We start from the raw sequence: 47,279 nt of genomic DNA, 5'->3' as shown, positions 1-47,279 counted from the left end.
GGGTCAGCCACCTGATGTATCAACTGACCCACCGCTATCGGGAGCAAGCCCCCTCCCACAGGTTTGCCTGCGGCGCTTAGCGCATGGCGAGCAAGGCTGTGACCAACGGCTGTAGATCCAGACGATTGACGACCTTCACCTGTTCGATCATCGCCTCAGGCCAACACTGCAGCCCCAGGCACGCGCCGAGCATGGCGCCGAGCATCGCGGCGATGGTGTCAGTGTCGCCGCCGAGGCTGGCGGCCAGGCACAGCGCTTCGAATGCGCTCATATCACCCACCGCCACTTGCTGGGCCAGGGCGAACGACACCACTACCGATTCCTGGGACGCCACGGAGGTGCCGATCAACTCATAAAGCAGGTCAGCGAACAGCGCCTTGTCGCCGCTGCCCACGCTCAAGGTGCGCGCCCAACTGATCCGCGTGGAAATGCGTCCGCCAGCCACCCAATAGCCATGGTCCTGCGCTTGTTGGGCGATCTGGACGCCGATGTTCAAGGCTTCACCCAAGTCCACTCCGTTGATGCCGGCCGACACCACCGCCGCCACCGCCGCCGCACTGGAGATGCCCAGCGTGGTGTTATGGGTGACCTGGCACGCCTGGATCACCGCCTGGATAAACTGCGCCGGGTCGCGGATGTCGGCGGCAATGCCCACCGGCGTAATACGCATGGCCGCACCATTGGTGGTGCCGTAGCGTCCGGACTCTTGCGGCGTGTGGCCGGCGAGAATCATCTCGATCGCGCGCTTGGTCGACGGGCCGAGCAAATCCTGGGAGCCCTTGGCGCGCATGGCTGCTTCCCAGTCGATCAGGCGTTGGGCGAGCACCTGGGGGTCGATCCTGCCCTGGCCCTCGACCAGTAACTCACCGACCAGGATCGCTTGCTCGGTGTCATCCGTAATCGAACCGGCCGGCATGTTCGGGGCGATAGGCTGGTCGGCGTGAGCATCTTGCAGAGCGGTGATTGCACCAAATTGCATGCGCACTTGCTCGCGGCTCAGGGACTGGGTGGGCATCCCCAAGGCATCGCCCAGGGCCAAGCCGTAGAAGGCGCCAAGCGCGCGGTCTTGCGGGCTCATTTCGACGCTCCAAACTGCAGGTGCAGACGAAAATGCAGAGGGTCCAGCCAGCTTTCGACATATTCCATGAAACGCTCGCGACGGTCGTAAGTGGTACGCGCGGCTTTGAGAAACACGCAGCCGGCGGGTCGCCCGAGCAACTCGGCATCGTCGTCACTCAAGGCTTCGGCGCCGATCCATTGGTCGCCGTTGGCGCCTATGTAGCCAAAGGCTGCCAAGGTGATGGTCAGTGAGTTATCGATCAGGCCGACACTGGGCAAACTTTCCAGACCACCGCAAGCAGGCATCAACGAGCGCTCCAGGGACACTGCGATACCATCGGGAGTGCGGCGCAGGCGGTCGAGCGCAATGAACTGGTCGCTGCCGAAACGGCTGAGCAGGTCAGGACGGGTTACGGCTTCCAGGCGCAGGATATCGGTGGTCACCTGCGCGCCCGTATCGGCCAGGGCCTGGGCCCACCCGCTGCGTTGGTCGAGCGCCATGCCGTCAAAGGTGACGATGGAGCCGACACCGCTCTGGGTGGCGATGTAGTTGCGCCGCTTGAGTTCGGCCAGCGCTTCGCGCAGGGTGCCGCGGCTGACCGCGAACTCTTCGGCCAACTGGTGCTCGCCGGGGAGCAGGAAACCGTCGGCCATCACTCCAGCCTCGATCCGGCGGATGAGTTCGTCGACGACGCGTTTTTTCTTATCAAATCGAACATGTTTAATCATGTACAAATTGATAGCCGAAAGCGCCGGTTTCCCGCAAGCAAATTATTTCAGGGAGATGAAAAAACGCGCCTCAGGGTTCCAGGCCAATGGGGAAAAACTCCCCGCCGCTCCAGACTCCCAGCCAGTTCTGACCGTTGATCGGGCGGCTGACCGCCAGCTCGACCAATTGATAGAACGCGTTGCGATGCACGAGGGCCTCCAGGTTGGTACGTACCCGCAGATAGGGGGCCGGTTCCTGGGTGACCGGATCGATCACCACCCGCAACGGGTGTTCGAGGCCGGCGTCGATCTGCTCATCGACATTGGTCGTAAAGCGCAACACCTGGTCTTCGCCCTGCCCTTGCACCTCCAGGGTCAACGCGACAAACGGCGCATCATCGACGCGGATGCCGACCTTTTCCACGGGCGTGACCAGAAAGTACTCGTCACCGTCACGGCGGATGATGTTGGAGAACAACTTGACCATCGGCTTACGCCCAATCGGCGTGCCCTGATAAAACCAGGTGCCGTCGCGGGCGATGCGCATGTCGATGTGGCCGCAGAAATCCGGATTCCACAGGTGCACTGGCGCCGGTCCCTTACCCTTGGGCAGTTGGGCCAACAGATCATTGGCCTTGGCGGAATCGGTCATCGGGTTCTCCTGCTCTTACTGATTGCTCATACCCAGCAAGCCTCGGGCGTACTGCGCCAGCGGGCGGGCAATCAGATCTTCTGGCTTGTTGTCGTGGAACGTCAGTAAACCGCCACGACTGCGAATGCGTGCAGTATCAATCAAATACTGGGTGCTGGTCTCGATCAACATGATCTGGATCACCCCGCTGTCCAGGCCCAGCCGGTCCAGGGCCTGCTGATCGGTCCACTCATCGGCATTGCCGATACGGTCATCGGCTGCCGCAAAGCGGCAATACAACAGGTAATGCGCCCCTGCGGCCCGCGCCTCAGCCATGGCTTGTTCGAGCCCTTCCGGCTTGCGGGCGCGGCGCACCATGGGGAAATACTCGACGAAGCCATTGAAGGCTTCCTCGGCCACCACGTTGGGGCGCGGGTAGGCGCTGCCCGGCGGCACAAAGGCGCCCTGGGCGATAAAGACAAAGGAGTCCGGCTGTATGCGAACCGAGGCCGTACGGCGTGTATCACTGTGGTCCAGCAACCCGGCGTCGCTCATCTGATAACGGGTGCCTTCGGCCATATCGCTGACGGTCATGCAACCACTCAGCGTCAACGACGCCAGCAACAAAACCAGACTACGCATCCTAATCCTCCAGAAGCCGGTGACGGAAAACCGGCGAATGGGGGTCAGATGCAGGTTTTGCGCCATTTGGTAGCAACACATAACAAATGTGGGAGGGGGCTTGCTCCCGATGGACTGCGTAGCAGGCCCATTTTTGAGGCCGCTGCGCGGCCTATCGGGAGCAAGTCGAATCGTCGCACCGCCCCTCCCACATCGGGTGTTGGGTTGCCCTGGGGATGGGTTAGCCGCCAATGATCTTCATGATTGTCGCGCCGCCGGAGAAGGCGACTTCCTGCTTGTCGCCCAGGGCTTTCATCAACAAGCCTTGCAGGGCCGGCAAAGCCTGGTGGCGCGGCTTGTCCAGCAGGTCACCGATGTAATGCCGGTTACTCGACGACAGGCAACCATGCAACCAACCGGTAGAGGACAGCCGCAGTCGCGAACACGTGCGGCAAAACGGTACGCTTTCATTGGCGATCACACCGAAGAAGCCTTTGCCCGGCACCTCATAACGCACCGCCGTAGCATCCACGGGGGCATCGGCCTGCAGATAGTCGTGATGTTCGCCGATCAGGCTGAGCAGTTGCTGCAGGCTGACAAATTGCTGCAGGAACGCGTTGGAGTCCTTGGCCAGGTGGCCCATGCGCATCAGCTCGATAAAGCGCAGCTCGTAGCCACGCTCCAGGCAGTAGTCGAGCAGCGGCAGCACCTGGTCCAGGTTCTGCCCGCGCAGTGGCACCATGTTGACCTTGATCTTGATCCCGGCCGCACGGGCCTGGTCCATACCGTCGAGCACGCTGGCCAGGTCGCCGCCACGGGCAATGCTGCGAAAGGCGTCGGCGTCCAGGGTATCGAGGGAGACGTTGATGCGCCGGATACCGGCATCCAGCAACAGCGGCAGTTTGCGCGCAAGCAACTGGCCATTGGTGGTCAGGCTGATGTCACTCAGGCCCATCTGCCCTACCGCGCCCATGAAGGCTTCCAGCTTGGGGCTGACCAACGGCTCGCCGCCGGTGATACGCAGGCGGTCGATGCCCGCCGCTTCGATCAGGTAGGCCACGCCACGCGCCATCGCCTCAGCCGAGAGTTCATCCTGGGCAGCCACCAATCGCTTGCCATTGGGCACGCAATAGGTACACGCATAATTGCAGGCTGAAGTCAGGCTGATCCGCAAATTGCGAAACCGCCTGCCTTGACGATCAACGATCATGGATCACTCCGGCAGAGGATAATGTGGGCGCGCTAGAAGCTGACTCAATAATCAGCTTTTAGCAAGATCCCTGCCTGAGTATATTCCCGGGATACCGCGCCAGGCAGAAAATCATCAGGGTGCGGGCGGCAGGTCCGTCGAGTGTTTGCGCTTGTTGCCCATGCGCACACCGATGTCCATCAGGAACTGGAAAAAGCCTTCCTGATCTTCCAGCACATTACTCCAGAACGGCGAGTGGTACAGCGCCACGGCGCCGTGCACCAACGCCCAGGCGGCGCAGTAGTGGAAATAGGGCGGCACATCTTCAAGCTTGCCTTCGCTGATGCGGCCCTTGATCAGCAAGGTCAGGCGTTCGAAGTTCGAGGCACGGATCTTGTGCAGCTCCTCCACCATTTCCGGCACCTGATGCCCCTTGACTACCTTTTCTTCCAGGCGGTCGAACAGGCGATAACGCTGCGGGTCGCGCATGCGGAACTCGAAGTAGGCCCGGGACAGGGCTTCCTTGTCCTTGTCCACGTCGGCCGAGTGCAACAGCTCGTTCAAGTCGCGCTCGTAGTCGAGCATCAGGCGCAGGTAAATCTCGGCCTTGGACTTGAAGTGCTTGTAGATGGTGCCTTTGCCGATACCCACGGCATCCGCAATCATCTCGACGGTGACGCTGTCTTCACCTTGTTCGAGGAACAGCTTGAGTGCGGTGTCGAGAATTTCCTGCTCGCGGCGGCGAAACTCACGGACCTTACGGGGTTCTTTTTGCATGAGGAAAAGGTCTGCAGAGTGAATAGGTGAAGGGTTGCGCAGGGCCAGGGATACCTGGCGATACGATTTACCCGGTTTGAGGGATTATCCCGACTGAACGGTCGTTGGGCAACGCCTATGTGAACCCGCTCCGCACTAAACTTTCAGCACGCCAACGTTTTTACCGATATCAGTCAGAAATAATACGCAACACCTGCACCTGCCCATCAACCCAATGAGAACTCAAGGGAAGCGCGTGTATTCCAAATCTGTTTAAAAAACGATCAGATCCGACTGGACTGAATAGGATAGTGATCAATACTTCAACTGTCGGCGTGGCATCTCCCCCAAGTGGCGCGTCGACCCGGGTACCGACGGACTGCGTACCCTTGTTTACTCCTAATGGTCTTAGCCCGGATTCACCCCCCAGAACCCGGGTTTTTTTTGCCTGCCGTTTAAGCCTCTTACACAGCGACGTGAGCCAACGGAAACAGGCGCCGGAAATTCTCGGTGGTCTGTTCGGCAAAACGCTCGTAGGACTCGCCGCGCAGCATCGCCAGATAATCCGCCACGTCGCGCACATACTCCGGCAGGTTCGGTTTGCCACGATGGGGAATCGGCGCCAGGTACGGCGAATCGGTCTCCACCAGCAAACGGTCGGCCGGCACTTGGCGCGCCACGTCACGCAAAGCGTCAGCATTGCGGAAGGTGACGATGCCTGACAGGGAGATGTAGAAACCCAGGTCCAGAGCGGCCTTGGCCATGTCCCAGTCTTCAGTGAAGCAATGCAGCACACCCGCCTGGGGCAATGCGGCTTCGCGCAGCAAGGCCAGGGTGTCGGCGCGGGCGCCACGGGTATGGACAATCACCGGCTTGGCGGTTTGCCGGGCGGCTTGCAGGTGCAGGCGGAACGACGCTTGCTGCAATTCGGCCGCTTCAGGCTCGTAGTGGTAATCCAGCCCGGTCTCGCCGATGGCCACCACGCGCGGGTGGTTGAGTTCACTCAGCAACCAATCGAGGGCCGGCGCTTCGCCGGGCTTGAGGTCCAGCGGGTGGATACCCACCGAGCAATCCACATCGGCGTAACGCTCGGCCAGGGCCTTGACGTCGGCGGCGTTCTCGGCGCTGACGCCAATACACAGGAAGTGCCCTACCCCGCGCTGGCGCGCCGCTTCAAGGGCAGCGTCAAGGGAGCCGCCGTGCTGGGCAAGGTCGAGTCGATCAAGATGGCAATGGGAGTCTACGAGCATAGGAAGTTACAACTTGAGTCACGATAAGTGTCTGGCCAACGATACACCCGTCAGCCACGGAAATTAACGACGGCCGAGCAGACCGGCCCATTGCACCAGCAGTGCTTCGAGCAACAGCACACGGTTGAGGTTGGCCTTGCCGAGGACCTTCTGGCGCTGAGCGAGAATCCAGTCCTGGATATTCAGCACCTTGTCCTGCGCACTTTTCTGCGCGAGGTACTGCACAACTTTGCGCATATCGGGCAGTCCCAGGCCGCTTTCATCCTGGGTCAACTGGTAGCGCAGGATCAGGCTCGACCAGTCGCAGAACCAGTCGAACAGCAGCAGCAGGGGAACATCCTTCCAGGCGCTTTCAGCCAGCTGGGTGGCCGAGAGTTCCTGCTTGAGCAGTTTCTTCACCCCATCGACCACCAACGCCCGCTGCTCACGCACGCCCTGGGCCTGCAGCTTGACGGCGGCCAAAGGGGAACCGGCGGCCAGGGTCAACAACTCGACCCGCTCATCTGCGGAACAGTCCGGCAGTGCCTGCGCCAGCCACTCAAGGCTCATCGCCTCACTCGGCAAGGGGCATGCCTGCTGCACGCAACGACTGCGAATGGTCGGCAACAAACGGCTGGACTGATGGCTGACCAACAGCAGTACCGTATCGCCGGACGGTTCTTCCAGGCTCTTGAGCAAGGCATTGGCGGCGTTGATGTTCATGGCCTCCACCGGCTCGATCAAGACCACCTTGCGCCCGCCCATCTGTGCGGTCTGCACCACGAAGCTGACGAGGTCGCGCACCTGGTCGACCTTGATCGCCTTGTCGGCCTCCTCGGGTTCCAGCAGGTAGTTATCCGGGTGGCTGCCTGCCTTGAGCAACAGGCAGGACTTGCATACGCCGCAGGCGTCCAGGTTGACCGGTTGCTGGCACAACAGGCTCGCCATCAGCCGCTCGGCCAGATCACGCTTGCCGATACCTGCCGGCCCGTGCAGCAGGTAGGCGTGGGCGTGCTGGGCACGACCGGCCAATTGCTGCCAGAGGCTATCCTGCCAGGGGTAGGCTTCAGCCACGGGTGCGCTCCAGCAATGCAGGCAACAGCGCATCGATGGCGTGTTGCACTTGAGTCAGGGGCTGCGCCGCGTCCAGCAAATAGTAACGCGCAGGCTCGGCGGCGGCGCGCTTGAGGAACGCCGTGCGCACGGCATCAAAAAAGGTGCGGCCTTCCAGTTCGAAACGGTCCAGGCGACCACGGGCACTGGCCCGCGCCAGGCCGACTTCAACCGGCAGGTCGAACACCAGGGTCAGGTCAGGGCGCAAATCGCCTTGCACGAACGTTTCCAACGCGGCGATGCGCTCCACCGACAAACCCCGGCCGCCGCCCTGATAGGCATAGGTGGAGTCGGTGAAACGGTCGCAGATCACCACGGCACCGCGTGCCAGCGCCGGGCGAATCACTTCGGCCAGGTGCTGGGCACGGGCGGCGAATACCAGCAGTAGCTCGGTGTCCGGGTTCATCTGTTCTTCACCCGGCGCCAATAACACTTCACGAATACGTTCGGCCAGCGGCGTGCCCCCTGGCTCACGGGTCAGCACAACCTCGATGCCCTCTGCGCGCAGCCGTTCGGCCAGGTAATCGCGATTGGTGCTTTTGCCGGCACCTTCCGGGCCTTCCAGGGTAATAAACAAGCCAGTCACAGGCAGTCCTTAGTCAGAGTCATTGCAGGCTTTGCGGCGCGGCGGTGTCCGGCGCGGGCTCAGTGGGCGCATCGGCCGGTGGCGTTGTGTCTTGCGGCGGCTTGACCACCGGCGCCGGGCTGGAGCGATAGTCGGCACGGCGCTTGAGTTGAAACTCACGCACGGCCGCATTATGCGCATCCAGGTCATCGGAAAAAATATGGCTGCCATCGCCACGCGCAACAAAATACAGGCTGCTACCCGGCACCGGGTTCAACGCCGCGTGGATGGCCTCGCGGCCGACCATGGCGATCGGCGTCGGCGGCAGGCCGGCGACCATGTAGGTGTTGTACGGGTTGGCCTCCTTGAGATGCGCCCGCGTCAGCTTGCCGGTGTAGCGTTCGCCCAGGCCATAGATCACCGTCGGGTCGGTCTGCAGCAGCATGCCCATCTTCATGCGCCGCACGAACACCCCGGCAATCTGCCCCCGCTCCTCCGGCACCCCGGTCTCTTTCTCCACCAGCGAGGCCATGATCAGCGCTTGATAGGGATCGGTGTAAGGTGCATCGGCAGCCCGCTTGCTCCACTCCTGGGCGAGTACATCGTCCAGGCGGTTGTAGGCTTTTTTCAGGAATTCGACGTCGGTCATGCCGCGCACGAAGCGATAGGTGTCCGGGAAGAAGCGCCCTTCTGGAAACACGTCCGGGTGGCCGAGTTTTTCCATCACTTCCTTGTCGCTCAGGCCGGACAGGGTCTGCACAATTTTTTCGTGCTTGGCCAACGCCGCACGCACCTGGCGGAAATTCCAGCCTTCGACCAGCGTCAGGCTGTATTGCACCACTTCGCCACGCTGCCATAGACCGATCAAGCCTTCAGCAGTCAGGCCAGGGGTCATGCGGTATTCGCCGCTGTGCAGTGGCTGGCCGTCAAGGTTGAAACGCCAGTACAGGCGCAGCCAGAAGGCACCGTCAAGCACACCCTCGGCCTCCAGGCGATTGAAGGTGCCCGTCGGGGTTGCCCCGGCCGGTACATCCAGCAATTGCTCCTGGCTCAGCTTCAGGGGTTGTTTCAGGGCAGAATCGAGCTTCCAGGCCGAAAAGCCCAGCACAATGCCTGCCGAGACCAAGCCTACCAGCAGCAATAAAAGCAGTTTTCGTATCAACTCAAATATCCAATAGTGCGCGAACAATGCCCTGCAGTTTACGGGTGAGCGGCCCAACCGACCAGCTCATCGCAGCGCAGCCACGCACCGGCCAAATGCCATAAACGCTGTTGCACACAAACACTTCGTCAGCCTGCCGCAACTGCTCCAGGCTGATGTCGGCCACGGTAACCGGGAGGCCCAGTACCTGCGCCTGGGCCAAAACCTCAGCGCGCATGACCCCGGCAACCCCGCAACGATTCAGATCAGCGGTCAGCAACCCGCCGTCGCATACCAGGAACAGGTTGCTGAACACGCCTTCGATCACGCGACCGGACATATCCAGCATCAAACCTTCGGCATGCTCGGCGTCCTGCCACTCGGCGCGAGCGATCACCTGCTCCAGGCGGTTGAGGTGCTTGAGCCCTGCCAGTAATGGCTGTTCGGCCAAACGGGTGGCGCACGGAAACAGGCGGACACCTTCAAGTCCATGGGCCGGGGGATAGGATGCGGGCGGACTGCCCTGCAAGATACGGCGCACGGGAGCGCCAGGGTTGATGCCGTAACCGCGCAGGCTGTCGCCGCGGGTAAGGATCAACTTGAGAACGCCGTCGCCGAGGGCGGCGGCATACGCCAGCACTTCGCTGCGGATCAGTGACTGATCCGCAACCAGCGCCAACCGCCTGCACCCCTCATCCAGGCGTTGCAGGTGGCGGTCGAGCAACGCAGGTTGACCGGCCCTGACGGCGATGGTCTCGAACAGCCCGTCGCCATACGCCAGGCCGCGATCTTTCAGAGGCACGCTGCCCGCTGGCTGACCGTCGACCCAGCTGTGCATCACTCGGCGAACCGGCGGAACACCAGGGAACCGTTGGTGCCACCAAAACCGAACGAGTTGGAGATCGCCACATCGATCGGCATGGGTTGCGCTTCGTGGGGCACGAAGTTCAGGTCGCAACCTTCGTCCGGCTCATCGAGGTTGATGGTCGGCGGCGCGACCTGATCCTTGATGGCCATTACGCTGAAGATCGCCTCAACCGCGCCCGCCGCACCCAACAGGTGGCCGGTCATGGACTTGGTCGAGCTGACTGCCAGCTTGTAGGCGTGTTCGCCAAACACCGACTTGATCGCCTCAGCTTCCGCCAGGTCACCCGTCGGAGTCGAAGTGCCATGGGCATTGATGTACTGCACCTGGTTGGCATTGACCTTCGCGTCACGCAGGGCATTGGCGATGCAGCGGGCAGCACCGGCACCGTCGGACGGTGGCGAGGTCATGTGGTAGGCGTCACCGCTCATGCCGAAGCCGATCAGCTCGGCATAGATGGTGGCACCGCGCGCCTTGGCGTGCTCCAGCTCTTCCAGTACCAGGGCACCGGCGCCGTCGGACAGTACGAAACCGTCACGGCCCTTGTCCCACGGACGGCTGGCACGGGTCGGTTCGTCATTGCGGGTCGACAGTGCGCGAGACGCGCCAAAGCCGCCCATGCCCAGACCGCAGGCCGCCATTTCGGCGCCGCCGGCGATCATCACGTCGGCTTCGTCATAGGCGATGTTGCGCGCCGCCATGCCGATGCAGTGCGTGCCGGTGGTGCACGCCGTGGCGATGGCGTAGTTAGGCCCCTGTGCCCCCAGATGGATGGACAGGAAACCGGAAATCATATTGATGATCGAGCCCGGCACGAAGAACGGTGAAATTCGACGAGGGCCGGAATCGTGCAATGTGCGGCTGGTTTCTTCGATATTGGTCAAACCGCCAATACCCGACCCCATGGCCACGCCGATGCGGTCACGGTTGGCGTCGGTGACTTCCAGGCCGGCGTTACGCACTGCCTGAAAACCGGCTGCCAGGCCGTATTGAATGAACAGGTCGAGCTTGCGGGATTCCTTGACCGAGAGGTACTCCTCGACATTGAAACCCTTTACCGAGCCGCCAAAACGGGTGGAATAGGCAGAAAGGTCCGTGTGTTCGATCAGACCAATACCACTGCGGCCAGCCAGAATGCCCTGCCAACTGCTCGGCACATCCGTGCCCAGTGGCGACAACATACCCATACCGGTGACTACGACGCGTCTACGCGACACAGCACTCTCCTTTTTCTAATGACGACACTTTTGCTTCATCGCTTACTTTTCATCAGAGCTAAAGAAAAAACCGCACGCCGTTACAGCAGTGCGGTTTTTCCCTGACAGCAAGCGACGACTACAAACTATTACGCCTGGTGGGCAGTAACGTAGTCGATAGCAGCTTGAACAGTAGTGATTTTTTCAGCTTCTTCGTCCGGGATTTCGGTCTCGAATTCCTCTTCCAGAGCCATCACCAGCTCAACGGTGTCAAGGGAATCGGCACCCAGGTCTTCTACGAAGGAAGCAGTGTTGACCACTTCTTCTTCCTTAACGCCCAGTTGCTCGGCGACGATTTTCTTGACGCGCTCTTCGATGGTGCTCATACCTTGTTTAACTCCTAATGGACAAATTCAGGCAGCTGGCCAGTGGGTAAGTGTATAGAAAGCCATTTCAGCTTTTCAACTGAAAGCTTCACCCTGTACCCAGTCGGCCACCTGCCTATAAATTAAGTTGCAGCTTTATAACGGATTTTAGACAGCTCGTATGACATTTTTTTGAAGCGATCCGTCACAATTTAACTCATGTACATCCCGCCGTTCACCGGGATTGTAGCCCCAGTCACGTATGCCGCACCGTCGGATGCCAGGAAAGAGACCACATTCGCGATCTCTTGAGCCTGGCCCAGACGGCCCAGCGGAATCTGCGTCAGCAAGGCTTCACGCTGCGCCTCAGGCAGTTCACGGGTCATATCGGTGTCGATGAACCCAGGGGCCACCGAGTTGACCGTAATCGACCGCGAACCGACCTCACGCGCCAGTGCACGGCTGAAACCTTCCAGGCCGGCCTTGGCGGAGGCATAGTTTACTTGGCCTGCGTTGCCCATGGCACCCACTACGGAGCCAATATTGATAATTCGGCCCCAACGCGCCTTGGTCATGCCGCGCAAAACGCCCTTGGACAAGCGAAACAGACTGTTCAAGTTGGTGTCGACCACGTCGTACCACTCGTCGTCTTTCATACGCATCATCAGGTTGTCGCGGGTGATGCCGGCGTTGTTTACCAGGATCGACGGAGCGCCGAACTGTGCAGTGATTTCAGCCAGTACGGCAGCCACGGACTCATCGCTGGTCACGTTCAGCTCAAGGCCAGTGCCCTGAACGCCGTTTTCCTTCAGGGTCGCGGCGATACGCTCGGCGCCCGAAGCGGAAGTGGCGGTGCCGATCACGACCGCGCCCTGACGGCCCAATTCCAGGGCGATCGCCTGGCCAATGCCACGGCTTGCGCCGGTGACCAGTGCAACTTTACCTTGCAGACTCATGCAGGCTTCTCCTAAGTGTGGGGATCAGGCCAGTGCCGCGCGCGCGGCAGCGAAGGCATCCGGGGTATTCAGGTTGGCAGTCGACACGCCGTCGGCACAGCGCTTGTTGAGGCCGGCCAGGACTTTGCCCGGGCCACACTCGACCAACTCGGTGGCGCCGTTGGCAGCCAGAGCCTGGACCGATTCAACCCAACGCACAGGCTTATAGAGCTGCTCCAGCAGGTCGCGCTTGAGGGTGCCGAGGTCGGCAGCCACGGCGGCGCTGACGTTCTGTACCAACGGAATCTGCGGCGCCTGCCAGTCGATCGCATTGATGGACTCGGCAAAACGCTCGGCGGCCGGGCGCATCAGCTCGCAGTGGGACGGCACGCTCACCGGCAAGGGTAGCGCACGCTTGGCGCCACGGGCCTTGCAACCTTCGATGGCGCGCTCAACGGCAGCCTTGGCGCCGGCGATCACCACCTGGCCCGGGGAGTTGAAGTTGACCGCACTGACCACTTCGCCCTGGGCGGCTTCGGCGCAAGCCTCGATCACCACAGCATCGTCCAGGCCCAGGATCGCGGCCATGCCGCCCTGCCCGGCCGGAACGGCTTCTTGCATCAACTGCCCCCGACGCTCGACCAACTTGACCGCTTCGGCCAGGGTCAAGCTGCCCGCGGCAACCAATGCACTGTATTCACCCAGGCTGTGGCCGGCAACGAATGCCGGGCGCGCGCCACCTTCTGCCAACCACAAGCGCCACAGGGCGATCGAAGCGGTCAGGATGGCCGGCTGGGTTTTGTCGGTTTGATTGAGTTGCTCTTCCGGCCCTTGCTGGGTCAGTGCCCACAGGTCGTAACCCAGGGCATCGGAAGCTTCCTTGAAGGTTTCCAGAACCAGCGGATATTGCGCGCCCAGCTCGGCCAACATGCCGAGGGACTGCGAACCCTGCCCTGGAAAGACGAATGCGAGGGATGTAGACATGTAACAAGCCCCTAATGATCTGGTCGTCAAAAAATGGTCGCTCCTACGGTGGGAGCGAACGAAACTGACAGATTGGATGGTCAATTGAACTGGCCGGTCACATTTAAGCATTCCCGGGCCGATTCGCCTAAGACAACAAATCCTCAAGCCGGCCGTGCAAACGCTGCGGCAGGTTTTCCTGGATTTCGATCACCGCACGCGCAATCGCACTTTGAAAGCCTTCCACCCCCGCCGAGCCATGGCTTTTCACCACGATGCCCTGCAAACCGAGAAAGCTGGCGCCATTGTGCCGTGCCGGGGCCAGGTCAGCCTGCAAGCGGCGCATCAACGGCAATGCCAGGGCGCCGACCACACGCGACGCCAGGTTTCGCCTGAACAACGCTTCAATACGCGCGGCGATCATGGTCGCCAGGCCTTCGCTGGATTTAAGCAGGATATTGCCAACAAACCCATCGCATACCACCACATCCGCTTCGCCCCGGTACAAACCATCACCTTCGACAAAGCCGATGTAATTCAAGCCCCGCGCGCCCTGCAGCAACGTAGCCGCCAACTTGACCTGCTGGTTGCCCTTGATGTCTTCGGTGCCAATGTTCAGCAGGGCCACCCGCGGCCGGGCCACGCCCAGCGCTTCGGCGGCCACCGCGCCCATCACGGCGAACTGGAACAGGTGCTCGGCGCTGCAATCGACGTTCGCGCCCAGGTCCAGCAACTGGCAATAGCCCTTCTGCGTCGGAATTGCCGCCACCATCGCCGGCCGATCAATACCGGGCAGCGTCTTGAGCACATACCGCGACAACGCCATCAAGGCCCCGGTGTTCCCCGCACTGACACAGGCTTGCACCTTGCCATCGCGTAACAGCTCCAGGGCCACCCGCATCGAGGAATCAGGTTTGCCACGCAAGGCGGTCGCAGGCTTTTCATCCATTCCGATGGTTTCGCTGGCCGGCGTAATCGTCAGGCGCGCGCGATCCACTGCCGGATGGCCAGCAATCAGTTCTTCAAGTAAGGAGGGTTGACCGACGAGGGTCAGGTGCAGCGAGGGCGTAGCAGACAGGCTGGCAATGCAAGCCTGAACAATGCTGCGGGGACCGAAGTCCCCGCCCATTGCGTCAATCGCGATGACTTGAGCAGACAAGTGATTACTCGTCAGCGCCCTTGTCGATCACTTTACGGCCACGGTAAACGCCTTCTGGCGATACGTGGTGACGCAGGTGAACTTCACCGGTGGTCTTTTCTACGGACAGGGTGCTTGCCTCGAGAGCGTCGTGCGAACGGCGCATGTCACGGGCGGAGCGGGATTTTTTGTTCTGCTGAACAGCCATAATTGATTAACTCCTAAACGTTTGGGTCACGCTTTAACTGCGCCAATACACTGAACGGGTTGGACCGCGTTACCTCGTCCTCGCTCGGTTCGGGCTCGTCATCGAGGCCCGCCGGCTGCTGGCATTCTTCCGGATGATGAGCAGGCACAATGGGCAAGGCGAGCAAAAGCTCCTCCTCGATCAGTGCATGCAGATCCAAAGGATCTTCGCCCAGTTCCAGCACGTCATAACCTTTCGGCAACGACTGGGTATTCGCACCCTCCTTCACCACAGCATAACTGCACTCGCTGTGGATCGGCAGGGTGACCAGCTCAAGACAACGCTGGCAAACCATTTTGACTTCGGTGTCGATAAAACTGTGGATTACCACAGCCTTACGCTCATCTCGTTCAAAAACGAATTTGGCCTGCACCGTACCGACACTGTCGGAAAGCGGGTCGCAGAGTCTCTCCAAATCGGCCAGCGGCAATTCACCTTGAAGGGAAGTGCCACGATCTGCCAATTTGCGCGGGTCAACGTGAGGTGGAATCGGGTCATTCAACATAGGCGCAGCATTATAGGGATGCACCCAGCCATGTCAAAGGAAATTCAGCCCTGTGCGTCAGCCGGTCGCCCCGCTAGAATCGGCGACTGCCTTGAGGAGACGTCCATGCTGCCTTTATTACTCGCATCCAGCTCGGTTTATCGCCGGGAATTGCTGAGCCGACTGCACCTGCCGTTCATCTGCAGCTCGCCGGATATCGACGAAACCCCTCACGCAAATGAGTCCGCCGTGGCGCTGGTCAAGCGCCTGGCCGAAGACAAGGCCCGCGCCCTCGCCACTACCCACACAGGGCACCTGATCATCGGTTCGGACCAGGTAGCCGCGCTTGACGGCCAGATCATCGGCAAACCGCACACCTTCGAGAAGGCTCGCGAACAGTTGCTGGCGGCCAGCGGCAAGCGCGTCAGCTTCCTCACCGGCCTGGCGCTGCTCAACAGCCAAACCGGGCAGTGCCAGGTGGATTGCGTGCCGTTTACCGTGCACATGCGTGTCCTGGACGCGGAGCGCATCGAACGCTACCTGCGGATCGAGCAGCCGTATGATTGCGCAGGCAGCTTCAAAGCCGAGGGTTTGGGCGTGAGTTTGTTTCAGAGCACAGAAGGGCCGGATGCGACGAGCTTAGTGGGCCTGCCGCTGATCCGACTGGTGGACATGCTGCTGGCCGAAGGCGTACAGACCCCCTGACAACACCACAAAACCACTGTGGGAGGGGGCTTGCTCCCGATTGCAGTGGGTCAGCTACAAATAAAGTGACTGATACACCGCTATCGGGAGCAAGCCCCCTCCCACATTTTAAGCTGCATACACCTGGAGGTATCAGCGCAAAGTCGGGCCCTGGAAGCCCATATACAAGGCCAGCTTCTCCGCCACACTGGCACCGAGCTTCTTGGAGAACCGATCGAACGGCGATTCTTCAACCGTGAAATCTACCAACTCCTTCTCGCCGACCACATCCCGCGCCACCGAACTGGCACTGCCCAACCCATCGATCAAGCCCAGCGGCAATGCCTGCTCGCCAGACCACACCAACCCGGAGAACAGCTCCGGATGGTCTTTATCCTTCAGGCGATCACCACGCCCCTGCTTCACACTGGCAATGAACTGACGATGAGTGGTGTCGAGCACGCCCTGCCAGAACTGGGTTTCGTCAGCTTTTTGCGGTTGAAATGGGTCCAGAAACGCTTTGTGCTCGCCCGAGGTATAGGTGCGACGCTCCACCCCCAGCTTCTCCATGGTGCCGACAAAGCCGTAACCGGCAGCCGTCACACCAATGGAGCCGACCAGACTGGCCTTATCGGCGTAGATCTGATCAGCGGCGCTGGCGATGTAATAAGCACCCGAGGCACCCAGGTCGGCGATCACTGCGTACAGCTTGGTATCCGGATGCAGCGTGCGCAGGCGGCGAATCTCGTCATACACGTAGCCTGATTGCACAGGGCTGCCACCTGGGCTGTTGATGCGCAGGATCACGGCCTTGACCTTGGGATCTTCGAACGCAGCGCGCAGGCTGCTGACAATGTTGTCGGCGCTGGCCGACTCCTTGTCGGCTATTACCCCGCGCACTTCGATCAGCGCAGTGTAGTGACCGCCACGGGTAGCGCTCTTTTCCACGTCCATCAAAGGACTGAACAGCGCCAGCATGGCGAGTAGGTAAACAAAGGTCAGCAATTTGAAGAAAATCCCCCAACGTCTTGAACGACGCTGCTCCTGGACACTGGCCAGCAGCGTCTTCTCCAACAGCTTCCAGCTTTTATCGTCGCTGCTTTCGGCCTTTTCGGGCGCTTTCCACTCGTCACTCATGCCATCAACCCCAGCAAAGACTTATCGGGCCTGACCGAGCCAGGCCTGCAATTCAGAAAAATGATCAATCATCAGCCTCGGCTCGTAGGGCTGCAAGGCCTCGGCCGACTGGGCACCATAGCTGACGGCCACACTGTCCATCCCGGCATTGCGCGCCATCATCAAGTCGAAGGAAGCATCCCCCACCATCAACGCCTGGCGCGGCGCCACACCACAGTGAGCCAGGATCTGCTCCAGCATCAGAGGGTGAGGCTTGCTGGCAGTTTCATCCGCAGCGCGGGTGATATCGAAATAATCCTCAAAGCCATGGGCCTTGAGCACACGATCGAGCCCGCGCCGTGCCTTGCCGGTCGCCACGGCGAGGTGATAGCCCTCGGCGCGAAAGGTCTCGAGGGATTGCCGCACGCCATCAAATAGCGGCGAAGGCTGCGCCTCCAAGGCAATATAATGATCGGCATAGTGCTGGCGAAACGCGATCAGCTCTTGATCGTCGATCTCCGGATACAACGTGCGTATCGCTTCAGGCAAGCCCAGGCCGATGATGCCCTTGACCGCCGAGTCGCTGCACAGCGCGAAGCCGGAGCGGGTCGAGGCCATGTGCATGGACTCGACAATGCGGCCAATGGAGTCAGCCAGCGTGCCATCCCAATCAAAGATCAGCAGCTTGTAGTCAGGGTGCGGCACTCAAACGCTCCACGGTCTGGGCCCACATCTCGTCGACCGGCGCCTGCAGCTTCAGCTCGCCACCGTCCGGCAGCGGCACGGTCAGCATGTAGGCGTGCAGGAACAGGCGCTTGCCGCCCAGGTCGCGGATTTCCTTGGAGAAATCTTCGTCCCCGTACTTGGTGTCACCCGCAATACAGTGGCCCGCGTGCAAGGTATGCACGCGAATCTGGTGGGTACGCCCGGTCACCGGCTTGGCCTCGACCATGGTGGCGAAGTCGCCGAAACGGCGCAGCACCTTGAACAGAGTCAGCGCCTCCTTGCCCTCCTCGTCCACTTCGACCATCCGTTCGCCAGAGCGCAGATTGCTCTTCTGCAACGGCGCCCGGACGCTCTTGAGGGAGCTGGCCCAGTGACCGCGCACCAGCGCCATATAGCGTTTGTCCACACCGTCACCCCGCAGGGCGGTGTGCAAGTGACGCAACATGCTGCGTTTCTTGGCGATCATCAGCAGGCCGGAGGTGTCACGGTCCAGGCGATGAACCAGTTCCAGCTCCTTGGCATCCGGGCGCAACTGACGAAAGGCTTCGATGACCCCGAAATTCAGGCCGCTGCCACCGTGGACCGCAATGCCACACGGCTTGTTGATCACGATCAGCTTGTTGTCTTCGAAGACAATCGAGGCTTCCAGGCGCTGCAACAAACCCTGGGCCAACGGCACAGGTTCGTCACGCTCCGGCACGCGAACCGGCGGCACACGGACGATATCGCCCGCCTGCAGCTTGTACTCGGGCTTGATCCGGCCCTTGTTCACGCGCACTTCACCTTTTCGCAAGATGCGGTAAATCAAGGTCTTGGGCACGCCTTTGAGCCTGGCCAGGAGAAAATTGTCGATGCGTTGGCCGGCATATTCCGGCGAGACCTCAAGCAGCTGGACGCTGGGGGTCTGGGGGGCGGTAGTCGTCATGGCGGCGATGATAACAATTTTTTATGGAATTGAAGCACTTAATCATTACTGCTATAGTCGCGAACGCCGCCAAAAGCGGCCTGGCCAGAGGACTTGCGGCAAACTGCCGGCCCTGACCATCGCAATTCATCAGGACGCGAGGCCGTCCTACGGGGCTTTCGCCACGTTGGAAGACTCGGGATTGTAACAAGCGCAGGTGACATGAGGCCTGAAGCGAGTGCAGAAAGCAGAGTGAATACTCGCGTTTTGCGCCGATATTTACGGCCAGTTCACAAAGTGCAGTCAGTCTTGAGCCAGACCATGGCGAATGCTTCGGAAATAACGCCTGTTAAGAGCTGAGTGAGAGCGCAATCGCCCACACCCAGTCCTGTTTAGCCATGAGCGTGAACTCCCCATTGGAGAACACGGTAAATGCCAACCCGCTGCGGATTCTGCGCGCGGCAGCACCCGAATTATCAGGGATACGTGTAGGGTGGAGATGCACAACCGTCGGACCGTGTAGCACTAGGCTTATATTTAGACGCTTCATCTCGTCCACAGTCGCCGGTTGATTCCTCCTCCTGACCTTAGCTTTTGTTGAAGTGGTGCCTTTGTCACCACCGCTAACAAGCAGGACGCGTCCGTCGCGATACCGGCCCAATTGGCTGGTGTTTGCTGGACACTGGAGTGGCCAACCACTCTTGACGCACCTGACACCGACCGTGAGAAGTCGTGTGTGCCGAACGCCGTTTCCGGCAGCCCGGAAACCGACGGTACAACATGAAAAGAATGCTGATTAACGCAACTCAACCCGAAGAGTTGCGTGTTGCACTGGTAGATGGCCAACGCCTCTACGACCTGGACATCGAATCCGGTGCACGCGAGCAAAAGAAGGCCAACATCTATAAAGGCCGTATTACTCGCATCGAACCAAGCCTTGAGGCTGCCTTTGTCGACTTCGGCTCCGAGCGCCACGGCTTCCTGCCCCTCAAGGAAATCTCCCGCGAATACTTCAAGAAAGCTCCTGAAGGCCGCGTGAACATCAAGGACGTCCTGAGCGAAGGCCAGGAAGTCATCGTCCAGGTCGAGAAAGAAGAACGTGGCAACAAGGGCGCCGCCCTGACCACCTTCATCAGCCTGGCCGGCCGTTACCTGGTCCTGATGCCGAACAACCCACGTGCCGGCGGCATTTCCCGTCGCATCGAAGGCGAAGAGCGCAACGAACTGCGTGAAGCGCTGAACGGCCTGATCGCCCCGGCCGACATGGGCCTGATCGTGCGCACTGCCGGCCTGGGCCGCAGCAGCGAAGAAATGCAGTGGGACCTCGACTACCTGCTGCAACTGTGGACCGCCATCAAAGAAGCGTCCCTGGATCGTTCCGCGCCGTTCCTGATCTACCAGGAAAGCAACGTGATCATCCGCGCCATCCGCGATTACCTGCGCCAGGACATCGGCGAAGTGCTGATCGACAGCGTTGAAGCCCAGGACGAAGCCCTGACCTTCATCCGCCAGGTGATGCCGCAGTACGCCAGCAAGATCAAGCTGTACGAAGACAGCGTGCCGCTGTTCAACCGTTTCCAGATCGAAAGCCAGATCGAGACCGCCTTCCAGCGCGTGGTCGAACTGCCTTCCGGCGGCTCCATCGTGATCGACCCGACCGAAGCCCTGGTGTCCATCGACATCAACTCGGCGCGTGCCACGAAAGGTAGCGACATCGAAGAAACCGCCCTGCAGACCAACCTGGAAGCGGCTGAAGAAATCGCCCGCCAGTTGCGCCTGCGTGATATCGGCGGCCTGATCGTGATCGACTTCATCGACATGACCCCCGCCAAGAACCAGCGCGCCGTGGAAGAGAAAGTCCGCGAATGCCTGGAAGCTGACCGCGCCCGCGTACAGGTCGGCCGCATCTCGCGCTTCGGCCTGCTGGAAATGTCCCGTCAGCGCCTGCGTCCGTCCCTGGGCGAAAGCAGCGGCATCGTCTGCCCGCGCTGCAACGGCACCGGCATCATCCGTGACGTTGAATCGCTGTCCCTGGCGATCCTGCGCCTGATCGAAGAAGAAGCCCTGAAAGACCGCACCGCCGAAGTCCGCGCCCAGGTGCCGATCCCGGTCGCCGCATTCCTGCTCAATGAAAAACGCAACTCGATCACCAAGATCGAACTGCGCACCCGTGCCCGTATCGTGATCCTGCCGAACGATCACCTGGAAACGCCGCACTTCGAAGTGCAGCGCCTGCGTGACGACAGCCCGGAAGCCCACAACAACCAGTCCAGCTACGAAATCGCGGCTGCCGCTGCCGAAGTGGAAGAAGTCCAGCCGGCTGCCGCGACGCGCACCCTGGTTCGCCAGGAAGCTGCCGTGAAGACTGCACCGGCGCGTGCCAATGCACCGGTTCCGACTGAAGCGGCTGCCCCGGTTGCTGCTCCAGCCGCCCTGCCTGAGCCGAGCCTGTTCAAAGGCCTGGTGAAATCGCTGGTCAGCCTGTTCGCCACCAAGGAAGAGCCTGCTGCTCCGGTTGTGGTTGAAAAACCGGCCACCGAACGTCCGGCGCGCAACGAAGAACGTCGCAACGGCCGCCAGCAGAGCCGTAACCGCAACGGTCGTCGTGATGAAGAGCGCAAGCCACGCGAAGAACGTGCACCGCGTGAAGAACGCGCGCCACGTGAAGAGCGTGCACCTCGCGAAGCCCGTGAAGAAACCCCGACCGTAGCCCGCGAAGAACGCGCACCGCGTGAAGAGCGTGCACCGCGCACGCCACGTGCACCGCGTGAAGATCGCAAGCCACGTGGCGAGCGTGAAGAACGCGTGCGTGAACTGCGCGAACCGCTGGACGCAGCGCCAGCCGCTGCCGCTGTCGGTGCTGCGGTTGTCGCCGAAGAGCGCCCGGCTCGCCAGCCACGTGAAGAGCGTGCGCCTCGTGAGGAGCGCCAACCACGCCCACCGCGTGAAGAGCGTCAACCACGTGCCGAACAAGCCGCTGCCGCCAGCGAAGAAGAAGTCCTGAACGGCGAAGAGCAACTGCAGGAAGACGGCCAGGACAACGCCGAAGGCGATCGTCCACGCCGCCGCTCCCGTGGCCAGCGTCGTCGCAGCAACCGTCGTGAGCGTCAACGCGATGCCAATGGCAATGTGATCGAAGGCTCGGAAGAAGCCGGCGAGAACGCCGAAGCCGCTACCAGCGAGCCGACGGGCGCCGAACTGGCTGCCGGCCTGGCCGTGACTGCCGCCGTGGCCAGCTCGGTCATCAGCGCACCTGCTGAAGCCCAGGCTCACGAACAGGCTGAACGCGCAACTGCTGCTGTTGAAGAAACTGCCGTTGTTGAAGCACCTGCTGCCCAGACCTCAGTGGTTGAAGCGCCGGTTGTTGAAGCACCTGTTGCTGAAGCACCTGTCGTAGAAGCACCAGTAGTCGAAGCCACTACCCCAATCGAAGCTCCGGTTGTTCCGGAAGTGGAAGTTGCCCAGGCTCCTGAAGCCCAGCCAGAAGCAGAAGTGGCGGCTGTTGAGCCGACACCTGTAGCTGAGCCTGAGCCAGTGGTCGAGGCTGCTGTTGAAGCTCCAGTTGTTGAAGCGGCTCCGGAAGTACGAGAAGTTCGCGAAGAACAGACCGCCTTCCAATGGACTGCCGAGCCAACTGCTCCGGTTGAAGCGCCAACGCCTGCCCCTGCGGTAGAAGAAGCGTCGGAACCGGTTGCCGAAGTCGTGGCTGCCGAGCCAGCCCCAGTGGTTCAGCCTGCTCCGGTCGTAGAACCTGCAGCAGTGGTTGAGGCGCCGGTAGCTGCCGAAGTGGCTGCCCCTGTGGTTGAAGCCGCACCGGTCAGCGCCCTGACCGAAAACGGCCGTGCACCGAACGACCCACGTGAAGTGCGCCGTCGTCGCAAGGAAGCTGAAGCCGCGGCAGCAGCTGCTGCCGCAGCACAGGAAGCAGAGCACGAGAGCAAACCTCTCGCCTGATTCCAGCCGCCACAAGAAAGCCCCGCCTGAGTGATCAGGCGGGGCTTTTTTATGTGATCTGTCCCGTCCTGAATAAGGCTTAACGCGGTCATTGTGGGAGGGGGCTTGCTCCCGATGGACTGCGTAGCAGGCCCATTTTTGAGGCCGCTGCGCGGCCTATCGGGAGCAAGTCGAATCGTCGCACCGCCCCTCCCACAGGTTATTCATCGTCTGCTCTATCGCTTAACTGACAGGCATTAGAGCTTGCCCCCTCCCACACTCAGATCGGCTTGAAGTTCAAGGATTGCGGAACATCGACATCCCAGAGCACTCCCGGGTCTTCAACCGCCACTTCGCTGACCAACGCGTGCGCAAACAATGATCGTCCTCCACGATCACCGGTCAATGCCATCAGCTCAAGCCCAAATGCCTGGCCAAACGCTACAGGATGCCCATACCGCCCATCCTGCACCGGCACACGGATACCGCCCGCCTCCAGCCCCTCGATCACCCGCTCAATGCTCGAGGAGCGAATAAACGGCATATCTCCCAGCACCACCAGCCAGCCATCCGCCGCACCGCTGGCCGCAACCGCCGCGGCAATGCTGTCGCCCATGCCCGCCGATTCCAGCAACACGACTTTGCAACCCTGCGCCTTGGCCAACCGAATGACCTCCAGGCGCTCCGGCGAGGTCACCACCCAACGCTCAACGAGCGTCGCCGGCAGGTTCACCAGCACCTGCTCGAGTACCGGCCGCGTCACGCCATCCAATCCGCTGCAATCGGCCAGCAGCTTGTCCTGGTCGGCACCGGCTTCGGCACGGAAACGACTGCCCTGCCCTGCCGCCAGTACAATCGCCGTCACCGTCACTCGGCGACCACCGGCAGCGGCTTTTTCTGCATCGGCGCCACACCGTTCTTGATTGCGACGACTTCAGCCATCAGCGACAAGGCAATTTCAGCAGGCGTGTGGCTACCGATGTGCAAGCCGATCGGCCCATGCAAGCGCGCAATCGCCTCGGCCGTAAGCCCGAGCGCCGCCAGGGTTTCCCGGCGCTTCTGGGTATTGACCCGCGAGCCCAGCGCGCCGACGTAGAAGGCATCGGAATTCAATGCCGTCAGCAACGCCATATCATCCAGGCGCGGGTCGTGGGTCAGGCAGACGATGGCTGTGCGCTCGTCGGTCTGAATGTTCAGTACCGCCTCATCCGGCATGCCCGGCACAAAGCGACCATGCTGCTCTTCCCAGCCGTAGACGAACTCTTCACGCGGGTCGCAGACCAACACTTCGAAATCCAGCAAGCGCGCCATTTGCGCCACGTAGCGCGACAACTGCCCGGCACCGATCAACAGCAGGCGCCAGCGCGGGCCATAAATGGCGCGCAGGCGTTCCCCATCAAATGTCACCACATCCGTTTTGCTTGCGCTGCCGAGGGTCACAGTACCTGTGGCCAGGTCCAGCTCCCGGGCGACAATCTGATGGTCCTCACAACGCGCCAGCAGCTGTGCGACCCATTGCCAGTCGCCTACCCGCTCTTCGGTCAGGCGCAACGTGCCACCGCACGGCAGGCCGAAGCGCGCCGCCTCATCACGGGTGACCCCGTATGTCACCAACTGCACGGGTGGGCCATCTTCCGCCAGGCGACCATCTTGCAGGCGCGCAATCAGATCATCCTCAATGCAACCGCCGGACACCGAGCCGATCACGACCCCGTCGCCCCGCAATGCCAACATCGCCCCGGGCGGACGCGGTGCACTGCCCCAGGTCTGGACCACGCTGTACAACACCACCCGCTGCCCGGCGCGACGCCATTCGAGCACACTGCGCAGGACATTCAGATCCACGCTATCCATCCAACCTCCTGCCGACCTTACAACGATTACTCACCCAATCACTGTAAAGCAAAAGCCTCCAGAGTGGCCGGCCACAAACGCAAACGCCCCGAAACAGTCGGGGCGTTTGTGGAGGGCTTCGGCGTCAGTTCACGCCAGCAGCGAATTACTTGATGACAGGAGCAGGGCCTTCGGCCACACCCAGGTCATCTTCCGGACGGGTATCGGAGATACCGGTACCACCGGACGCCAGCTCGCTCTGCAGCTTGTCGGTGTCCAGCTCCTTGACCCACTTGGCGACAACGATAGTGGCAACGGCGTTACCGACCAGGTTGGTCAGGGCGCGCGCTTCGGACATGAAGCGGTCGATACCCAGGATCAGTGCCAGGCCGGCAACCGGCAGGTGGCCGACGGCCGACAGGGTGGCGGCCAGTACGATAAAGCCCGAACCGGTCACGCCCGCAGCGCCTTTGGAGGACAGCAACAGCACCAGCAGCAAGGTGATCTGGTGGGTGATATCCATGTGGGTGTCAGTCGCCTGGGCGATGAACACCGCAGCCATGGTCAGGTAGATCGAAGTACCGTCGAGGTTGAAGGAGTAGCCGGTGGGGATCACCAGGCCGACTACGGACTTCTTCGCGCCCAGACGCTCCATCTTGATCAGCATGCGTGGCAGCGCGGATTCGGAAGAGGAAGTGCCCAGTACGATCAGCAGTTCTTCACGGATGTAGCGCACCAGCTTCAACACGCTGAAACCGTGGGCGCGGCAGATGGCACCCAACACCACCACCACGAACAGGACGCAGGTGATGTAGAAGCAGATCATCAGCTGACCCAGTTGCACCAGGGAACCTACACCGTAGGCACCGATGGTGAATGCCATGGCACCCAGGGCACCAATTGGCGCGAGCTTCATGATCATGTTGATGATGTTGAACATGACGTGGGCGAAGCGATCGATGAAGTCCAGCACCGGCTTGCCGTAGGCACCCAGGCGATGCAGGGCAAAACCGAAGATCACCGAGAACATCAGCACTTGCAGGATGTCACCGTTGGCGAAGGCGCCCACGATGGTGTTCGGAATCACATTGAGGATAAAGCCGACCACGCTCTGGTCTGCACCAGCAGTCACGTAGGCCGCGACTTTCGAGGCGTCCAGGGTAGCCACGTCGATGTGCATGCCGGCGCCCGGTTGCACAACGTTGACCACGACCAGGCCGATCAGCAGGGCGATGGTGGAAACGATTTCGAAGTACAGCAGCGCGTAGCCGCCGGTTTTGCCGACCGATTTCATGCTTTGCATGCCAGCGATACCGCTGACAACGGTGCAGAAGATGATCGGGGCGATGACCATTTTGATCAGCTTGATAAAGCCGTCACCCAGTGGCTTGAGCGCCACGCCGGTCTGCGGGTAGAAATGACCGAGCAAAATACCGATAACGATTGCAACGATCACCTGGAAATACAGGGATTTGTACAGTGGCTGACGAGTCGTCATTGCAAAGTTCCTCAATCGTCCCGTGTAGCAAATATCCGCCATTGCCCACGACACTTGAATTGCGAACCCTCCTGCACTGGAGGGATTTGTTGTTTGCGAGGCTGGTAGAACCAGGCCTGCGCTGCCATCTCTTATCGCAAACGCCGTGCCACTTTCTGCAAATCCGCTGAAGGCCTTTAGACATCAGGCCTGGGCGCGCTCAACCTTCCTTCACGCGCCCTGAACAAGTGGCGGGTTTCCGCCATGCAGCCAAATCCCGTCCTACAATTTGGCGGATATCCGCCTTGTCGCACCACCCAGTGATGGCTAACATCCGCCACTCCATGGACGAGGCCCTCACATGCGTGAACGCACCATCGCCAGTCACTACGCCCGAGCGGCCCTGGTCGGTGCCCGTCGGGCGGGCTATGACTACTCGGCCCTGCTGCAACAGGTGGGCATTACCCCTGAGTTGCTGACCGAGCCCCGCGCCCGCATTGCGCCTGAACAATTTACCCGGCTGTTGCAGATGCTCTGGCTGGAGCTCGACGACGAGTACCTGGGGTTCGCTGAAGGTTCGAGTAAACGCGGCACCTTCGCCATGATGTGCCACGCGCTGATTCACTGCCGCACCCTGGAGAAGGCTCTGGAACGCGGTTTATTATTTTATAGCTTATTCCCACAGGGTCCGCGCTGGCATCTGACAAGAGAAGGCGACATGGCTCGTCTGAGCCTGGATGACTCACAGCTGTGGGACCCGGATCACTTCCTGAGCGAATGCCTGCTGGTGATCTGGCATCGCCTGGGCAGTTGGTTGATCGGCCAGCGAATCCGGTTGCATCAGGCGACGTTCCACTACCCGATGCCGGCCCATGCAGGCGAATATGACTTGCTCTTCCCCTGCCCTCAGGTATTCAACGCACCGAGCAGTAGCCTGGTATTCCCCTGCCGCTATTTGAGCCTGCCCTTGCTGCAGGACGAACGTACGCTCAAGCATTTTCTGCAGCGCTCGCCCGCAGACTTGCTGTCACGACCGGACGAAGGCGACAGCTTGAGCAGCCAATTACGCCGCTTGTTAAGCCGTGACCGCACGCCTTGGCCGGACCTGGAGGCCGTGGCGCAGCACCTGCACATCAGCCCGCAGACCCTGCGCCGACACCTGCGCGAGGAAGGCACCAGTTTCCAGGCACTCAAAGATGAATTGCGGCGAGACATCGCCATTTATCACTTGGGGCGGGCCAATCTGTCGCTGCAGGAAATCGCCGAGCAGTTGGGGTTCTCCGAACCGTCGGCGTTTCATCGGGCGTTCAAGAAGTGGACGGGGCTCACGCCAGGCGCCTACCGGGCGCAGGAAAATTAAGGTGGCGCCAGTACTGACGCCATCGGGACCAAGCCCCCTCCTACCCTTGAATGTGTTCACAAATCAAAATGTGGGAGGGGGCTTGCCCCCGATGAGGCCAGTTCGGCCACCAAAAAATCACACAGCCGGGAAGTGAATCTTGAACGCCGCGCCACCCAGCGCCGAATCACCCAAAGTCAGGCGTGCGCCGTAACTTTCGATAATGTCCTTGACCACCGCCAGCCCAATGCCCTGCCCCGGATGCTGACGGTCCAGCCGTTCGCCCCGTTGCAGAATCCGTGCGCGCTGATCCGGTGGCACACCGGGGCCATCGTCCTCGATACACAGCTCAGTGCCGGCAAGATTTTCTACCAGGCTGATACGCACTTCGCTCAGGCACAGGCGATAGGCGTTTTCCAGCAGGTTACCGAGCATTTCGAGCAGGGCGCCTTTCTCGATGGGCACATAACCCTCGTCCGGCAAGTCGAAGGACACGGTAACGCGCTTGTCGCGGTACACCTTGCCCAGTGTGTCGCAGAGGCTTTGCAGCACCGGCGCAAGATGCACCTGGTGGCGCACCAGGCCACTTTTGCGCAGGCTGGCACGTTGCAGCTGGTAGCCGATCTGCTGGCTCATACGTTCAATCTGCGATTGTAGAACCATGGCCTGGCCACGTTCTTCGGGACGCTGCGCCATGTCTTCACTCACGCCCTGCAATACCGCCAGCGGGGTTTTCAGGCTATGGGCGAGGTCGTCGAGGGAATCGCGGTAGCGGGTACGCTGCTCACGCTCGCTGTGCAGCAACCGATTGAGGGAGCCGGTGAGGCGCAACAGTTCGCGTGGGTGTTCTTCGGTGAGGCTTTCGCGCGTGCCACTTTCAATCTGGTCCAGCTCCTGGCTCAGGCGTCGCAGGGCTTGCAGCCCCCACGTCAAGCCCAGCCAGAGCAAGGTCAACAGCACCAGCAAGGCCGCGCCGAAGCCCAGGTAGAGGTTTTCCCGCAGCCCCTCAAGGGTCAGTTGATATTCGCGTACCGGTTGCAACGCGACGATGCTGAACGCGGCACTTTTGCCTCCCAGCAGCTTGACCTCGACGTCATACACGAAGAACTCCTGGCCACCGGCTTCGCGGATACGCGCAAATTCGTTGCCACGCCCATCGTAACGCGGCCGGTAGTTGATGTTTTCTTCCTGGGTTGCCCGCGACCGCCACACCAGATGACCTTCGCGGTCATAGATATAGCCCAGCAGCCGGCTGTCGGTGAGGTTGAAACGCTCGTCAGGCAACTGCGCGGGCATCAGCAAGCGGTTGTTTTCGACGCGTGCAGCAGAAATCAGGGTGGTCACATCCGACGCCAGGCGCTGCTCGATGGAATCCTGCAACGCCAGGCTGAAAGCGCCTTGCATGGCGGGCAACAAGCCCAACATAAACAGCACGGCCAGGGTCGCGGCCGCCAGCATCAAGCGCACACGTAGCGAGCGAATCAACGGCAGCGCTCATTGAACAGGTAACCCAAGCCGCGCACGGTATCGATCGGCTTGAACCCCGCCGGGCCTTCCAGCTTGCGACGCAGGCGGCCCACCAACACTTCGATAACGTTCGGATCACGCTCGTCATCATCGGGATAGAGCTGCTCCATCAGGCGATCCTTGGCGACCACCTGCTGATGGTGGCGCATCAAGTACTCGAGAATACGGTACTCATAGGCGGTCAACGCCAGGGGTTGCTCATCCAGGGAAGCCTGTTTGCGGTTGAGGTCCAGCAACAGCGGCCCCGCCACGATCGTGGACTGGGTGAACCCACTGGAGCGGCGCAACAGGGCATTCATGCGCGCCTCCAGTTCTTCGAACTGGAATGGCTTGACCACATAGTCGTCGGCACCGGCGGCCAGGCCTTCGACCTTGTCCTGCCAGTTGCCCCGGGCCGTGAGGATCAGGATCGGGAAACTCTTGGCCTGGGTGCGCAATTGGCGGATCAGGTCCAGGCCGCCCATGCCGGGCAGGCCGAGGTCGATGATGGCCAGGTCGTGATTGAACTGGCCAGTCTGGTACAAGGCTTCTTCGGCATTGGCCACGGCTTCGACCACATGCCCACTGTCGGTCAGGCGGGTCAACAGGTGATGACGCAACAGCGCCTCATCTTCCACCACCAGCAATTTCATAAGGCTCTCCAAGGCGATTCAACTGTCCGACAGAGGGATATCATAGCGGCCCTGCAGGTCTTGCGGGCGCAGTTTAATGCCATTGTATTGGCCCGTCAGGTGTTCGTAGCCGGTGCGGTAACCCGGCTGCGGGGCAGTCTGCCCCAGCGACTGACCCCACGGCGCAGCCTGGCTGCCTGCATCGTCGAAACTGACACGGTGGATCAGGTTGCCGGACTTCTTGGTTTTCTCGCCGCCGAACGCGGCAAAGGAGCCGTCCGCAGCCTGCACTCCGGCAGTGGCGCTGAGCATGGTTAAGGCCAACAGCAGCTGTTTGATCGCAGTCATGGGGTTACCTCTACGCATTTGGCTATGGGTGCCAGACTACGCAGGCGCCCCTGAACTCCCCCTGAACGGGCTCTGAACCGCACCTGAACCGTTGCGGGCTATCCACTGGTGTGCCAACTGAAGCAAAATACCGTCCATGACGCCCCTACCCGCTTGCTGCACCCCGCTCGATGCACATTGGCCCCTACCCGAACCCTTGCCGGATACGGTGTTTCTCAGCACCCGCTTCGACCCCACCTTATTAAAGGCCGGCGACTTCCAGCGCAGCGCCGTGCCGCCACCGGCCAGCATCCAGCGCTCGGTGGCCAAGCGCCAGGCCGAGTTCCTTGCCGGCCGGCTGTGCGCGCGTACGGCGTTGCAACAACTTGATCAGCTCGATTGCGTCCCGGCCATCGGCGAAGACCGGGCGCCGGTGTGGCCAGGGCATATCAGCGGCTCCATCACCCACAGCACTGGACATGCCGCTGCCATCGTCGGGTACAAGACGCAATGGCGCGGACTGGGGATGGACCTGGAGAACCTGCTGAGCCTGGAGCGGGCCGAGCGCCTGGCCGGGGAAATTCTCACCGCCGATGAACTGCAACGCATGGCCGCCCTGCCGCGTGAGCAGATCGCCCGGTTGGTGACGCTGACGTTCTCGCTCAAGGAAAGCCTGTTCAAGGCGCTCTACCCGATTGTGCAGCAGCGTTTCTACTTTGAGCATGCCGAGGTGCTGGAGTGGTCCGAAGCCGGCCATGTGCGCTTGCGCCTGCTGACGGACCTGTCGGCCGAGTGGTGCCACGGCAAGGTATTGGAGGGGCAGTATGCGGTGGATGGGGATCAGTTATTGAGCCTGGTGGCTATCGGCGCTTGATAGGGCGCTATCGGGAGCAAGCCCCCTCCCACAGGAGATCGCGGTTTCAGGATTTCTCCTGATCCCTGGGCCAACTCAGACTGAAGCATGCCCCGCCCAGGTTGTTGCTCTTGCTGATCAAGGCGCGCCCGCCGTGCCAATAGATGATCCGCCGTACGATCGATAAACCCAGGCCGTGCCCACCCGAGGCCCGAGTGCGACTGTCATCCAGGCGCAGAAAGGGTGTGAAGATCCGCTCCCATGCACTTTCCGGCACGCCCGGGCCGTCATCTTCCACATCGATACGGCAGCGCACCTGCCCCACCTGATAGCTGATCAACACTCGGCCCTGAGCATGGCGCATGGCATTGCTCACCAGGTTCTGCAAAGCCCGATGCAGGTAACGCGGTTCGGCGTCGACCCAAGCGTCGTCCCAATGCGCCGAGGACAGGCAGGCCCCCCGACTCACGCTGATCTGCGGGCGCAGTGGCGACAATTCGCCGATGACCTGATCGAGCAACGCGCTGAGGTCGATCCGCTGGAAACTCAGTTGCGGCGCACCTTGCTCCAGGCGTGCATAGGTGAGCATTTCGTCCACCAGGCCATCGAGGTCCTGGATATCACTGTCCATTCCGTCCATGTACTTGCGCCGCGCCTCGGGGGTGGCGGCGTCACCGATCATCTCCAGGCCAAAGCGCAGGCGCGCCACCGGGGTACGTAGTTCGTGGGACACCGCGCGCACCAGTTCGCGCTGGATCGCCAGCAACTGCTGCAGATGCTCGGCCATGCCATTGAAGGCTGCCGCCAGACGCCCGACCGAGTCCGCCCCGCGGGCCGGCACACGCACCTCCAGGCTGCCTTTGGCAATACGCGTGGCCGCCGCTTCCAGCCCGCGCAGGCGCTGCTCGAGCTGGCGCACCAGGAAATACACGATCAAGCCGATCAGGGTCAGGCTGACCAACGCGATCAGGATCAGCCACTGCGCCGGGTAAGGGTTCATTTGATACAGCGGGCCGAGTTCCAGGACCCATGGCGTACCGACCATACCGGCGAACACGCGAATCGAATCACCGCCTTTACCCAGCGCCATCACCGTATCGCCTTCCGACACACGACGGCGCTGATCCTCATCCATATCAGCCTGATCGAGGGTCATCAGGTGCATTTCGAAGCCAAAGCCCTTGGCTTCCTTTAGGTCGGCCAAACGCTGCGGCTGCTCCGCCACCGGGTAACGCACCAGTTCATCGGCCAACAGGTAGATCGTTGCACGCGCCAGCTGCTCGCTGATCTGCTGCACTTCGCCGGTCAGCACCAACGACTCTTTCTCACTGACCAAACGCAGTACCCGCGCGGCATGCGGCCCGGTCTGCTGCACCAGGACCTGGCCGCGTTGCAGGCGATTGCGCTGGGCAAGGTCCAGCTGCGCATCGCTGAGGCTGCGCAGTTCCAGGGGGATGCCCAACAAACGCTCCCACACCGCCAGGGCACGCTGACGCTCGATGGCGCTCATGGGTTGCAGGTTGTCCCCCATCAACGCGAAGGTGCCGTGGGCCAGGCGCTCGCGGTATTGCCCGCTGCGCACCTCGTTGAGCAGGTGCAGCGCCAGCACGCTCAGCAGCGCCACCAGAATCAGCGCCGCACACATGCCGCCGTAGATGCGCAGGAAGATCGAGTTCACAGCGGCATATCGGCAGCGGCTTCGGGGACGAACAGGTAGCCTTTGCTGCGGATGGTCTTGATCAGCCGTGGGTGGATCGGGTCGTCGCCTATTTTCGGGCGAATACGCGAGATACGCACATCAATGGAGCGGTCCTGGCCGTCGTAGCCGATGCCGCGCAGGGCAATGAAGATTTCTTCGCGGGACAAGATACGCCCGGCATTCGCCACCAGCAGCCATAAAAGGTCGAACTCGGCACTGGTCAGTTCGATGCCGCCGTCATGCAGCCAGGCTTCGCGCAGGGCGTTGTCCACGACCAAGGGACCAAACTGCAAGCGACGCTGGTTCTCCACAACGCCGGCTTCCGTCGGCTCGCTGCGCCGCAGCAGGGCTTGAATGCGCGCCAGCAGCAAGCGTGGGCGCACGGGTTTGCACACATAGTCATCCGCCCCCAAGTCCAGTCCCTGCACCTGATCCATGTCATCGGTACGGGCGGTCAGCATCAGGATCACCCCGTCGTAGCGCGCACGCACCTTGCGACAGATACTCAAGCCGTCTTCGCCGGGCAGCATCAAGTCGAGGATCACCAGGTCCGGCTGTTCGTCGATAATACGCGCCGCAGCCCGGGCGCCATCGCCCTCCACCGACACCCGCAGGCCGTTGCTCTGCAGGTAATCACGGGTCAACTCGGCCAATCGCTCGTCGTCCTCGACAATCAGTATTTGCCAGGCCTCTTGCTCCACGGGTGATCCTCGTCGCGATAGAGAGTCGTTATGACAATGCGGCCGGATAGGGGAGCAAGCGTGTCTATCTCCCACATGCTTCTCTCACATGCTTCTCTCACATGCTTCTCCCACATGCTTCTCCCACATGCTGATCTTCGCCGGCCACACCTTATTTGTAATGTTTAGAGGGCATAACAGAGGCCGATTGTAGCCACGGGCCTGCCCTTGCGCACAAGCCCGGAAATCCACTCGGTGATCGCATTTTTTTGTGATAGGGTTCGCGCCCTTCGAAAAAGGCTCGGTTGTTTTGCACCCGAAACATTTAATGACAAACGGTGCAATCCAGCAGTAACGCGGCCTACACGGGCATTCGACCTTTCTTACACATTTTACTCACAACCTTATCCACAGGTTACTCCGTTGCTAACCCCTCAAAAACGCATTATCTTGTACCTCGAGGACAAACGAGACCCTACATGTAGGGTTTTCGAGCAAAGTGCCTAACCACACAAGTGGCTCGAAACTCAAGCGCTTTATTTGTTAGCGCGACGTGGAACCAACAGATTTTCAGTAGACCAAACCGCTCACGCGGATGGCATCTGTTCTCCATCCCCGACATGGAAAACGGTACGGGTGTTGCAGGAAAAGCCTGGCACTCGCAATCAAATATAGAACGTGGAGACAACCCCCCATGCAAACCGATACAACTCGCGAGAACCCGCAAGGCTCCGTGCCGCAGGCCGCTGATTCAAACCTGGATCTGTCCGCCACTGCACCCGGCCAACTGCGTGTGATCAAGCGTAACGGCACTGTCGTTCCTTACACCGATGACAAAATCACCGTCGCCATCACCAAAGCGTTTCTTGCAGTTGAAGGCGGCACCGCTGCTGCCTCGTCGCGCATCCACGATACCGTTGCCCGCCTGACCGAACAGGTCACCGCAACCTTCAAGCGTCGCATGCCTTCGGGCGGCACCATCCACATCGAAGAAATCCAGGACCAGGTCGAGCTGGCCCTGATGCGTGCCGGCGAGCAGAAAGTCGCTCGCGACTACGTGATCTACCGTGACTCGCGCGCCAAGGAACGTGCCGTGCGCTCCCCCGCTGAAGAAGCTGCGGTGCAAGCTCACCCGTCGATCCGCATCACCCTGGCCGACGGTTCGTTTGCACCGTTGGACCTGGGCCGCCTGAACACCATCATCACCGAAGCCTGTGAAGGCCTGGAAGAAGTCGACGGCGACCTGATCCAGCGCGAAACCCTGAAGAACCTGTACGACGGCGTGGCCCTGACCGACGTCAACACCGCCCTGGTGATGACCGCCCGTACCCTGGTCGAGCGTGAGCCGAACTACTCGTTCGTGACCGCGCGCCTGCTGATGGACACCCTGCGCGCCGAAGGCCTGGGCTTCCTGGGCGTGGCCGACAGCGCCACCCACCACGAGATGGCCGACCTGTACGCCAAGGCCCTGCCGGCCTACATCGCCAAGGGTATCGAATTCGAATTGCTGAACCCGGTCCTGGCCTCCTTCGACCTGGAAAAACTCGGCAAGGCGATCAATCACGAGCGTGACCAGCAGTTTACCTACCTGGGCCTGCAAACCCTGTACGACCGTTACTTCATCCACAAGGACGGTGTGCGCTTCGAACTGCCGCAAGTGTTCTTCATGCGCGTGGCCATGGGCCTGGCGATCGAAGAGAAGCACAAAGAAGACCGCGCGATCGAGTTCTACAACCTGCTGTCGTCGTTCGACTACATGTCGTCGACGCCGACCCTGTTCAACGCCGGTACCCTGCGTCCACAGCTGTCCAGCTGCTACCTGACCACCGTGCCGGATGACCTGTCGGGCATCTACCACGCGATCCACGATAACGCCATGCTGTCCAAATTCGCTGGCGGCCTGGGTAACGACTGGACGCCGGTGCGCGCACTGGGTTCGTACATCAAGGGCACCAACGGCAAGTCCCAGGGCGTTGTACCGTTCCTGAAAGTCGTGAACGACACCGCCGTCGCGGTCAACCAGGGTGGCAAGCGCAAAGGCGCTGTGTGTGCCTACCTGGAAACCTGGCACATGGACATTGAAGAGTTCATCGAGCTGCGCAAGAACACCGGTGATGACCGTCGTCGTACCCACGACATGAACACGGCCAACTGGATCCCTGACCTGTTCATGAAGCGCGTCTTCGATGACGGCAAATGGACCCTGTTCTCGCCATCCGAAGTACCGGACCTGCACGACCTGACCGGCAAAGCCTTCGAAGAGCGCTACGAGTACTACGAAGCCCTCACCGAGTACCCAGGCAAGGTCAAGCTGTTCAAGACCATCCAGGCCAAAGACCTGTGGCGCAAAATGCTGTCGATGCTGTTCGAAACCGGCCACCCATGGCTGACGTTCAAGGACCCATGCAACCTGCGCAGCCCGCAGCAGCACGTCGGCGTGGTCCACAGTTCGAACCTGTGCACCGAGATCACCTTGAACACCAACAAGGACGAGATCGCCGTTTGCAACCTGGGCTCGATCAACCTGCCGAACCACATCGTCAACGGCAAGCTGGACACCGCCAAGCTGGAACGTACCGTCAACACTGCCGTTCGCATGCTCGATAACGTTATCGACATCAACTACTACTCGGTACCACAGGCACAGAACTCCAACTTCAAGCACCGTCCAGTGGGCCTGGGCATCATGGGCTTCCAGGACGCGCTGTACCTGCAGCACATTCCGTACGGTTCGGATGCCGCGGTCGAGTTCGCCGACAAGTCCATGGAAGCGGTCAGCTACTACGCGATCCAGGCGTCCTGCGACCTGGCCGACGAGCGCGGTGCATACGAGACGTTCCAGGGTTCGCTGTGGTCCAAGGGCATCCTGCCGCTGGACTCGCAACAGATCCTGATCGAAGCCCGTGGCCAGAAGTACATCGACGTTGACCTGAAAGAAACCCTGGACTGGGCACCGGTACGTGCCCGTGTGCAGAAAGGCATTCGTAACTCCAACATCATGGCCATCGCACCGACCGCCACCATCGCCAACATCACCGGCGTGTCGCAGTCGATCGAACCGACCTACCAGAACCTGTATGTGAAATCGAACCTGTCGGGCGAATTCACCGTGATCAACCCGTACCTGGTTCGCGACCTCAAGGCCCGCGGCCTGTGGGACTCGGTCATGATCAACGACCTGAAGTACTACGACGGTTCCGTGCAGCAGATCGAGCGTATCCCGCAAGAACTCAAAGAGCTCTACGCGACCGCCTTCGAAGTGGACACCAAGTGGATCGTTGACGCCGCCAGCCGTCGTCAGAAGTGGATCGACCAGGCGCAGTCGCTGAACCTGTACATTGCCGGTGCATCGGGCAAGAAGCTGGACGTGACCTACCGCATGGCTTGGTACCGTGGCCTGAAAACCACTTACTACCTCCGTGCCCTGGCCGCGACCAGCACCGAGAAGTCGACCATCAACACCGGCAAGCTGAACGCTGTTTCCAGCGGTAACCACGGTGATGATTCGGTTCTCGCAGCGCCAGCCGGCCCGGCCCCCGTGCCAAAGGCCTGCGCGATCGACGAGCCGGATTGCGAAGCTTGCCAATAAGCTGAACCGGTCCCGGGCTTGAACAGCCGGGATTGAAAAACCCCCGATAGACCCTGGCTGCAATGGGGTTTATCGGGGGTTTTCTTTTCGGGGGTTTTCTTTAGTCAGACAGGCCGCTTAGAACAAGACGGTCGCCAGCCCCGACCTGGGTGCTCCACCTCGCTCACCCCATAGCTCGATCCGGCCATTGATCACGGCCATCGAATGACCTTTATACTCCACCGTGCCCACCTTGCTGCTTCTCAGGTCCGCGTCAGTCGCTGGCCTGTAACGTCCTCTGAGTCCCAAACGATCCAAGCCTTCCCGGCTGCCCTCCCCATCCATCAAGCTATTCAAGGCAGCCCGGTAACTGCGCCCGGCAGTGCCATCATTGTTCTCCATTTGAGCCCGCTTTGCGCTCACGGCATACATGAAGTTTGCGTCGGTCATCATTTGCGGGTCATCCCCCTTGAAGCGTGCCTCCCGCGCTGCAAGCTGCAACTCGCCCTTGGACAAATGCAGTTTGAAGCCATCGCGCATGGTCACGTCATAACCGTCGCCACTCTCCTTGACCTCTTTGTACACATCGGTGGGCTTCTGGCCGTACTGCATCATCGCCGCCTTTATCGCGGAAACCGTGATGCAATTGCCATCCGCCCCCTGACTGAACCCACTCCAGATGTTGTCCGGTTTCTTCCCCGGATTACTGTAGTCCGGTTTGTAGTTGAAATGTTTCGCCCCTTCGGTAATGGGCTTGTTGCTCATGGATTCACTGGGGCCGAAATCGCTTCTAGGCACGCCAGGACCACGACCACCACTGCCTGGCAACACCGGTGGTGGGCTGGGCGAGGCATCATCCGCATCCGGAAACCATTCCTTCAACAGTCGCTTGAGAAACTCACGAAACGGCGCGGAAGCCTCTGCGATCAGTTCGTCAATCAGCGCCTTGAATTTCTCGTCGCCTAGCTTCTCGCGCAGCGCATTGAGTTTGTCGCGCACGTCCCGGGCCGTCTGGGACTTGGAACCTTGCTCGGCGTCAAACAGCTCGTTGAGCAGCTTCTTGATCGCACCCGCTTCATCAACAGGCGCGACAGGTGGCGACGGTGCTGGCACTACACCCGGCGTAGAACCCACGCGCCCATATCCGAACCCCACTACACCTGAATTCCACATTCCCAAGCCTCTCCATTGAGTCACTGGCCTACTCAGTGGCGATTCAGGACTCAGGCGTTCCACAGCATTCCTTTACTCCTCAGCGGGTGTTTTCCCACGCAAAAAAAAGCCCCTCATACGAGGGGCCTTCAGACTGCATGCCAACCCAGATGCATCAGGTCATCTGGATAATGGTTTGCATGATCGTGCTCTGGGTGGAGATGGTCTTGGCGTTCGCCTGATAGTTGCTCTGGGCCTTGATCAGGTCCACCAGCTCGTTGGTCAGGTTGACGTTGGAGCTCTCCAGGGATTTGGACACGATCGAACCCAGGGTACCGGCTTGCGGGTTGTCATAACCCGGCTGGCCCGAGGCGAAGGTCTCTTTCCAGGTGGTGCTGCCGGCCGGCTGCAGGCCTTGCTCGTTGTTGAAGCTGGCCAAAGAGAGCTGGCCGATCGCCTTGCTCTGCTGGTTGCTGAATGTTGCGAACAGCACGCCGCTACCATCAATGTTCAAGCCGGTGATCTGGCCGGTGGCGTAACCATCGGTGACCGGTGGGTTACGGTAGGTGGCCGAGTTGTACTGGGTGATGTTAGCCATGTTGATGGCGATGCCGGTCGGGTTGGCCGTCGCGCCGTTTGGCGTCCACACACCATTGGTCACTGTACCTGGGGTCCAGTTGGCAATGGTCAGCGTAGTGCTGGACGCGCCACCGGTAACGATCCCGGTGAGTTTGCCTGCGCCGTCAAAGCTCAAGGTCGAAGCAACCGGCGGTGTGGAGCCCGTGCCCGTCGGCGCCGTACCATCAGGGTTGCGGCCATCGATCAGGGTGTAGGAATTCCACGTATTGCCACCCGTCTTGACCAGGTACTGTACCATCGAATGAGCGTTGCCCTGATTATCATACAAGGTGGTGTTGTATTGGGTCGTGAAGGTTTCGGACTTGGTGGGATCGAACGGTGTGGCCGTCTGGTCGATCACCGGCGACGATGAGTTCAGGTTGCTTTGGGAGTCCACTTTGGTGGAGGCTTTGGGCGGCAGGTTCGACAGGTTCAATTGCAAGTCAGTCAGGGCGCCCTTGATAATGTTGCCATTGGCATCCGCCGCGTAGCCTTGCAAGCGCGAGGTACCGGTGTTGTTGACGATGAAGCCGTCTTTATCCGAGTGGAAGGAACCGTTACGGGTGTATTCCAGCGACCCGTCACTGCCCTTCTGGACGAAGAAGCCGCCCCCCTGGATCGCCATATCCAACAGGCCGCCGCTGCCGACGACATCACCCTGGGTGAATTGCTGGGACACGGCTGCCAGGCTCACACCGCTGCCGACACTGTTCTGGCCAGTACCCAGCTTGGAAGCTGCGTAGATGTCGGCGAATTCTGCACGCGACGTTTTGAAGCCGGTGGTCGCAACGTTGGCGATGTTGTTACCGGTCACGTCCAGCTGTTTGTTGGCCGCATAGAGGCCGCTAAGGCCGATATTAAAAGACATGTTTCTCTCCCTCTGCCGTATTTAGCCGGCTCTATGTACCGATAGTCTGAATTTGCGACAGCTTGACGCTGCCCATGCCGCCTGCAAGGTTGAGCAGCATCTCGCCGCCGGTCTTGCTCAATGTCACGCTGGTCACCGTGGCGGGCAGCGAAGTCAACAGGGCAGCAGAGTCGCCCTGGTCATTCTTGTAGGTGGCGTTGAAGGTGTAGGTGCCCGTTGGAGCGACTTCACCCTTGTCGTTCTTGCCGTCCCAGATAAAGCTGCTATTACCGGCACTCTGGGCGCCCATATCGATGGTGCGCACCACGTTCCCATCCTTGTCGGTGATCTTGACGGAGACGTTACCCGTCGCTGCCGTCACCGCCACCGAGCCGGTCATGCTCTTGCTGGTATCGACCAACGCTTTGTCGGTCTGGGTGATGATCGAGCGCCCGACCAACGACGAGGCTTGCAGCGCCTGCGACGAGCTGAAGTTGCTGGAGATCGCATTCACCGAGTCATTCAGGGTGTTGATGCCTTCCAGGCTGCTGAACTGGGCCAGTTGCGCCACGAACGCACCGTTATCCTGGGGCGACAGCGGGTTCTGGTTTTTCAGTTGGGTCACCAGCAGTTGCATGAACGCATCCTTGCCCAGTGCCTGGTTACCCGTGGCGGCCTTGGCAGCGTTATTGAGACTGCTGTTGTCTGTCGCCGTCTTGACCTTGGTATTGAACAGGTCCTGAACCGGCGTGTTGGCTGGATTAGTGGTATCAACAATGGCCATTATTTGGCGCCCCTTATCACTGACCCAGGGTCAGGACCTTCTGCATCATGGTTTTGGCGGTGTTCATCATTTCCGCATTGGTCTGGAACGAGCGGCTGGCGGAGATCATGTCAGCCATTTCCTCGACCACGTTGACGTTGGGGTAGTACACGTAGCCCTTTTCGTTCGCAGCAGGGTGGTTGGGCTCGTAGCGGGCCTCAAGGTTGCTCTGGTCTTCGACCACACCCAACACCTGCACGCCGGAGCCTGCGGCGTCCTGATTCTGGAACAGCGAATCGCTGCCGTTGCCCTGGCCACCTTGGAACATGGTGGCGAACACCGGGTGACGGGCGCGGTAGGTCTGGTCGATGCTCGAAGACACGGTCTCGGCGTTGGCGATGTTACTGGCGACGGTGTTCAAACGCGTGGTCTGCGCGCTCATGCCACTGCCGGCAATATTGAAAACACTGGACAGGGACATGGCTTACTCTCCACGCAGGGCTGACATCAGCCCTTTGAATTTACTGTTGAGCAGGGTGAAGCTGGCCTGAAAGTTCACCGAGTTCTCGGCATAGGCCGATTGCTCCAGCTGGGCGTCGACGGTGTTCTGGTCGATCGACGGTTGCATCGGCGTGCGATACAACAACGCCTCGTCACCACTGCTCAGGCCTTGTGCTTCGATATGCCGGCTATTGGTCATATTCAAGGCAAAGGTGCCGTTCTTGGTCTTGTCCTGCTGCGCCGCGAGCACAGCGGAGAAATCCAGATCCCGAGCCTTGTAGTTCGGGGTGTCGGCGTTGGTAATGTTGTTGGCCAGGACTTCGGCACGCTGGGCGCGGAAGCCCAGGGCTTGTTCGTGGATACCGAGCGCTTTATCGAAGCTGATGCTCATGGCGGAAACCTTTAGGCTGACCTGCTTTTCGTATCTGGGTTATAGCAAGGCTCATGCCAATTCTTCGAAGGCCCGTATTTCAAGGGTTTGCTGGATGCTGTTAAGCGGCAATGCCAGAAAAGCGGCAATGGACTTCCGCGTGAAGCCAGTAAAGCGGCAATGCAAGTTGCCGCTTTGAGGCGAAAAAAATGGGAGGCCTGTGTGGGGCCTCCCATTTTTTGTTCAAGGGTGCATCACTTCGCCTGGTAGATGATCCCAGGGCTGCATTGCACCATCTGGTAATGATCCGGCAAACCGTTCAACGCTTCTGAAGCCCCCAGGAACAGGTAGCCGCCACGCTTGAGGGTGCCGTGGATGCGCAACAGGATGTCTTTCTTCACTTCGGCCGAGAAATAGATCAGCACGTTGCGGCAAAACACCATGTCAAACTTGCCCAGACTGGCATAGCTGTCGAGCAGGTTGAACGAGCGAAACTCCACGCGATTCTTGATCGGCGCCTTGACCGCCCATCGCCCTGCCCCTTTAGGCTCAAAGTAACGCTGCAGGCGCTCCTGGGAAAGCCCACGCCCCAGAGCAAGGCTGTCGTATTCGCCGGTCTTGCAATTGGTCAGCATGGTGCCGGACAAGTCGGTGGCAACAATTTGTGCCCCCGCCTTCAGCTGGCCCATGTTGGTTCGCTCAAACTCATCGATAGACATCGAGATCGAATACGGTTCCTGCCCCGAAGAGCACGCCGCCGACCAGATGCGCAGGCGCTGGCCCGGGCTGGCCTTGATGGCCTCCGGCAGCACTTTGCTCTTGAGCACCTCAAAGGGGTAGGTGTCGCGAAACCATAGGGTCTCGTTGGTGGTCATCGCATCGACCACCATTTCCTTGAGCCCACTGCGCGGCTGTCCCTGGATGCGCTGAACCAACTCGCCCAGCGACTTGATACCCTGCTGCTCCATCAGCTTGTTGAGACGGCTGGATACCAGGTACTGCTTGTTTTCACCGAGCAATATGCCACAGGCCTTTTCCAGGAAGACCCGGAACTGTTCGAAATCCAAATTACCCGTAGACAATGATACCGCCTCTTAAATCGTGTGATCGCCAGGGAAATCCCCTAGCCGTGATCTGCAGCCTTGATCCGGTCGACTACCCGGGATGCCAGGTCATCAGGGCGGAATTTGGCCAGGAAGTCATCAGCGCCGACCTTCTTGACCATTGCCTGATTGAATACACCCGACAATGAAGTATGCAGGATGATATGCAATTTTTGCATGCGTGGGTCGCTGCGTATTTCGGCCGTGAGGGTATAACCATCCATTTCCGGCATCTCGATGTCGGAAATCATCATCAAGAACTCTTCTTCCGGCTTCTTGCCCTCATCGACCAGGTTACGCAGGTAATCCAGCGCCTGGCGACCATCATTAAGAGCCACCACGTCCACGCCAACGGTTTGCAGGCAACGCGTGACCTGCTTGCGAGCGACCGAGGAGTCATCCACGGTCAGTACGCGTAGGGATACCGCCTTGTGCGCGGTTTCCGCATCGACCACGCCTACCGAGATAGACTCCGAGGTCGGCGCCACTTCGGCGAGGATCTTCTCCACGTCGATGATTTCCACCAACTGGTTATCAACCCGCGTCACCGCCGTGAGGTAGTGATCGCGCCCAGTGCCCTTGGGTGGCGGATGGATCTCTTCCCAGTTCATGTTGACGATACGTTCCACCGAGCGCACCAGGAAACCCTGGGTCTTGGTGTTGTACTCCGTGATGATCACGAACGGGCTTCCGCGGTCCTGCAAACCGGCGGAACCTGTGGCCAGTGCCAGGTCAAGAATCGGGATGGTCGCACCACGGATGTTGGCTACACCACACACCACAGGGCTGGATTTGGGCATGATCGTCAATTTGGGACACTGCAACACTTCCCGAACTTTAAACACGTTGATGCCATATAGCTGGCTGCCGTCCAGGCGAAAAAGCAACAACTCCAGGCGATTCTGCCCTACCAGCTGTGTACGCTGGTTTACTGAATCCATTACACCTGCCATGCCTGCACTCCTACGCTAAAACCTTGGGCCATACCTACAAGGCGGCGCGCGCCCTAACACGAAACGGCACGAGCTTTGCTATTTATTGGCCATGGACATTAAAACGACAGTTTCCCGACACCCCCGCCCTCGCTACCGCAGACTGCTCTGCGCCACGATGGTTTTGCTTGCCTTGACGGCAGGCGCTACGACCCGTGCCGACAACGTCACATTGCCTGATCTACTTATCGGCGTCACTCAGGGCTTTCTTGAGTTCACTGTAGAAGATTATCTGACAACCACACAAACGCCGGGACGCTACGAGATCCAAGTCAACCAGTTAGACCCTCGCCTGCGCATGCCAATGTGCGACAAGGAATTGACTGCCACCTTGGAAAGCCCTGCCCAGCCTATTGGTCGCGTCACGGTCAAAGTCCGTTGTGAAGGCGCTTCGCCCTGGACGGTGTTCGTGCCCGCTCAAGTCAAATTGTTCCGCGATGTCGTGGTGGTGACACGCCCGCTGAAGCGCACCGGCATCATCGGTTTCGAAGATGTTGCCCTGCGCGAACGTGATATCAGCCAGATCAACCAGGGCTATCTCACATCGGTGGACCAAGCCATCGGGCAGAAATTGACCCGACCAATGGTTACCGATCAAGTCATCACGCTGGTCCATCTGGAACAGGCCGAGGTGATTCGCAAGGGGGATCAGGTGGTGATTTCCGCCAGTAGCGGCGCATTGACAGTAAAAATGCCGGGGGAGGCACTGTCCAACGGCGGTATGAGCGAACAGATTCGCGTCAAGAACCTCAACTCCAACCGTGTGATCAAGGCGCAGGTGACCGCACCGGGACAAGTCGAGGTGGCGTTATAGAGTTCACTGGCATAGGACGCTGGCTTTTCCTACACTGTGGGCTGAACATCCGCGCATTCAGGTTTATTCTCAATCGCGCCTAAAGTTTATCCGGGTATGGCCGAAAACATGGCAAGCGTCCAAATACCCAGAGGTTTTTTAACATGGTCATTGATTTCAGTCGTTTGAATAACGCCCCGGCTTTGCCCGGTTCTACGCGCACCGGTGGTGCCAAGGACAGTGTAGAAGCCAAGTCCCAGCCTACGCCTACCAAGGCAGAACCGGCCGGTGTCAGCCAGAGCGGGGAATCGGTACACCTGAGCAATGAGGCTCAACAGTTGCAGAAGGTCACTGACTCGCTGCGCGATCAACCGGTTGTCAATAAAGCCCGTGTGGCCGAGTTGAAACAGGCTATCGCCGATGGCAGCTATAAAGTCGACAGCAACCGTGTAGCCAGCAAGCTGCTTAACTTCGAAGCCGAGCGCTAGGCAAAGGCCTGCGCTGGGCTTTTGGACGCTTAAAACCCAAGGCCAGCCATGCACCACGACGAACATTTGCTCCAACTGATCATTGATGATCTGGCGCCGACGCAACATTTGCTCGAGTTGCTCAAAGAAGAATCCCTGGCCCTGTATGGCCGGGATATGCGTTTGCTGGAAGAAATCCTGGCACGCAAACAGTCGCTGATTGTGCTGCTCGAACAACACGGCAAGAAGCGCAGCGAAATTCTCATCAGCCTGGGCCTGCCGGCTGATCACGACGGCCTTGCCCAACTGGCCAGCCATTCCTCGGTTGGTGATCAACTACTGACCCAGAGTAGCGCGCTCAATCAATTGCTCGCCCAGTGCCAGGAAGCCAACCTGCTCAACGGTCAGTCGATCCAGCTTCAGCAAGCCACGACCGCCAACCAGTTGCGCATACTCCACGGCGGAGAACCTCCGGCCCTCTACAACGCCCAAGGCTCGACCTCGCGCCTGGTCAAACCAAGCACCCGCAGCCAAGCCTGACGCCGGTTCACCGCGCGCCTATCCAAGGCACGCTACATACTGGCAAAATGCCCCTTCTTGCGTGTAGTCGTATTTTGTCTGGAGATGGAAGAACCGTGTTCAACGCCCTTAATGCGGAAGATGCCCCGCAGCCACCAAAGGTCCTCACCACGCCTCTGGAAATCGCCAGTACTTTGCGAATGCTGCAGGAAAGCCATGATCCACTGATCATCACTTTCCACGAGCGCAGCCAGCGCTTTCAAAGCTACCTGGTAGACGTTGACCGGGACAGCAAGACGCTGGCCTTGGACGAAATGATTCCCCGCGATGGCGAACGCTACCTCGAGAATGGCGAGTCCTTCCGCATTGAAGGCTTTCATGAGGGTGTGCGGGTTGCCTGGGAAAGCAACGGTACGCTGGCCATCAGCGAGAAAGGTGGTCACCGCATTTACACCGGTAGCATACCTGGCGAAGTGGTCTATCATCAGCGACGCAATGCCTTCCGCGCTGCGTTGAAGCTGGCACAGCTGGTGAACATCGAGCTGGGCGGCGAAAAGCTCAAGGCCCCTATCAGTGGCAAGCTACTGGATATTTCCGCTACCGGCTGCAAGCTGCGCTTTGAAGGCGACATATCCGAGCGCCTGCAACTGGGTCAGGTGTATGACCGCTTTATCGCTGCCCTGCCCTTTGGCAGCATGAGCACGTCCGTCGAACTGCGTTATCTGCACTTCGAAGACAAGATCAATACCACTTTCGCCGGCGTGCGCTTTCATAACATGAGCGGCCTGGTGCAGCGCCAGGTAGAACGGTTTGTGTATCAGCTGCAGCGTGAAGCGAGACGCTTCGACAAGGATGATGATTTTTAAGCCTTGAAACTCGCGTCAAAAAACGGGCAGATCCTGATGGGATCTGCCCGTTTTTATATTCAGGGGCGTGCCTTGCTCAGGTCATGAGGATGATTATCCGGGTCTGGATGCTCGGGTGGAGTATCCAGTGCATCCCCCTCGGTCGGTGCTTGCGGATTAGCGTCGGCCCCAGGCTCAGCTACGGTGGTTTGCATCTGCTCCTGCACCACCGCCTCATCGACACGAGGATCGAGCGCAGCCACCAAGGGTGAACTGGACATGCTGTCGGGCATCGCTACGTGGTGCAGCGGAGCATCATCAACCTGATGCAGGTTAGTCACGGCTTTCGGACGGATACGCCAGACCAGAATCAGCGCGCACAGGCTGAAAAACGCGTACAGCATATGGCTGCCAAACAACTTCATCACCACGCCCGCCAACAGCGGCCCGACACTGGCGCCGATACCGTAGGTCACCAGCAGCATGGCAGTCAGCGATACCCGACGGTCCCCTTCGACATGGTCATTGGAAAACGCCACGGCCAGAGGATAAAGGCAGAACTGCACCAATGAACACAGGAAACCTGCGACAAACAGCACTTCCAATGGTACCTGGGTCAGGATCGCCAGCGGCAGAGCTGCCACCGCCAGGCACAAAGCGAAACAGCGAATCAATAATGCGCGGTCATAACGATCAGATAACCAACCCAAAGGCCACTGCACCACCAAACCTGCAAAAATGCAGCACCCCATGAACACACCGACCTGTTCAGTCGTCAACCCCTGCTGGGACGCGTACAGCGGCGCCAAACCGTAAAAGGAGCCCACAATCAGCCCGGCCCCCAGCACCGTACTCAACGACTGCGGCACACGCTTGATAAAGAATCGCGGTTCCATCGGTGCCGGATGTAGCGGCGCAGGGTGAATGCGCCGGGTCATGGCTACCGGCACCAGGCACAAGGCAAAACAGACCGCTACCAACATCAACAGCTCCAGGCCAAGCTGAGGATGCAACACGAGAATCAACTGGCCTAATACCAGGCCCAGATAGGAGGCGATCATATAGCCACTGAACACTAAGCCGCGCTGCTTGGCGTCTGCCTGCTCGTTCAGCCAACTTTCGATAACCATGTACTGACACATCATCCCCAGGCCTACGATCATCCGCAGCACGATCCAGGCCGGCAACCAGTTGACCAGCCCGTGACCCAGCACGGCGGCCCCGACAATTCCGGCACAAGTGGCATACGCACGGATGTGTCCGACGCGGGCGATCAGGCGATGCCCGATCTTGCCACCCAGCACCAGGCCAAAATAGTTGGCCGCCATCAATGCCCCCACCCACAAGCTGTCAACATGGTCTGCTGCCAGGCGTAATGCCAGGTAAGTACTGAGCAGGCCGGAGCCGATCAGCATCATCAAGGAAGCGAAATAAAGGGCTCGAAAAGATTTCCAGATCTGGCGCATCGGCGTTCCGAGCGGCTCCTTGTAGTGAGGGACAGGGTTATCGGCATGATAGTCCTGGGTGACTGTGTCCGGACAGGCGATATGAGCTGTTTCCGGGGATTATTTTGCTAAACACTCAGACGCCGCATCGCAGTCTGAAAGGTACACAACGATAGTGATATATACGCGGCGTACTATCTGATCGCAGCCCAGCCGCCAAACCTGGTGAGGTATTTGGGCTCTGTGGGTACAGCCGTAGAAGCGGCCAGACTTGATACAGGTTGAATGTGGACAACTGCCGGAAGTTTTCGATCGCCCAAAACAAAACCCCATCTGCTTTCGCAAATGGGGTTTCGGAATTTAATCTTGACGATGACCTACT

Annotated in this window: 46 protein-coding genes; 9 read left to right on the top strand and 37 right to left on the bottom strand. The window is 60.1% G+C overall.

Features of this window, described 5'->3' with window-relative positions; all coding sequences use genetic code 11:
• Window positions 1-76: 76 nt before the first annotated feature.
• The 18 genes from ACQRBT_RS14880 to ACQRBT_RS14795 form a co-directional block, all read right to left on the bottom strand.
• Entirely contained in the window at window positions 77-1,078 is a 1,002-nt protein-coding gene (locus ACQRBT_RS14880; RefSeq protein WP_412047554.1) for an ADP-ribosylglycohydrolase family protein, read from the bottom strand.
• Window positions 1,075-1,788: a GntR family transcriptional regulator gene (locus tag ACQRBT_RS14875; RefSeq protein WP_411985689.1), complete on the bottom strand. Its 714-nt coding sequence runs from the start codon at window positions 1,786-1,788 to the stop codon at window positions 1,075-1,077. Before ACQRBT_RS14875 ends, ACQRBT_RS14880 begins: the two co-directional genes overlap by 4 nt.
• Before the next feature lie 70 nt (window positions 1,789-1,858).
• Window positions 1,859-2,419, bottom strand: coding sequence for a DUF1285 domain-containing protein (locus ACQRBT_RS14870; protein ID WP_198763451.1), 561 nt, complete (start codon window positions 2,417-2,419; stop codon window positions 1,859-1,861).
• Between the two features lie 15 nt (window positions 2,420-2,434).
• Complete coding sequence (locus ACQRBT_RS14865) at window positions 2,435-3,040, bottom strand: DUF4823 domain-containing protein (RefSeq protein WP_060756296.1); 606 nt, start codon at window positions 3,038-3,040, stop codon at window positions 2,435-2,437.
• Window positions 3,041-3,260: 220 nt separating this feature from the next.
• Window positions 3,261-4,229: a GTP 3',8-cyclase MoaA gene (locus ACQRBT_RS14860; RefSeq protein WP_412047553.1), complete on the bottom strand. Its 969-nt coding sequence runs from the start codon at window positions 4,227-4,229 to the stop codon at window positions 3,261-3,263.
• A gap of 114 nt (window positions 4,230-4,343) precedes the next feature.
• Entirely contained in the window at window positions 4,344-4,985 is a 642-nt protein-coding gene (locus ACQRBT_RS14855; protein WP_090369111.1) for a TetR/AcrR family transcriptional regulator, read from the bottom strand.
• A 443-nt stretch (window positions 4,986-5,428) separates the two neighbouring features.
• A complete protein-coding gene (locus tag ACQRBT_RS14850; protein WP_060756299.1) occupies window positions 5,429-6,214 on the bottom strand; it encodes a TatD family hydrolase in 786 nt (261 codons plus the stop codon).
• A 63-nt stretch (window positions 6,215-6,277) separates the two neighbouring features.
• Entirely contained in the window at window positions 6,278-7,267 is a 990-nt protein-coding gene (locus tag ACQRBT_RS14845; RefSeq protein ID WP_104994591.1) for a DNA polymerase III subunit delta', read from the bottom strand.
• Window positions 7,260-7,892 (bottom strand): dTMP kinase, encoded by a 633-nt coding sequence (gene tmk, locus ACQRBT_RS14840; RefSeq protein ID WP_412047552.1) that lies wholly within the window; start codon window positions 7,890-7,892, stop codon window positions 7,260-7,262. Before tmk ends, ACQRBT_RS14845 begins: the two co-directional genes overlap by 8 nt.
• Before the next feature lie 19 nt (window positions 7,893-7,911).
• Window positions 7,912-9,033: an endolytic transglycosylase MltG gene (gene mltG / locus ACQRBT_RS14835; protein WP_104994593.1), complete on the bottom strand. Its 1,122-nt coding sequence runs from the start codon at window positions 9,031-9,033 to the stop codon at window positions 7,912-7,914.
• Between the two features lies 1 nt (window position 9,034).
• Entirely contained in the window at window positions 9,035-9,850 is an 816-nt protein-coding gene (gene pabC, locus ACQRBT_RS14830) for an aminodeoxychorismate lyase (RefSeq protein WP_104994594.1), read from the bottom strand.
• On the bottom strand, window positions 9,850-11,094 hold the full coding sequence (gene fabF / locus ACQRBT_RS14825; RefSeq protein WP_060756304.1) for a beta-ketoacyl-ACP synthase II: 1,245 nt from the start codon (window positions 11,092-11,094) through the stop codon (window positions 9,850-9,852). The genes pabC and fabF overlap by 1 nt, the downstream gene beginning before the upstream one ends.
• 128 nt (window positions 11,095-11,222) lie before the next feature.
• Entirely contained in the window at window positions 11,223-11,459 is a 237-nt protein-coding gene (gene acpP / locus ACQRBT_RS14820) for an acyl carrier protein (RefSeq protein ID WP_007987170.1), read from the bottom strand.
• A 191-nt stretch (window positions 11,460-11,650) separates the two neighbouring features.
• A complete protein-coding gene (gene fabG / locus ACQRBT_RS14815; protein ID WP_060756305.1) occupies window positions 11,651-12,394 on the bottom strand; it encodes a 3-oxoacyl-ACP reductase FabG in 744 nt (247 codons plus the stop codon).
• 24 nt (window positions 12,395-12,418) lie between these two features.
• A complete protein-coding gene (gene fabD, locus ACQRBT_RS14810; protein ID WP_060756306.1) occupies window positions 12,419-13,357 on the bottom strand; it encodes an ACP S-malonyltransferase in 939 nt (312 codons plus the stop codon).
• A gap of 127 nt (window positions 13,358-13,484) precedes the next feature.
• On the bottom strand, window positions 13,485-14,495 hold the full coding sequence (plsX, locus tag ACQRBT_RS14805; RefSeq protein WP_090369099.1) for a phosphate acyltransferase PlsX: 1,011 nt from the start codon (window positions 14,493-14,495) through the stop codon (window positions 13,485-13,487).
• 4 nt (window positions 14,496-14,499) lie between these two features.
• Window positions 14,500-14,682: a 50S ribosomal protein L32 gene (gene rpmF / locus ACQRBT_RS14800; protein WP_003179396.1), complete on the bottom strand. Its 183-nt coding sequence runs from the start codon at window positions 14,680-14,682 to the stop codon at window positions 14,500-14,502.
• Window positions 14,683-14,695: 13 nt separating this feature from the next.
• Window positions 14,696-15,226, bottom strand: coding sequence for a YceD family protein (locus ACQRBT_RS14795; RefSeq protein WP_060756308.1), 531 nt, complete (start codon window positions 15,224-15,226; stop codon window positions 14,696-14,698).
• 105 nt (window positions 15,227-15,331) lie between these two features.
• Between ACQRBT_RS14795 and ACQRBT_RS14790 the strand changes: the two genes are divergently transcribed.
• Window positions 15,332-15,910 (top strand): Maf family protein, encoded by a 579-nt coding sequence (locus tag ACQRBT_RS14790; RefSeq protein WP_244385221.1) that lies wholly within the window; start codon window positions 15,332-15,334, stop codon window positions 15,908-15,910.
• Window positions 15,911-16,042: 132 nt separating this feature from the next.
• Here the strand turns inward: ACQRBT_RS14790 and ACQRBT_RS14785 are convergent, their stop codons facing one another.
• The 3 genes from ACQRBT_RS14785 to rluC are packed head-to-tail and all read right to left on the bottom strand — an operon-like array spanning window position 16,043 to window position 18,656.
• Window positions 16,043-17,026, bottom strand: coding sequence for a S49 family peptidase (locus ACQRBT_RS14785; protein ID WP_244385220.1), 984 nt, complete (start codon window positions 17,024-17,026; stop codon window positions 16,043-16,045).
• A gap of 21 nt (window positions 17,027-17,047) precedes the next feature.
• Window positions 17,048-17,710 carry an HAD-IA family hydrolase gene (locus ACQRBT_RS14780; protein ID WP_244385219.1) on the bottom strand — a complete coding sequence of 221 codons (663 nt, stop codon included), beginning with the start codon at window positions 17,708-17,710 and terminating at the stop codon, window positions 17,048-17,050.
• A complete protein-coding gene (gene rluC, locus ACQRBT_RS14775) occupies window positions 17,697-18,656 on the bottom strand; it encodes a 23S rRNA pseudouridine(955/2504/2580) synthase RluC (protein ID WP_060756312.1) in 960 nt (319 codons plus the stop codon). Before rluC ends, ACQRBT_RS14780 begins: the two co-directional genes overlap by 14 nt.
• A 768-nt stretch (window positions 18,657-19,424) precedes the next feature.
• On the opposite strand from rluC, the gene rne reads away from it, so the two are divergent.
• On the top strand, window positions 19,425-22,589 hold the full coding sequence (rne, locus tag ACQRBT_RS14770; RefSeq protein ID WP_412047551.1) for a ribonuclease E: 3,165 nt from the start codon (window positions 19,425-19,427) through the stop codon (window positions 22,587-22,589).
• Between the two features lie 259 nt (window positions 22,590-22,848).
• On the opposite strand, the gene ACQRBT_RS14765 is transcribed toward rne, so the two are convergent.
• The 3 genes from ACQRBT_RS14765 to ACQRBT_RS14755 all read right to left on the bottom strand — a co-directional run bounded on the left by ACQRBT_RS14765 (window position 22,849) and on the right by ACQRBT_RS14755 (window position 25,899).
• Window positions 22,849-23,439, bottom strand: coding sequence for a nucleotidyltransferase family protein (locus ACQRBT_RS14765; RefSeq protein ID WP_161549524.1), 591 nt, complete (start codon window positions 23,437-23,439; stop codon window positions 22,849-22,851).
• Window positions 23,436-24,422 carry an XdhC family protein gene (locus ACQRBT_RS14760; protein ID WP_090369088.1) on the bottom strand — a complete coding sequence of 329 codons (987 nt, stop codon included), beginning with the start codon at window positions 24,420-24,422 and terminating at the stop codon, window positions 23,436-23,438. Before ACQRBT_RS14760 ends, ACQRBT_RS14765 begins: the two co-directional genes overlap by 4 nt.
• A gap of 145 nt (window positions 24,423-24,567) precedes the next feature.
• Window positions 24,568-25,899, bottom strand: a complete 1,332-nt coding sequence (locus ACQRBT_RS14755; RefSeq protein ID WP_060756317.1) for a dicarboxylate/amino acid:cation symporter — start codon at window positions 25,897-25,899, stop codon at window positions 24,568-24,570.
• Window positions 25,900-26,239: 340 nt separating this feature from the next.
• Between ACQRBT_RS14755 and ACQRBT_RS14750 the strand changes: the two genes are divergently transcribed.
• Window positions 26,240-27,238: an AraC family transcriptional regulator gene (locus ACQRBT_RS14750; RefSeq protein ID WP_060756318.1), complete on the top strand. Its 999-nt coding sequence runs from the start codon at window positions 26,240-26,242 to the stop codon at window positions 27,236-27,238.
• Between the two features lie 117 nt (window positions 27,239-27,355).
• Here ACQRBT_RS14750 and ACQRBT_RS14745 read toward each other — a convergent pair whose 3' ends face one another.
• Genes ACQRBT_RS14745 through ACQRBT_RS14735 form a run of 3 tightly spaced genes read right to left on the bottom strand, consistent with a single transcriptional unit; the run spans window position 27,356 to window position 29,703 of the window.
• Window positions 27,356-28,702, bottom strand: a complete 1,347-nt coding sequence (locus ACQRBT_RS14745; RefSeq protein ID WP_060756319.1) for an ATP-binding protein — start codon at window positions 28,700-28,702, stop codon at window positions 27,356-27,358.
• Window positions 28,699-29,376, bottom strand: a complete 678-nt coding sequence (locus ACQRBT_RS14740; RefSeq protein WP_060756320.1) for a response regulator transcription factor — start codon at window positions 29,374-29,376, stop codon at window positions 28,699-28,701. The genes ACQRBT_RS14745 and ACQRBT_RS14740 overlap by 4 nt, the downstream gene beginning before the upstream one ends.
• Window positions 29,377-29,394: 18 nt before the next feature.
• Complete coding sequence (locus ACQRBT_RS14735) at window positions 29,395-29,703, bottom strand: hypothetical protein (RefSeq protein WP_060756321.1); 309 nt, start codon at window positions 29,701-29,703, stop codon at window positions 29,395-29,397.
• A gap of 136 nt (window positions 29,704-29,839) precedes the next feature.
• On the opposite strand from ACQRBT_RS14735, the gene ACQRBT_RS14730 reads away from it, so the two are divergent.
• Window positions 29,840-30,556 (top strand): 4'-phosphopantetheinyl transferase family protein, encoded by a 717-nt coding sequence (locus ACQRBT_RS14730; RefSeq protein ID WP_060756322.1) that lies wholly within the window; start codon window positions 29,840-29,842, stop codon window positions 30,554-30,556.
• Window positions 30,557-30,602: 46 nt separating this feature from the next.
• Here ACQRBT_RS14730 and ACQRBT_RS14725 read toward each other — a convergent pair whose 3' ends face one another.
• Window positions 30,603-32,213 (bottom strand): ATP-binding protein, encoded by a 1,611-nt coding sequence (locus tag ACQRBT_RS14725; protein ID WP_060756323.1) that lies wholly within the window; start codon window positions 32,211-32,213, stop codon window positions 30,603-30,605.
• On the bottom strand, window positions 32,210-32,935 hold the full coding sequence (locus ACQRBT_RS14720) for a response regulator (protein WP_090369081.1): 726 nt from the start codon (window positions 32,933-32,935) through the stop codon (window positions 32,210-32,212). Before ACQRBT_RS14720 ends, ACQRBT_RS14725 begins: the two co-directional genes overlap by 4 nt.
• Window positions 32,936-33,608: 673 nt before the next feature.
• Between ACQRBT_RS14720 and ACQRBT_RS14715 the strand changes: the two genes are divergently transcribed.
• Window positions 33,609-36,503 (top strand): ribonucleoside-diphosphate reductase subunit alpha, encoded by a 2,895-nt coding sequence (locus ACQRBT_RS14715; RefSeq protein WP_090369079.1) that lies wholly within the window; start codon window positions 33,609-33,611, stop codon window positions 36,501-36,503.
• A gap of 117 nt (window positions 36,504-36,620) precedes the next feature.
• On the opposite strand, the gene ACQRBT_RS14710 is transcribed toward ACQRBT_RS14715, so the two are convergent.
• From ACQRBT_RS14710 to ACQRBT_RS14680, 7 genes are all read right to left on the bottom strand, one after another.
• Entirely contained in the window at window positions 36,621-37,655 is a 1,035-nt protein-coding gene (locus ACQRBT_RS14710) for a hypothetical protein (protein ID WP_412047550.1), read from the bottom strand.
• Between the two features lie 154 nt (window positions 37,656-37,809).
• Window positions 37,810-39,120, bottom strand: coding sequence for a flagellar hook protein FlgE (gene flgE, locus ACQRBT_RS14705; protein ID WP_060756326.1), 1,311 nt, complete (start codon window positions 39,118-39,120; stop codon window positions 37,810-37,812).
• Window positions 39,121-39,151: 31 nt separating this feature from the next.
• Window positions 39,152-39,883: a flagellar hook assembly protein FlgD gene (flgD, locus tag ACQRBT_RS14700; RefSeq protein ID WP_198763436.1), complete on the bottom strand. Its 732-nt coding sequence runs from the start codon at window positions 39,881-39,883 to the stop codon at window positions 39,152-39,154.
• Between the two features lie 16 nt (window positions 39,884-39,899).
• Entirely contained in the window at window positions 39,900-40,343 is a 444-nt protein-coding gene (gene flgC, locus ACQRBT_RS14695; RefSeq protein WP_060756328.1) for a flagellar basal body rod protein FlgC, read from the bottom strand.
• A gap of 3 nt (window positions 40,344-40,346) precedes the next feature.
• Entirely contained in the window at window positions 40,347-40,754 is a 408-nt protein-coding gene (flgB, locus tag ACQRBT_RS14690) for a flagellar basal body rod protein FlgB (protein ID WP_060756329.1), read from the bottom strand.
• A 233-nt stretch (window positions 40,755-40,987) separates the two neighbouring features.
• The gene (gene cheR / locus ACQRBT_RS14685) at window positions 40,988-41,815 is read right to left on the bottom strand and encodes a protein-glutamate O-methyltransferase CheR (RefSeq protein ID WP_060756330.1); all 828 of its coding nucleotides are present in this window, start codon (window positions 41,813-41,815) and stop codon (window positions 40,988-40,990) included.
• Between the two features lie 41 nt (window positions 41,816-41,856).
• Window positions 41,857-42,789 carry a chemotaxis protein CheV gene (locus tag ACQRBT_RS14680; RefSeq protein WP_161549523.1) on the bottom strand — a complete coding sequence of 311 codons (933 nt, stop codon included), beginning with the start codon at window positions 42,787-42,789 and terminating at the stop codon, window positions 41,857-41,859.
• Window positions 42,790-42,880: 91 nt separating this feature from the next.
• On the opposite strand from ACQRBT_RS14680, the gene flgA reads away from it, so the two are divergent.
• The 4 genes from flgA to ACQRBT_RS14660 all read left to right on the top strand — a co-directional run bounded on the left by flgA (window position 42,881) and on the right by ACQRBT_RS14660 (window position 45,473).
• Window positions 42,881-43,642: a flagellar basal body P-ring formation chaperone FlgA gene (gene flgA, locus ACQRBT_RS14675; protein ID WP_060756332.1), complete on the top strand. Its 762-nt coding sequence runs from the start codon at window positions 42,881-42,883 to the stop codon at window positions 43,640-43,642.
• A 143-nt stretch (window positions 43,643-43,785) separates the two neighbouring features.
• Window positions 43,786-44,109 (top strand): flagellar biosynthesis anti-sigma factor FlgM, encoded by a 324-nt coding sequence (gene flgM / locus ACQRBT_RS14670; RefSeq protein ID WP_060756333.1) that lies wholly within the window; start codon window positions 43,786-43,788, stop codon window positions 44,107-44,109.
• A gap of 48 nt (window positions 44,110-44,157) precedes the next feature.
• Window positions 44,158-44,628 (top strand): flagellar protein FlgN, encoded by a 471-nt coding sequence (locus tag ACQRBT_RS14665; RefSeq protein WP_060756334.1) that lies wholly within the window; start codon window positions 44,158-44,160, stop codon window positions 44,626-44,628.
• A gap of 95 nt (window positions 44,629-44,723) precedes the next feature.
• Window positions 44,724-45,473, top strand: a complete 750-nt coding sequence (locus tag ACQRBT_RS14660) for a flagellar brake protein (protein ID WP_205343299.1) — start codon at window positions 44,724-44,726, stop codon at window positions 45,471-45,473.
• A gap of 59 nt (window positions 45,474-45,532) precedes the next feature.
• Here the strand turns inward: ACQRBT_RS14660 and ACQRBT_RS14655 are convergent, their stop codons facing one another.
• A complete protein-coding gene (locus tag ACQRBT_RS14655; protein ID WP_060756336.1) occupies window positions 45,533-46,918 on the bottom strand; it encodes an MFS transporter in 1,386 nt (461 codons plus the stop codon).
• Window positions 46,919-47,279: the final 361 nt, after the last annotated feature.

The organism is Pseudomonas sp. R19M (assembly GCF_050312585.1).
GTDB classification, from domain to species: Bacteria; Pseudomonadota; Gammaproteobacteria; order Pseudomonadales; family Pseudomonadaceae; genus Aquipseudomonas; species Aquipseudomonas palleroniana.
The sequence above is the reverse complement of the archived record's forward strand: the minus strand, read 5'-3'. Positions and strand labels throughout refer to the sequence as shown.

What these genes read in the sequence shown, in the direction of transcription:
- ACQRBT_RS14880 (WP_412047554.1), bottom strand. Translation starts at nt 1,078, where the DNA reads ATGAGCCCGCAAGACCGCGCGCTTGGCGCCTTCTACGGCTTGGCCCTG.
- flgD (WP_198763436.1), bottom strand. Translation starts at nt 39,883, where the DNA reads ATGGCCATTGTTGATACCACTAATCCAGCCAACACGCCGGTTCAGGAC.
- ACQRBT_RS14855 (WP_090369111.1), bottom strand. Translation starts at nt 4,985, where the DNA reads ATGCAAAAAGAACCCCGTAAGGTCCGTGAGTTTCGCCGCCGCGAGCAG.
- ACQRBT_RS14655 (WP_060756336.1), bottom strand. Translation starts at nt 46,918, where the DNA reads ATGCGCCAGATCTGGAAATCTTTTCGAGCCCTTTATTTCGCTTCCTTG.
- rne (WP_412047551.1), top strand. Translation starts at nt 19,425, where the DNA reads ATGCTGATTAACGCAACTCAACCCGAAGAGTTGCGTGTTGCACTGGTA.
- ACQRBT_RS14860 (WP_412047553.1), bottom strand. Translation starts at nt 4,229, where the DNA reads ATGATCGTTGATCGTCAAGGCAGGCGGTTTCGCAATTTGCGGATCAGC.
- ACQRBT_RS14870 (WP_198763451.1), bottom strand. Translation starts at nt 2,419, where the DNA reads ATGACCGATTCCGCCAAGGCCAATGATCTGTTGGCCCAACTGCCCAAG.
- ACQRBT_RS14760 (WP_090369088.1), bottom strand. Translation starts at nt 24,422, where the DNA reads ATGGATAGCGTGGATCTGAATGTCCTGCGCAGTGTGCTCGAATGGCGT.
- flgE (WP_060756326.1), bottom strand. Translation starts at nt 39,120, where the DNA reads ATGTCTTTTAATATCGGCCTTAGCGGCCTCTATGCGGCCAACAAACAG.
- fabD (WP_060756306.1), bottom strand. Translation starts at nt 13,357, where the DNA reads ATGTCTACATCCCTCGCATTCGTCTTTCCAGGGCAGGGTTCGCAGTCC.
- fabG (WP_060756305.1), bottom strand. Translation starts at nt 12,394, where the DNA reads ATGAGTCTGCAAGGTAAAGTTGCACTGGTCACCGGCGCAAGCCGTGGC.
- ACQRBT_RS14715 (WP_090369079.1), top strand. Translation starts at nt 33,609, where the DNA reads ATGCAAACCGATACAACTCGCGAGAACCCGCAAGGCTCCGTGCCGCAG.
- flgM (WP_060756333.1), top strand. Translation starts at nt 43,786, where the DNA reads ATGGTCATTGATTTCAGTCGTTTGAATAACGCCCCGGCTTTGCCCGGT.
- ACQRBT_RS14740 (WP_060756320.1), bottom strand. Translation starts at nt 29,376, where the DNA reads ATGAAATTGCTGGTGGTGGAAGATGAGGCGCTGTTGCGTCATCACCTG.
- ACQRBT_RS14755 (WP_060756317.1), bottom strand. Translation starts at nt 25,899, where the DNA reads ATGACGACTCGTCAGCCACTGTACAAATCCCTGTATTTCCAGGTGATC.
- ACQRBT_RS14730 (WP_060756322.1), top strand. Translation starts at nt 29,840, where the DNA reads ATGACGCCCCTACCCGCTTGCTGCACCCCGCTCGATGCACATTGGCCC.
- ACQRBT_RS14665 (WP_060756334.1), top strand. Translation starts at nt 44,158, where the DNA reads ATGCACCACGACGAACATTTGCTCCAACTGATCATTGATGATCTGGCG.
- ACQRBT_RS14865 (WP_060756296.1), bottom strand. Translation starts at nt 3,040, where the DNA reads ATGCGTAGTCTGGTTTTGTTGCTGGCGTCGTTGACGCTGAGTGGTTGC.
- pabC (WP_104994594.1), bottom strand. Translation starts at nt 9,850, where the DNA reads ATGCACAGCTGGGTCGACGGTCAGCCAGCGGGCAGCGTGCCTCTGAAA.
- ACQRBT_RS14795 (WP_060756308.1), bottom strand. Translation starts at nt 15,226, where the DNA reads ATGTTGAATGACCCGATTCCACCTCACGTTGACCCGCGCAAATTGGCA.
- rpmF (WP_003179396.1), bottom strand. Translation starts at nt 14,682, where the DNA reads ATGGCTGTTCAGCAGAACAAAAAATCCCGCTCCGCCCGTGACATGCGC.
- ACQRBT_RS14790 (WP_244385221.1), top strand. Translation starts at nt 15,332, where the DNA reads ATGCTGCCTTTATTACTCGCATCCAGCTCGGTTTATCGCCGGGAATTG.
- flgC (WP_060756328.1), bottom strand. Translation starts at nt 40,343, where the DNA reads ATGTCCCTGTCCAGTGTTTTCAATATTGCCGGCAGTGGCATGAGCGCG.
- flgA (WP_060756332.1), top strand. Translation starts at nt 42,881, where the DNA reads ATGGACATTAAAACGACAGTTTCCCGACACCCCCGCCCTCGCTACCGC.
- acpP (WP_007987170.1), bottom strand. Translation starts at nt 11,459, where the DNA reads ATGAGCACCATCGAAGAGCGCGTCAAGAAAATCGTCGCCGAGCAACTG.
- ACQRBT_RS14785 (WP_244385220.1), bottom strand. Translation starts at nt 17,026, where the DNA reads ATGAGTGACGAGTGGAAAGCGCCCGAAAAGGCCGAAAGCAGCGACGAT.
- ACQRBT_RS14735 (WP_060756321.1), bottom strand. Translation starts at nt 29,703, where the DNA reads ATGACTGCGATCAAACAGCTGCTGTTGGCCTTAACCATGCTCAGCGCC.
- ACQRBT_RS14850 (WP_060756299.1), bottom strand. Translation starts at nt 6,214, where the DNA reads ATGCTCGTAGACTCCCATTGCCATCTTGATCGACTCGACCTTGCCCAG.
- ACQRBT_RS14750 (WP_060756318.1), top strand. Translation starts at nt 26,240, where the DNA reads ATGCGTGAACGCACCATCGCCAGTCACTACGCCCGAGCGGCCCTGGTC.
- ACQRBT_RS14875 (WP_411985689.1), bottom strand. Translation starts at nt 1,788, where the DNA reads ATGATTAAACATGTTCGATTTGATAAGAAAAAACGCGTCGTCGACGAA.
- flgB (WP_060756329.1), bottom strand. Translation starts at nt 40,754, where the DNA reads ATGAGCATCAGCTTCGATAAAGCGCTCGGTATCCACGAACAAGCCCTG.
- ACQRBT_RS14680 (WP_161549523.1), bottom strand. Translation starts at nt 42,789, where the DNA reads ATGGCAGGTGTAATGGATTCAGTAAACCAGCGTACACAGCTGGTAGGG.
- rluC (WP_060756312.1), bottom strand. Translation starts at nt 18,656, where the DNA reads ATGACGACTACCGCCCCCCAGACCCCCAGCGTCCAGCTGCTTGAGGTC.
- ACQRBT_RS14710 (WP_412047550.1), bottom strand. Translation starts at nt 37,655, where the DNA reads ATGTGGAATTCAGGTGTAGTGGGGTTCGGATATGGGCGCGTGGGTTCT.